This window comes from Winogradskyella endarachnes (assembly GCF_009741275.1).
GTDB classification, from domain to species: Bacteria; Bacteroidota; Bacteroidia; order Flavobacteriales; family Flavobacteriaceae; genus Winogradskyella; species Winogradskyella endarachnes.
In genome coordinates, this window is the sequence record NZ_WOWS01000005.1 from 230687 (window position 1) to 288357 (window position 57671).

Below are 57671 nucleotides of genomic sequence, written 5' to 3' on the forward strand. Positions count from 1 at the left end.
ATTACTTTTAAAAAAAAGGCTTAATTCATCAAAAAAGGCTTTTACATCCTTAAATACTTGGTGATGATTATTAGAAAATAAATCTACCATAATATCATTATGGTATTTAATTACATCGTGTAGAGCACTTTGTAATTCGTCTTTATTTTCAAAATAATTTTTAATTACGAGTTCCATACTATTGGTTGTTTTTCCCATTGCAGAAATCACAACTAATGTATTATCGTAGCCTGTAGTTTGTAATACTTTTGCTAAGTTTTTTACACCATCTGCATCTTTTACAGATGCACCTCCAAATTTATAAACTCTCATATGCACTTCTCAAAATAGCGGTAACCTTATTACTTAATATTATTTATATAGCTCGCTATTGCCTTTTCATTTAATTGAACTACGTTCCAATCTCTCATTACATTTGCGCCTTTGCTTTCATAAAAATCTATTGCCGGTTCGTTCCAGTCTAAAACTTCCCAACTCACTCGTTTAACACCTAAAGATTGAGCGTGCTTAACAACCGCATCTAAAAGTTGAGTTCCTAAACCTTTACCTCTACTAGCTTTGCTTACAATAAGGTCTTCTAAATGCAGTACCTGACCTTTCCATGTAGAGTATCTAGGATACACTAAAGCAATACCTTCTATTATGGCATCATTTTCTAAAACAAAACAGGTGAATTTTGGAATGGTACCAAAACCATCATTTTCTAAATCTTGGAGGGTTACTTCTACTGCATCTGGCTCTTTTTCAAAAGTTGCTAATTCTTGAATAAGTTCTAAAACTCTTGGCATATCTTGTTTAGTAGCTAATCTTGGTTGACTCATGAAATATATAAAAAGAAATACCAAAGATAATCTAAACTCTGACTACAAAACAACTAATTTCACGTACGAAAACGTTATAGTTTGTTAAAAAATACGATATTTGTACGCTACTAATCAATAATTTACTTGATGCCAAATAAAAAACAAACTTTAGGAGAATTTATAATAGAGAATCAATCATCGTTTAAATACACTTCTGGAGAATTATCTAGATTAATAAATTCTATTCGTTTAGCCGCCAAAGTTGTAAACCATGAGGTAAACAAAGCTGGCCTTGTAGATATCATTGGTGCTGCTGGTGACACTAATATACAAGGAGAAGATCAGCAAAAATTAGATGTATACGCTAATGATAAGTTTATACAAACCATGACCAAAAGAAATATTGTGTGTGGTATTGCTAGTGAAGAAGAAGATGATTTTATTACCATTAATAGTCAAGATGAAAATCATCAAAATAAATACGTGGTTTTAATTGATCCTTTAGATGGTTCTTCTAACATAGATGTTAACGTGTCTGTTGGTACCATTTTTTCTATTTATAGAAGAGTTACACCTGTAGGAACACCTGTAACCATGGAAGACTTTTTACAAAAAGGAAACCAACAAGTAGCTGCTGGCTATGTAGTTTATGGTACATCTACAATGCTAGTGTATACCACAGGAGATGGTGTAAATGGATTTACATTAAACCCAGCAATTGGATCATTCTATTTATCGCATCCAAATATGCAATTCCCAGAAGATGGTACCATCTATTCTGTAAATGAGGGTAATTATGTACATTTTCCATTAGGTATTAAAAAGTATATAAAATACTGCCAAGAAGAAAAAGACAATAGGCCATATACATCGCGTTATATAGGCTCTTTAGTTTCAGACTTTCATAGAAACATGATTAAAGGTGGTATATATATGTACCCAAAAAGCTACAAAGCGCCTAACGGAAAATTACGTTTATTGTATGAATGTAATCCAATGGCATTTTTAGCAGAACAAGCTAACGGAAAAGCGAGTGATGGTTACACACGTATTATGGATATAAAACCAACCGAATTGCACCAGAGAGTTCCTTTTATCTGTGGCAGCAAAAATATGGTAGAAAAGGCAGAGGAATTTATGAGAGATAATGTAGAGTAAATCTTTTGTGCATATTAAAACTAAAAAAGCAACCCAAATTGGGTTGCTTTTTTAGTTTTAATATGTATTTAGAATTATTGGTTCATGTTCTTAATACCATAGCTAAACTCTTCTAAAGTAGCCTCGTTTTTTACCAACTCTAATGCTTTATCTGCAATATATTTTACATTAACAGCATGAAACCCTAAGCCTACACAAAACTTATGTAATAAACTTTCTTGAGCCTCACCTTTTACACCATCTGCCCAAACCATTCTTGTTAAATCAAACAATCGTTCTAAACGGTTGTCATAAGATACAGGAGGATTAATTGGGTAAGAGTTATAATCTTTTAATATTTTTTCATAATCATTTTCCGTTACATTTAGATTTCTTGCTAATCGATCTAAAAATGTTTTTTCGGAATCTGTAATAATTCCATCACTCATGGCTACACGAACTATTGATGCAAAATGATCGGTATTGCGTTTTCTAAAGCCACTATCGTATAAATCTGAAATTGACATATTTTTATTGTTTTAAATACGCGCAAATATAATTCTAATAAAAGATTATTTCAATTAATAACCCTTCAAAAATTTTATATTTGTACTATCAAAATAAGAAACTTGAGTAAAGTGTCTATCGCCCAAACATTCGCACAGACTTTGCAATTGCAAAATCTGCAAACTGCTATTGCCTTAACTGAAGCCAATGGCAAAACAAAAACACATTTAAAAGGTCTTGTAGGTTCTTCATTATCAATTACAATAGCAGAAGCATTTAAAACCGCAGAGCACCCCTTTTTACTTATATTAGATGATAAAGAAGAAGCAGCTTTTTACCTTAATGATTTAGAACAACTCATTAATGATAAAGATGTTTTATTTTATCCTGGTAGTTATCGCAGACCATACCAAATAGAAGAAACCAACAATGCCAACGTGCTTTTAAGAGCAGAAGTGCTTAACCGTATCAATTCGCGTAAAAAACCATGCATTATTGTCACCTATCCTGATGCACTTTTTGAAAAAGTAGTGACAAAGAAGGAACTAGAAAAAAACACCTTGAAAATTACTGTTGGTAACGAGTTAAGCATAGATTTTGTAAACGAAGTTTTATTTGAATATAAATTTAAACGTGTAGATTTTGTCACTGAACCAGGAGATTTCTCGGTTAGAGGTGGAATTGTAGATGTGTTTTCTTTTTCGCATGATGAACCCTACCGAATTGAATTTTTTGGTGATGAAGTAGATAGTATAAGAACCTTTGATGTAGAAACACAACTATCTACAGAACGCATTAAAAAAGTAAGCATTATACCCAATGTAGCAAACAAACTTATTGCAGAACAACGTGAAAGTTTCTTAAAATACATTTCTAATAAAACGGTAATTTTTTCTAAAAATGCTTCGCTTATATTTTCTAGAATTGATGATTTTTATACCAAAGCCGAAGATGCTTTTAATAATTTAAGCAGTGATATAAAACACGCTTCACCTAAAGAATTATTCTGCAATTCAGACGTATTAAAACGTCAATTTTTAGACTATTCCTTGGTAGAATTTGGCTCAGAAGCCATGTTTGCCAAACAACTTATTGCCTTTTACACCAAACCTCAACCAGCATTTAATAAACAATTTAATTTATTAATTGAAGATTTAAATGAAAACCACGCTAACGGCATAACCAATTACATTGCCTGTGTTAGTGAGCAACAAGCCAAACGTTTTCATGATATTTTTGATGATGCTGAGCAAGAAGTACATTATAAAACCGTGGTACTTTCTTTATATCAAGGTTTCATAGATACAGAACATAAAATTGCGGTTTATACGGATCACCAAATATTTGATCGCTATCATAAATTTCACCTTAAAAATGGCTATGCCAAAAAACAAGCAATTACCTTAAAAGAGTTAACTAATCTAGAGATAGGTGATTATGTAACGCACATTGATCATGGTATTGGAAAATTTGGTGGACTACAAAAAATTAATGTCGAAGGTAAAAAGCAAGAGGCTATAAAACTAGTTTATGGTGAGCGCGATATTTTATACCTCAGCATTCACTCTTTACATAAAATCACCAAATTTAATGGCAAGGATGGCAAACCACCAACAGTTTATAAATTAGGTAGTAAAGCATGGAAGGTTTTAAAACAAAAAACAAAATCTCGTGTTAAAGAAATTGCCTTCAACCTTATAAAGCTCTATGCTAAACGAAAATTAAAAAAAGGATTTCAATACGCACCAGATAGCCACATGCAATTAGAGCTAGAAGCCTCTTTTATTTATGAAGACACACCAGACCAAACCTCCTCTACTGCAGATATAAAAGCAGATATGGAGAGTGAACGACCAATGGATCGTTTAGTTTGTGGTGATGTTGGTTTTGGTAAAACAGAAGTTGCCATAAGAGCAGCTTTTAAAGCAGTTGATAACGGTAAACAAGTTGCGGTGTTAGTACCAACAACAATTTTAGCATACCAACATGCACGTACTTTTAAAGAACGTTTAAAAGATTTTCCGGTAACCGTTGATTACATTAATCGTTTTAGAACAGCTAAAGAAAAGCGCGACACTTTAGAGGCTCTAGAAAAAGGAAGTGTAGACATTATAATTGGTACGCATCAACTCGCTAATAAAAATGTAAAATTTAAAGATTTAGGATTACTCATTGTAGATGAAGAGCAAAAGTTTGGAGTTGCTGTAAAAGAAAAACTTAAAACCATAAAAGAAAATGTAGACGTCTTAACTCTAACAGCTACACCTATACCAAGAACACTTCAGTTTAGTTTAATGGCGGCTAGAGATTTATCTGTGATTACTACACCACCTCCAAATCGTTATCCTATAGAAAGCCATGTTATTAGATTTGGTGAAGAAACCATTAGAGATGCCGTTAGTTATGAGATACAACGTGGCGGACAAGTGTTTTTTATTCATAATAGAATAGAAAACATTAAAGAAGTTGCTGGTATGCTTCAGCGTTTGGTACCAGATGCTAAAATTGGTATTGGCCATGGACAAATGGATGGCAAAAAGTTAGAAACTTTGATGCTGGCTTTTATGAATGGGGAATTCGATGTTTTAGTGAGTACAACCATTATTGAAAGTGGATTAGATGTACCAAACGCAAATACCATTTTTATTAATAACGCAAATAATTTTGGTCTAAGTGATCTACACCAAATGCGTGGTAGAGTTGGCCGTAGTAACAAAAAAGCATTCTGTTATTTTATTACTCCAGAATATTCTGCAATGACAACAGATGCTAGAAAACGTATTAGTGCATTAGAGCAATTTACAGAATTAGGAAGTGGTTTTAATATTGCCATGAAAGATTTAGAAATCCGTGGAGCAGGAGATTTGTTAGGTGGCGAACAAAGTGGTTTTATAAGTGATATTGGTTTTGATACCTATCAAAAAATATTAAACGAAGCTATTGAAGAGTTAAAGGAAACAGAATTTTCAGATTTATATGAAGATGATGGTAAACCTAAAACATACGTTAAAGATATTACTATTGATACTGATTTTGAATTGTTATTTCCAGACGATTATATCAACAACATTACAGAACGATTAAATCTATACACCAAACTAAACGAGATTAAAACTGAAGAAGAATTAGCAAAGTTTGAAACGGAAATTATTGACCGTTTTGGCGAATTACCGACTCAGGTTTCAGATTTATTAGATAGCGTAAGATTGAAATGGATAGCCACAAAAATGGGTATTGAAATACTAATAATGAAACAAAGTAAAATGATTGGCTATTTTGTGCAAGATCAACAAAGTGGATTTTACCAAAGTACAGCATTTACAAAGGTTTTACAATTTGTACAGCAAAATGTTGGTAAATGCAAAATGAAAGAAAAACAAACCAGAAAAGGTCTGCGCTTACTAATTACATTTGAGAATATTAAATCTACCAAACAAGCATTAGCTGCACTATCTGATATGCAATGAGCGAAAAAAACCATGTAAATAATTTATTACTTTTAATTATTGCAACTATTTGCTTAAGTACATCTGGTCCATTAGGTAGATTTATAGATATGCCTACTGTTGTTATTATTTGGTGGCGATCTATCTTAGCTATGATTTTTTTATTCACTTTTTGTGCTTTTAAAGGCATTAAACTAAAAATTAGCGCTAAAGACCGTATAACCTTTTTTATTGCAGCTATCTTAATGGGAGCACATTGGATAACCTATTTCTATGCCTTAAAGTTATCTAACGTTGCCATTGGAATGATTTCGTTATTTACCTTTCCTGTAATTATAGCTTTATTAGAGCCACTATTTTCCAAAACAAAGCTAGATCCAATACATATTGTTCTCGGTATAATTGTAATGGTTGGCATATATTTTCTTGCCCCAGAATTCAATTTAGAAAATGGCCATTTACAAGGCATTTTATTTGGTGTACTTTCTGCTGTTTGCTACGCTTTAAGAATATTAATATTAAAAGGACAAGTTGCCAATTATAACAGCACTATGTTAATGTTCTATCAAGTTGCTATTGTAGCTGTATTATTGGCTCCTGTTTTATTTATTATGGATACTTCTAATATTAAAACACAATATCCTTACGTTTTATTACTAGCATTAGTAACCACATCAATTGGCCATACACTATTTGTAAATAGTTTAAAATACTTTAAAGCAAGTACAGCGAGCATAATAGGAAGCACACAACCCGTTTTTGGAATTATAATTGCCTTCTTTTTCTTGAATGAAATACCAACAATACATACATTTGTTGGAGGCGCTTTAATATTAGCTACTGTAATTGTAGAAAGTATTAGATCTAAAACACAATAACTACTTTAAAATGGCTCAATTTTTGACACACCATTGTAAATAAATAGCATAAATAAAATGAAGAAAATTTTAATCATAGCATTAGTATTACCATTTATCTCACTGGCACAAACTATAAAAGGCACGTTTTCACCAGCAGAAGATTACACGTATGCTTTTTTATATAAGGCAACACCAGAAGGTGCTAATTACATTGATAGAGGAAAATTAGACAGCAATGGTCAGTTTGAAATAAAATTAAAAGACTCCTTAGAAGCTGGTATTTACAAAATAGTTTATGCAATTCCGCCAGAAGAAAATAATTTCGATTTTATCTATGATGGCAAAGAGTCTGTTAACTTCAATTTTAACCAAGATGAAGGTGTAGAATTTACAGAATCTGAAGAAAATAAACTTTGGATGTCTTACTTAAAAAGTATTGAAATGGTAAACCACACCATTAGTAATTATTACACTAAAAATAACGAAGATAAAAAAGGGTTTAGTGCCATTTTTAAAACATTAAAAGACACCCAATTAGCATACGAAGATTTAGCTAAAGATAAATTAGCGCTTAATTTTATAACAGCTAATCGTCCTTATATGCCTGCACAATATGAAAACATTTCCACCTATTCTAAAAACTTAAAAGAACACTATTTAAGTCAGGTAGATTTTAGCAATTACTTATTACAAAGCTCTACGTTTTTAACAGATCGGGTAACCTCTTATGTCTTTAACATGGTGCAAAACCCAACTAATGACACCTACAAATCTCATATTGACGATGTAGCAAAGGCAATTTCTAATGATGATTTAATTATTAAAACAAGTTTATTAGAAATGCTATGGCAACATTTTGTAAGCTCAGAAAACCATGAGGTTGCTAATTACATTACAGATAATTATTTATTAGAATTAGCTAAAGCAACCAACAATAAAGTATTAGAAGAAATGGTAACCTCTTTTAAAAATACATCTATAGGAGCTGTAGCGCCTAATTTTGAAATAACTTCTAATGGACAAAACACAAGCTTACACCAATTAAAAGGATCCGATTATTATTTACTTGTTTTTTGGAGTAGCGCTTGCGGACACTGTTTAGATGAGTTACCAAAAGTAAAAGACATGGTTGCTAACAAACCCAACTTAAAAGTTGTGGCTTTTGGTTTAGAAAAAGAAGATAATCATTGGGATAAAGAAATTAAAAACTATCCAAATTTTATACATCAAATTGGGTTAGGTAAATGGGAAAACCCAACAGTTATAACTTATGGAGTTTCTGCTACACCTATGTATTTTCTTTTAAGTGCGGATAAAATTATAATGGCTAAACCTTATGAGTTAAAAGACTTAGAAGTTATATTAAAGAACCTGTAAACCAACTAATTAAATTTAAAAGAAAACGCTCAGAAAAACAAATGTTTCTCTGAGCGTTCTGAAACTAAATAACCAACCAAAATTTAGTTTCATTTGTATCTTTAAGTTTTAAATACTTCTCGTATTTTCTCTAGTATTCTCTACTTTCTTTGTGTTTTGTTTACGCTTTTTAAGTTCATTTTCTTGTATAACTGATTTACCTTCTGTTGGCGCATCTCTGTAATATTGTATATAACCTCTTCCTGTAAACTCATATAAAGTGCCAGAATTTGGGTGAAACAATTCTATCTTGTTATCATTAATAACGCTCAGTTCAAAGAATTCATTGTCAAAGAAATCATAATCTAATGTTAATGTTTTTAGGTACATATTACCAGAAACATTACCTACGCCATAATCACCTATAAAATCCCAAAATATATTATCTGGATTATAAATATTTACATCTTGAGAGCTTCTAAATGTATCATCATTTCCACCAGATAAAAACTGTAGGTAATTCTCATTATCAAAATCATTTAATGCTCCATAATTACTTGTATATGTTTTTTCCCAAGCTTCGTATTCTTGCAAGAAATAATGAATATTATCGTAAAACACGTAATCATAATCAAAATTAGAACGCTGATATCCATGCAAAAAATAAGAGGTATCATTAAAAGGATTATATAATTCTAAGGTATTATTATCTAATTGATAAACATCAAAACTATCATAACCATCTATAATATGATTTACATCTAATATCATATCATAAGCATTATAAGTACCAATTTGAACTCCGTAACCATTACCTTGGCTACCAATAATACCAACTAAGTTATTATTAGCATACATAATGCCGTTATTAAATGATACCGTAAATGCTATTTGCAAAAAAGGTGTTTCTCCATAACCTTGAGTTTCATTAATATCTACATACCATAAATCATAAGAATTTAATAACTGATTTAATGAGATGTTTGGTTCATCATTATAATGTACTTCTTCTACATAACAAGATGTAAACAATGTGGCAACAAGAGCAAATCCTAATAGTAGTTTTAAAATTTTCATAATCTAACGGTTTTAAGGTTATATGACGTTTAGATTCAAAAGACGTGCCAAAATTCTATTAATATGGTATCCAAAATTAGTATCAATGCTTCCAATAAGAACGATTTTTAAAAAGAAAATGATTCATTTGTAATGTTCAATCCTTTTAAAACTCTATTATGAAAAACAAAATTACATTATTCTGCATCTCCTTATGCTTTACAGTTTTTTCAACAGCTCAAACACTCGAGTGGCATCAACACTTTGGAAACTATTCTGAAGATGTTATGTTAGCTGTTGATACAGATCATAACGATAATACGTATACAACTGGATATTTTGGAGAACTTACAGCTTTTGATAACATTACATTAACTGGCTTAGGTTTTTTTAATGGATTTGTTACAAAAACGGATAGTAATGGCAATGTTTTATGGGCAAAAACTTTATCACAGCCGAATGATGGTGATATTGATCCAAATCATTCCGTAATTCCAAAAAGTATTTCTGTAGATTTAAACGGCAATGTAATTGTCGTAGGTTATTTTGATGCCGGAGATTTTGATGCCAATCCTGGTGCAGGAGAATATATTCTAAGCTCTACGAATTATGAAATGTTCATTGTTAAATTAGATACTGATGGTAACTTTCTTTGGGCGACATCCTTTGGGGCAACAGATGACTCTTTTGAGAGTATATCTGATGTTGGTACAGACAGTAATGGTGATATTTACGTAACCGGATTTTATAATAGCACAATATCAATTGCACATCCAGCAGGAACTTCGTCTATAACAAGTAGTGGTTTCTCAGATATTTTTGTTTTTAAATATGCTTCTGACGGTTATTACCTATGGATGTATAGTGCAGGTGGTACAGACTTTGACTTAGGTATGAGCATCGATGTAACACCATCTGGTGATTCTTATATTACTGGACAATATAGAGAAACATCTACGTTTTATACACCTATGTTTGGCACAGAGTCTATTACACTTAGTACCACTCCAAATTATCGCGGTTTATTCGCTCTTAAGTTAGATACATGGGGTAATTATCAAAACGCCATAAAAGTTGGTGAAGCTCAATCTGAATGTATCGGAACTGCAATTGCTGTTGACAATAACAATAATGCGTATGTAACCGGTTATTATGGTGGTATTTTAATATCTAATGAAGGCACCTCAGACCAATTTTCTATTGATTCTGATAGCAATTATGAGGCTTTTGTAGCTAAAGTTGACTTTACTAATAGCAATACATCTTGGATTAATGAGATTGACGGAGGTCCTGATTCAATTTTTGGTTACGGTATAGATATAGATTCTAATAACACTATTTATGCTACTGGCTTCTTTAGTTCAACACTAACCGTAGGTAACTATACTCTAAATAAACAAACAACCCATGTTTTTGACAGTTATTTAGTAAAAATGAATAGTGCTGGAGAATTTTCAGGAGGCTATCAATTTGGCGCATTAAATGCTGTAGAGTCACAACCTGTAACGGTAGATTCTAATGATAATATAATTATTGCTGGCTCATTTAGAGAAACTGCAAACATAAGTCCTTTTGCTTCCGAGACTATACAAATAACCTCTTCTGGTTTTAGAGACAACTACCTCTTTAAAATTGCTAGCAACTCCCTATTAAATATTGCCGATAATAATTTTGACGAATCAATAAGAATATATCCAAACCCAGTAAAAGATATTCTTAACATCTCTAGCCAAGAGCCATTACAATCCGAAAACTATACGATTTTTGACATCAATGGCAAATCTATGTTGACTGGTATTGTAAATTTTAATAATCAAATTAATATCAGTCATTTAAACAGTGGATTTTATTTCTTAGTGTTAAACGGAAGTTCTGAAAGATTGAAAATATTAAAGAAATAATTAGGTAAATTAAGACATTCCTGCGTTAAATTTTTGGAATCAGTACATAACCTTTCTATATTCGGCATATGGATAGATGGGAAATGTTTATCGATTTCTTTTTAATCGCCGGAATGTCATTCTTAGCGTTCTTAATTCTTGTTCTTATAAAATCGAAGGTTCATTTTTCAAAAACTATTCTGAACATCTTTTTTATAAACGCTTTCTTTTTTTTACTCTATTATTATTCCTATTTGCATAAAATTAGAATTACAGGAGGTATCGCCATACTCTTTGGGCATGGTGTAGGCTATCTGCTTGGACCTTCTTTTCTATATCTCGTTAAATCTTTAGTGTTTTCTAAAGAAAAAATCTTACGACCCTATCTTAAGAGTCTCATTCCTTTTACTATTGTTTTTGTGTTATGTAATATACCTTTATGTATTGCAATGACTACAGATTATTTAGATAGTTATCATAAAGTCTACATAACTTTGGAGATTCCTTTCAACATTTTAGAAAACTTTTTTATTATTTATTACATTTTTAAAACCCTACAGTTTTTAAATCGTTTAAGGATTTCAATTCAAGAAAATTACGCCAATCTATCGTCACAAAATCTGCAATGGTACAAACATTTTATTATTGGATTTTTAATAATTGTTATTATAGATTCATTACTCAGCGTCTATGAGCTGTTTTTCACTGTAGATTTATGGAATATAGGTACGATTATCGCATTTATGCTATTCTTTCTTTATCTCTACTTAGGTTACAAAGGCCTTTATCAATCACAAATTCTCATACCAAGTTTTTTACTAGATCAATTAGATGAAACAAAATCAACACTCAACGAGTCTAATTTAGTAACAGATCAGAACACACAGAAAGAAAAAACAATCGTTAGGCAGCTCGACAGTTTAAAACCACAAGAAATTGAAAAACTAAAGCGAAAATTAGAATATTTGTTAAAAGAAGATAAAGTATATCTCAATGAAGATCTTAATCTCACTCAGCTTTCAGAATACATGAATATTTCTAACAAAAAGTTATCTGAACTCTTAAACCATTATTTAAATACCAGTTTTTACGATTTAATAAACGACTACCGAATAAACACCATAAAAGAACGTTTAGAAAACGGAGATGCCGAAAAATTTACAATTATATCTATAGCCTATGATGCTGGTTTTAAGTCTAAAGCAAGTTTTTATAGAATCTTTAAACAGAAAGAAGGTATTTCCCCATCGTGCTACAATAAAAAATTTCAGCAAGTATCTTAATTTCCTAAGGGTTTTGGTGTCAACACTTCGTTCTCTAAAAACTACATTTTGCTTTATTTTGATTATTTTTGATATTGAAAATTGATAAAATCACTATGAGTGACACTGTAAAATATGCTGTTTTTGGTGCTGGGAGTTGGGCAACTGCCATTGTAAAAATGCTTTGCGAAAATCAAAATGAGATTGGTTGGTATATGCGCAGCGTTTATGCTAAAGAGCATATCTTAAAAGAAAAACATAACCCAAGTTATTTAAGTTCTGTTGAGTTTCATACAGAGCAACTAAAACTTAGCAACGATATTAACGAAATCGCAGAATGGGCAGATGTACTTATTTTTGTGATTCCTTCTGCTTTTATCCATGGTGAATTAGAAAAACTTACGACAGATATTAGCCAAAAAACAATTGTATCTGCTGTAAAAGGTATTATGCCAGAAACAGGAAAATTAGTTGGTGAACATTTTCATGATGAATATAATATACCTTTTGAAAACATCGCTGTTATTGCAGGACCTTGCCATGCAGAAGAAGTTGCTTTAGAGCGTTTATCTTATTTAACTATTGCTTGTGATGATATTAAGAAAGCACAAGCTATTGCAGATAGTTTATCTAGTGATTACATTAAAACTAAAACTAGTGATGATGTAATTGGTATAGAATACGCTGTAATGTTAAAAAACATTTACGCTATTGCTGCCGGAATTGCACATGGTTTAGGTTATGGTGATAATTTTCAGAGTGTATTGATGAGTAATTCTATTCGAGAAATGAAACGCTTTATCAAAAAAATGCATAAGATGAAACGTAACATTAATAACTCCGCTTACTTAGGTGATTTATTAGTGACTGGTTATTCTATTTTTTCTCGAAACCGCATGTTCGGAAACATGATTGGTAAAGGCTACACTGTAAAATCTGCACAAATGGAAATGAATATGATTGCAGAAGGCTATTATGCTACCAAAAGTGCTCATTTATTAAACCGAAAGAATAAAAAGAAAACTCAATTACCAATTATAAACGCGGTTTATGATATTTTATATGAAAATAAAAACCCTAAAAAAGTCTTCGGAAAATTGATTGATAAACTTAATTAGGTGAACTAAATATTGTATTAATATGCTATCAATAATTACATTAATTCAATCTTTACTTTACCAAAATCCCACGTAATTGCATTAAAGGTAAAGTCTGTAAAGCCTTTTCATTAATTGTATTTTTTCTAAACAAATAACTTTTATCAAACATTTGATTGCCTTCAAAAAAAGTAATTTTAAACTCGTTGTTAAGTTCTAAAACCTTCTCCTGCAGGTATTCAATTTTAGCATAGCTTCTTGCTGGTAGTTTTGCAATAGTATGTCTCATTAAAGGTGTTAATTTCTTATCGTTGTAACCTCTAGAAACTATAAGAACGGTTTCTAAATCATTGTCGCTATTGTTAATGATATAAGCATTCCAATCTAATGTTTTGTATTCTATATGTTGCTCTTGCACTACGGCAACGTGTACATCTTTAACTTGAGGTATATTGATATCTTTTTTCATTACACGTATAAACCTTTCTAATAGTCAAACCTTAAAAAATCATATTTGGTTCTTTTTTAACAACTAAAGCTTAGCTATTAAAGTGCACTTTTAAACTGCTCTAAGAACCTAACATCGTTTTCACTTAATAATCTAATATCACTTATTTGATTAAGTAGCATTGCTATTCTATCGATTCCCATACCAAATGCAAAACCAGAGTATTCTTTAGAGTCGATACCACAGTTTTCTAGCACGTTTGGATCAACCATACCACAACCCATAATCTCTAACCAACCTGTTCCTTTAGTGATTTTATAATCGGTTTCGGTTTCCAATCCCCAATATACATCTACTTCTGCACTAGGTTCTGTAAACGGAAAGTAAGATGGGCGCAATCTAATCTTAGATTTACCAAACATCTCTGTTGTAAAATATTGAAGTGTTTGTTTTAAATCTGCAAAGCTTACATCTTTATCAATGTATAATCCTTCTACTTGGTGAAAGAAACAATGTGAACGTGCAGAAATAGCTTCATTACGATATACGCGACCAGGAGAAATTGTTCTAATTGGAGGTTTATTATTTTCCATGTAACGCACTTGTACAGAACTTGTATGAGTACGCAATAAAATATCTGGATCTGTTTGAATGAAGAAGGTATCTTGCATATCTCTTGCTGGATGATATTCTGGCAAGTTTAAGGCTGTAAAATTATGCCAATCGTCTTCAATTTCTGGTCCTTCACTTACGTTAAACCCAATACGAGAAAAGATATCTATAATTTCATTTTTTACAATAGAAATCGGGTGACGAGCACCAATGGCTATTGGTTCTCCTGGTCGAGATAAATCACCGTAAATTCCTTTTTCTTCTTCTTGACTCTCTAAAGCTTCTTTTAAAGCGTTAACTTTATCTTCAGCTGTTTTTTTAAGCTGGTTAATTGTTTGGCCAAACTCTTTCTTTTGGTCGTTTGCTACATTTTTAAACTCAGCAAAATAGTCTTTTAATAGTCCTTTAGACCCTAAATACTTAATTCTAAAAGCCTCAACCTCTTCTTTAGATTGTGCTGTAAAAGCTTCTGCTTCTGCTATGAGTTCTTTTATCTTATCTATCATGATTTCTATTCAAAAACGAGTGCAAATTTAGTTCTTTTTTACGAGTTATAGTAGTGGAGAGTATTAGAAACTAGTCTATATATTTAGTTTCTACAAAATAATTTACAATAGCTTCTTTCATTAACACACTTTGCTCACCTGCTTTAAGATGTGGTAATTGCGCTAACACTTTGTAATGTGGCCAACCGTCTTCATCTACAAAATCAAATTCATAAAACCCATAAGGTTCTAAAACTTTACAAATTGCAATATGCATTAAATCTAGTTTATGGTCTTTTTTGTATTCGCGATGTAACTGACCAAGTTCTTGTACACCTATTAAATAAATTATAGCATCTAAATCTAAAGTATCTCCATCTGCAAACTGATTAGAGAGTTTCTCTACTACTAATTTCCAACGTTCTTTTAATTGTTCATCTCTTGCCATAGTCACTGCCCTAATAAACGGAATATATTTACTATGTATTCCTAATTATAAAAATTCAAAGTTAATAAACTAATGCATCTCCAAGGTTATAATGTCTTAAAATTGATGCATTGATTAATATAAAATTTCAACTTAAAAAAATCATGTATTTTTGTCTTAAACACTTACACCATGAGTATTATTGATATTGTTTTGGCTGCCCTTTTATTATTTGGATTTATTAGAGGAATCTTTAAAGGGCTTTTTGTAGAAGTTGCATCTTTAGTTGCATTAGTTTTAGGTGTTTATGGTGCTATCCATTTCAGTGGTTTTGCTGCCGGATTTTTAGAACCAAAAGTAGATTGGAATGAAAAAACAATTAATATCGTTGCCTTTGCCATTACTTTTGTGGTGATTGTTTTAGCCATTGGCTTAGCAGGTAAAGCACTTACTAAACTCGCAGATTTTGCGGCGCTTGGCATTATTAATAAATTGGCTGGTGGTGTTTTTGGGGCTTTAAAAATAGGAATGATTTTAAGTGTGCTTCTCATTGTTTTTGATAAAATGAACAACACGTTACCTTTTATGGAGCAAGAAGATCTGGAAGAAAGTATGCTTTATAAGCCTGTAAAATCTTTGGCACCTATGATATTTCCTACTATTATTAAATCTGAAGAAGAACCAATTATAAGAGAACCTTCTGAGGTTTAATTTAAAATCACCATAGCATCAATATCCTCTACTTTTAAATAGGTTTCAAAAACACTATAACTGTTGCAAAACAAATATTTTAACTCACTTATCTCTTGTCTATTAAACATTAAAACCAAGTTAGATTGCAATGATGGTATTGGTATTTTACGCTTAAGATCAGCATCTGCATATCTGTCTTCCCAGTAATCAGGTTCAATATTTAATAGGTAATTTTTAAACTGCTCATACTGTTTTACAGTAAACTCAAAGTAAATATTGTTATATTCTAAATGATATACGTTACAGTTTTTACAGATGGATAATTCGCCATTACTCACTTTAGAAATTGTTTTTATTGAATTACACATAGTCTCTGTTTTTAGGTTAATAACAATCTGTTTTTATCTGACTGTTAAAATATTCTAATGGTTGTTTTAAATTTTCTGTAGTAATACTATCTAGTACAGACAGCACATCGTTTTGCATAGCTAAAGAACCGCAAATCATTACAACACCATTATTTTTTAGGGTTTCAGCAATAAATGAAGCATCGCGTTTTATTAAATCTTGAACATAGGTCTTAGGCATTTCTCTAGACAATGCAAGATTTAGTGTTTTTAGTTGATTTTTACTCTGGCTTTCTTTTAAAGCTGATTTGTAGATATCAAAAGATTCTTTTTGTCTTAATCCATAATACAAATGTGTTTCTAATTGCTTTATGTTTTGGTTTAACATACCTAAGAAAGGCGCAATACCAGTTCCATTAGCTATGAGGATGACTCGCGACGCCTTTTTAGGAAAATGAAAGGCTGAATTTGTAATGATACGTGCTTTAAAACTATCACCTTTACTAAAACTATTTAAAAAGCCTGAACCCAAACCATTCTCGTGTAGCTTAATACTTAATTGCATATAATTATCTACTTTTCCTATAGAATACAAGCGCTCTCTGTAATCGTTATTAGGATAAATAGCCAACAAATCTCCTGATGTAAATTTTCTAGTATTAGATTTTAACCTCATTAAAAACGTATCATCTGGATGATCTTCTACTTTTGTTTTATCTAAAACGGTAAGTCCAACATTTAATTTTGGTTTAACCGTTAATTTTTCTTTTGAAATTTTAATCGGAAGCTTCTTATTTTTATTCCAAAGGGTTAACCATTCTTCAAAAGATTCTACCGATTTATCATTAATGGTAAAAACAGGAAGCTCTTGTTGAAACTTAATAGACAATGCCTTATCTACATCAAAAGCAAATTTGCAAAATTCAGGATACGCTAACGAACCAAAACCTACAACGGAATAGCTGATATTTTGGGTTTGTTTTATAATGTTTAATCGCTCTAAAAACTTATTTGCATTAGCTGGTGCTTCACCTTCTCCATACGTTGCAGTTAATACAATAAAATGCTCAGCATTGCTAAACGTATCGTAATTATTAAGCTCTGTTATATAAACAGTTTCTCCTGCCTTTAACAACTGTTGTTGTAATTGATTAGCAAATGGCAAGGTACCTCCATTTTCAGAACCTACTAAAATCACATATTTACAAGCATCTTTTTTAAATTTATTTTTCAGTTTTGATTGTCTCCTCTTTAAGGTCATAGCAAAACCAGAATACATAAAGAATAAAATATTTACAGAGGCAACGGCTAAAATAATGGACCAAAAAATACTACCTTGACCTGTATGCAACAGTAAACTTAAGTCTGAAAATAGGGTAACTAACGGATAGTTAATTTCACTTAAAACTTCACCTGTAAATTGATTAACAATTAATTCTTTATCCTTTAACGAGAGTGTAAAATAGTCTTCCACATCATTAGAAAATGGGAATTCTATACGTTTTACCTCAGAAAGATAAATACTCTTAAAAACAGAAAAATTTTGAAAATCCTGTTTTGGAGATTCTGATAAAGTATCAAAATCTATGAGATGCTTAACAGAGCGTACAGGAAGTAAATTGAATTTTTCAGCAGATAAATAAATTCCTGTAAGCGTTATTATTATAATAGGAATTAAATTTAACCTTCCTAATACAACATGCCAATACTGATTGAAATTTTCATTAACAACTTTTGAAAAAAATTGCTTTAAACCACCTTGTCTTTTTAATATTAAAACCGTACCCGAAATCGCAATTAAGAACAAGAAAAAAGAACAGAGTCCAACAAAAAAGCGACCAATACTTTTTAAAAATAAGGATCTATGAAAATTAGTAACCCATTTAAAAAAATTAGACACTTCAATTCTATCACCAAGAAATTCAGCCGTTTTTGGATTAATGTACCCATTTAGGCTTTCACCATTCTCATTAATAACTGAAGCCAATACAAATTGATTAGCATCAACCTGTATCTCTAATACTTCAGGATATTTTTTATGTAATTGCGTTACTGTTTCTGCAACTTTTACGTCTTCAAAATCTGAAATTTTATACGGCTCTAATTGTTCTGAAATAGGTTGAAATGCTAAAACAACACCTGTTACTGAGGCTAATAATATAAAAACAGAAGACACTAAAGCCAACATAAGATGACTAAATCTCCAAATAGAAATGGTCATTTAATTGGATTTTATTGAGCCATTAAACGTATGTATCTAATAAAGCCTGTACCTTCTACTTTACTTTTTACGTTAGCTGAGGTTAACTCTAATTCTACATCACTTTCGTAATATTCTTGATCTTCTACAGCAGTTTCAAATCTTAATTTATAACCTTTATCCAATTTGTTGTCATCAATTTCTATAACGGTTATAGCACGTTCGCCACCACTAATGGTCGCTCCTGTAATAGCGTCTATATTTGGTCTGCGTTTTCCGTAAAATTGCCACCAAGATTCTACAGTGTTGTACCACTCATCATCATCGCCTTTAACATTTAAGGTTTCTACATATTCTCCTTCAGAATTTAATAACGAAATTACAATATATGCACCTTCACCAGTATAATTAGTCATTTGAATCATACATTTATATTTAGTTGATTCATTGAAAGTAGTAAAGGATACTAAGCCTAAAACAAGAATAGATAATAAGCTTATTAATTTTATGTTTTTCATCTTCAAACTTTTTTATTTTAAAAACTTAATAGAAATCTTTTTCTGTGAAAGCAATTCGTTTTCACTAGCTAAATCATAAGCGGATTCTTCAAAATCTGTTAGTAGCTTTTTATCCGCTCCATTTTCTAATAAAAACTTAAGAATTGTATCGTCTTTTGCTTTTAAAGCAGCTAAATGTAAAGCTGTATTTCCATCTACATTTTTGGCATTTATATCTAAATCAAACTCTGTTGCTAATTTTAATAGCTCTAAACTGTTTTTTTCAACTGCTAAATGATACCATGTATTTCCGTTTTTTTGTGAAGCGGTTAAATCTACGTTATTAGTCTGTAGTACATTTAGTTTGTTGTAAAATTCTTCTTGGTTTTTCTTAGAGTAAGAATCAATTAAATAATAAGCTAAATTATTACCGTCAGCATCTAATATTGCTGTTTTACTTCCTTTTTTAATAAGAAATTCTATAACGTCTTCTGAATTACCTTGTACAGCAAATGTTAACGCAGATTGTCCTTTTCTATTGGTTTCGTTAACAGATTTAGAATGCGCATACAACACTTTTATAACATTAAGGCTGTTTTTTGATGCCGCCAACATAAGCGCGTCATTTCCTTTACTATCCTTATCCCTTGCGTTTAGTTTATTTTCTAATAAGAAATAGAAAACGCCTAAATCTTTAGTTTTTGATGCCGCAATGTGCAGTGGTGAAACTTTAGCTTTATTAACAACGTTAGGGTTTAAACCAATTTCACTTAGATATTCATATACATCAATCCCATTAGTTTTACCTCTAGTACCATTTGCTACAAAAATGAATGCCTGATCAGTACCTGTTATATTATCCTTAACAAGTTTTTTCATTAAATCAATATTACCACCTCTCGCCACATAATTAAAAATACCATTGTCGTTATAGTCTTTACTAGAAATACCTAAACCTCTAGATTGAAAATATTTAACAAGCTTAAAATCCTTATCGCTTGGTGCTGCTAACAATAAAGCATTAGCACCATCTGGATTTGTTTTAGTAACTAGGGTTTTGTCTTTTTTAAAACACAACTCGTATACTTCTGTATTTTGTTGGCCAGCACCTGCAGCAAACGTAACTATAGTATTTCCTTTGTCGTCTGTAATATCTGTTTTAGCGCCATTTTCTAATAAATACTCTACTAACTTAGCATTTCCCTTGTAGGCAGCCCAAAAAACGTAGGTTCTACCATCGTGAGTTAGTTTATTAACATCATTCCCTTTTTGAGACATTAAATAAACAATAGACTCAAAAGGTGCATTTTGTAAAATGGCATATACAACACCATCAAAATTATAACTATTAGCTTCAGAGGCATTATTGCCCTCTTTAATTTTTAATTTAAGGGTTTCAACAGTAGGCTTTGTATCCCAAAATTCTCTGTCTAAAAACACATTACTTTGAGCAATTCCCTGAAGACTTATTGCCAATGCTAAAAACGCTAAATAAGATTTAATTTTTTTCATATTATTTTTTTACAAACGACTCTATAGTAGTTTCAATTTCTTTCTGTTCTACAACAGCATCATCAAACAAATGTTTATATAGTGGTTTATTATCTACTTTAGTTTCTAAATTTAAATCTTTATTTCTTCCATAAACCTCATCCCATTTACTTCTTACTAAAGCCCATTTTTCTTGATGCTCTTTCCACCATTCTTGTGCAGCTTGGCATTTACTATCATCAACTTTAACATAGGTGTTGTACCCTTTTTCTTTGGCCAAAACAACATCTTCTTTACCTTCTTCTCTAATAATTTTAGCGTTATCTTGATCGTGTAACCAACCATATTTAGTGATTTCATGACGGTTACCTCTCAAAGTTACATTATAATCGCTACGTTTAGTATATTCTCTTCTAGGTAAAGGTGCAGTAGTTTCGTTTTCCCAATAGCTTTTTCCATCAACATGCACCCAAGTTGAAGACCCTTCATAACGAGGACTATCATCTACTTGATATACTTTTTGTGTCCATTGTCCTTTTACATCGTCTTTAGACTTGTTTTCAAACACCCATTCGTTATCACCATTATACATATAAAAATCTTTATTCTCAAACAACCAATCTTGTCTCCAGTGTTTTATAATCATTGGTTGATCTGGTCTACCTACTTGCAATAAATGCTGAATAGAAATTTTATCATCCTCATCAGTTACTAATTGTGCCCATTCTAAACCTTTATCTACTTTAGTTTTAGATGGTCTGTATAGCGAATCTTCACTATAAGAAAACGTCTCTGCAAAATTAAAGGTTACTTCATAACAACCACACATTTTTTTTATAGCTTCTTGATCTTGTGTTTTCTTTTTTTGTGCATTAAGATTAAATGTCACAGCTAATACCAACGATAAAATTATTACTCTTTTCATTTTTAAAAAAAATTAATTGAATTTAAAAAAACCTATTCTTATTTGGAATGAATTAAAATAAGATTCTATATTTGCAGCAAATCTAAATAGAATGAGTCTAAATAAAAATAAAATTTCAATTTATTTTTTCCTTTTCTTCTTTTCGTTCGTTTTCGCTCAAGAAAGAGTGACTACTGTAGACAGTACTACAACAGAATCTTTAGACGAAGTTGTGGTAACAGGGCAAATAAACCCAACATCTATTAAAAAATCTGTTCATAACGTTATAGTTATCAATAGAAAACAAATTGAACAAGTTGCAGCTAACAATTTAGCCGATTTATTAAATTTTAATCTAAACCTTAATATAATTCCTAATGCCCAAACAGGACGTTCTACTATTTCTTTTTTTGGTCTAGACTCAGAGTATTTCAATATTCTTATTGATAATATACCAATGGTTAGCGATAATGGGTTTGGTAACAACATTGATTTGACTCAAATTAATCTCGATAATATAGAACGTATAGAGATTGTTGAAGGTGCCATGGGAGTTGAATATGGTGCTAACGCTGTTTCTGGTGTTATTAATATTATTACTAAAAAATCTATTGACAATGATTGGCGCATACAAGCCTATTTACAAGAAGAAACCGTTAGCGATGAATATGCTTGGTTTGATCAGGGCAGACATATCCAATCCTTAAGCGTAACACACAATATAAATGATAAGTGGATGGCAAAAATAGGAGCCAACCGAAATGATTTTGCTGGTTTTTTAAACAACAGAGAAGGGAAAAACTATTATGAAAATGACGGACTAAGAGGTTATGAATGGTTACCAAAAGAGCAACTAACCACTAATGCCTTAATTAATTATAAAGGAAATAATTTTAAACTTGTTTATAAGTTTGAATACTTTAACGAAATAATAAATTTTTACGATACGGCTGTTAGAGCAAATATTGATACGGAAAATCAAACAAGTAATCCTTCTGCTACTGATAAAATTTATACTACCAATAGATTTGTAAACAATATTAATGTAGATGGTAAATTTAAGTCTGGAGCTAATTACAACGCCTCATTATCTTATCAGCAACAAGAGCGCGATTTAAATGAATTTAACTATTACATTCTAAGTAGAGAACGCACTAACGAAACCGACGAAACCTATCAGTCTAGTAAAGTTCTATTCTCTAAAGGTACCGTTGGTAATTTAATAAAAAGTGATGCTTTTAACTTTCAGTTAGGTTATGAAGCACGATACATGGAAGGTTTTGATACGGAAGCTTCTGGAAGTATTACCCAACAGGCCAAAACCAACACGCAAACCAATTTAGCTTTATTTAGTACTGCAGAATATAACTTAACTCAAAAATTCTCTTTACGTCCTGGCGTAAGATATGAGTACAACACCCTTTTCGATTCTAAATTTTTAGGATCATTAAGCGCACGATATCTAATGAATAAAGGATTTGAATTAAGAGGAAATGTTGGTACATCTTATAGAGTTCCTAATTTTGAAGAACTCTATTATTATTTTGTAGACTCTAACCATGATGTACAAGGTAATGAAGACTTAAATCCAGAAAATGGCTATTCTGCTTTCTTAAACTTAAAGAAAAGAAGCTGGCTACATAACTTCTCAATGGTCAACAATTTAAAGATTAGCTACTTAGATGTATCTGATAAAATTGATTTAGCTATCGTTAATGATACGCCTTTACAATATCAATATATCAACATTGATAAGTATAAATTAGTTGGCTTCACGTTAGAAAACACGTTACAAAAGGAAAATTTTTCATTTAACTTGGGTGCAACACTTCAAGGTATTTCTAGAATAAATAATAGCGAAGCCAACAGTAATGATGATTTCTTATACAATCTTCAACTAAATACAAGTGCTTCGTACTATCTAGAACCATGGAAAACTGGCTTTACACTGCTTTTAAAGTACAATGGAGAACAAGAGCAATATTACGCCACTGGCACAGATACAGATGGAAACTCTACTTTTAGTTTATCTAAAACCGAGGCTTATAGTTGGGTAGACGCCTCTGTAAAAAAATCGTTTTTAGATCGTAAAATAGATGTAACAATTGGTGCACGTAACCTTTTTGATGTTACTAATGTAAATGTTAGTAATTCTGCAACAGGTGGCACGCACAGCACAACCAATAGCTCACTTTTGTTGGGTTATGGACGTTCATTTTATCTCAAGTTATTATATAATTTAAATTTTTAAACACTAACAATTATGAAACATAAATTTTTAAAACTAGCATTATGCTTTGGTATTATTGCATTTAACAGCTGTAGTAGCGATGATGATGCTTCCGGACCAATTTCTATTGTTATAGAAGGTGCAGAGGTTACACCAGATGTTGGAGGTTCTAATGAAGAAAACCAAGTATATATAGACTTAAGTACAAATACATCAACGGCTGTACAAAGAGATTCTTGGGATTTAGGATTTTACTCCGGATCAGACTTTAGAGTTGGAATTAACGGTTCTATTTATATGGCAACCGCAGAATTATCAACTACAGATATTGATGCCATTACTTCTTCTACAGCAGAAGTACAAGAGCTACAGCCACAAGTTGCTATTGGTACTTTTGATGCTGACAATATGGAATTTATTGATGCACCTTATGGCCAAATTACAGAAACTGCCATTGAAGCAATCTCATCAATAGACTCAGAAAACCCAGTTTACTTAGTGAATTTAGGTTATGAAGTAGGCACGGAAGAAGCAGCTACTGGTAGCGTTGCAGTTGCAGGAGATGCTAGAGGATGGAAAAAAATTAGAGTACTGTTAGATGGTAATGATTATGTGCTTCAATATGCAGACTTAGATGATACCACACACCAAGAAGTAACCATTTCTAAAAACAGTGCTTATAATTTTACCTTCTTCAGTTTTAATACTGAGTCTGAGGTAAGCGTTGAACCAGAAAAAACAGATTGGGATTTAAATTTTACTGTATTTACTAATGAAATTGAAGGTTATGGTTCTTATGGTTATTCCGATTTTGTAGTAACTAATACAAAAGGAGGTGCTGTTTCCTATAAAATTGATACAGAAACTGAAGCTTACACATACGAAGATTTTACACTAACGGATGCCTTATCAATTACTTTTGATAATGACCAACGTAATATAGGTAGCACATGGAGAGTTGGCGGTGGACCAAGTAGTTCGCCTGCATTAATAGATACTGTATTTTATATCGTTAATGATACAGCTGGCAACTATTACAAATTACAATTTATAGCTATGTATAGCGATGATGGAGAACGTGGTCATCCAAAATTTGTATATAGTCTACTACAATAATAACAACAACTAAAAAGAGTAGTTCGCTACTCTTTTTTTACAACACATTTCAAACTTTAGAACCATTTTAAATAACAAACCAATGAAAACAACTTTACAATTTTTAATACTAGTATTATTCTGCTCTTCTGCTTATGCGCAAGAAACCGTAGTTAACTTATCTATGCAACCAAGTTATGCCAACCAAGTTTATTATAAATTAAGTACACAAACAGCAACCTCTTTTACTGCTAATTCTTGGGACATTGCTTTCTTAAGAACAAGCTCTTATAACTTTGGGATGCGCGTTAATAGCGGTATTGGCATAGAGGTTTTTGAAGCGGCTAATACAGCTGCAGATTATAATACGGTTGATGTGGCTAATGAAGCCAATTGGACACCACTTTACAATAGTGAAACCACATGGAGTAACGGTGCTTTTGAACAAGGTTCTGCAACCTATGGATTTGGAGAGTATAACCCAGTTACACATGGTGTAGATGGTACCATTGTTTTTGTTTTAAAATATGCCGATGGTACCTACAGAAAATTTATTAACGAGACTTATGCTGCTGGTTATACGTTTAAATATGCAACTTGGGATGCTAGTACATCTACATGGAGTACTGATCAAACTGTAACAATACCAAACACAAATAACCCAAATAATAAATTTAACTACTATTCTTTACAAAATAACGCAGAAGTTGTTGCTGAACCTGCAATTTCAGACTGGGATTTTGTCTTTACCAAATATGCTGCTGATTATTATGGAGATGGTTCACTTTATTATCCGGTTACTGGTACGTTGCACAGCGATGAAGTTACTGTAGCACAAAACGACGAACCAACTGGTATGCCAAGTAACCCAACCTTATCATATTCTACAGACATTAATACTATTGGTTACGACTGGAAAACATTAAATGCTTCGTATACTTATGATATTAACTCTAACCAAGCTTATTATGTAAAATATTCAGATGATACGGTATATAGATTTTATTTCACAGCATTTGGAGGAAGTAGTAATGGAGATATAACTTTTAACTTTGAAAATGTAACAAATGCCTTAAGTATTGAAAATATTAACGATTCCGTTTCTTTTGGAATTTACCCAAACCCGTCAACAGATAAGAAAGTAAATTTAATCTATGACATTGATGCTTTATCTTCAAATAAAAATGAAGTGTCTATATTTTCTATAACAGGTAAAAAGGTATTTCAAACAAACCTTAATTCAAACTCTGGTTTTTACAATACAGCTTTAGATTTATCTTCATTAGTAGATGGTGTTTATGTTTTACAGTTTACATCAGGCAATCAAAGTGTTACGAAAAAATTAATACTTAATTAATATTAATATCACCAATGAAAAAAGCCACTACAGAAGTAGTGGCTTTTTGGTTATAATGAATAAAAACTTTAGGTCATATAATTGCTTAAGGTAATCATCATCTAATAAGTTTTAGACCACATCTTCAACATTATTTTTCACCCAATTTAAGCAGGTTTTAAAATCTTCGAAAACATGTTCATTTGGAATGAAATCTGGAATAATATCAATACGCTCCATCATATATCTTGGTTGCTCTAAAAGACCAACAAATAAGACTTCAACATCGTTTTTCTTTAATTCTTGAAGCATATCTTCCATAGCATATAAACCAGATTGATCCATATATTGCATGCGTCCTAAACGTAAAATAACAGTTTTAGCCGTTTTAGGTATTTGCTCTGATAATGCCTGAAAATCGCTTGTAGACCCAAAAAACAAGGGACCTTTTAAATGCTTAATAAAAACTTCTTCCTTTAATTGTTCTGGAAAATCAGATTCGTCGTCCCAAGCTTCTTCTTTTAATGATTTAACATCTGATCGCTCTGCTGTTAAATCGCCAATTTTTTTCATAAACATTAAAGAAGCAATTACAAGACCTATACCTACAGCATATATTAAATCCCAAAATGTAGATAGTAATAATACCACTAACATTATTAAAACTTCAGAGCTTAACTTTAGAGGTCCTAATTTAATATCTTTTGGTAAGCTAGGTATCGCTTTTAACCCTTTATAATCCATAACACCAATACCAACTGTAATTAAAATACCTGCTAAAACAGCGGCCGGAATTTTAGATGCTACAGGTGCTAATACTAGCATAATTAATAATAACATAATACCAGCAATCATTCCAGATAATCTGGTTTTTCCACCTGCATTAATATTTACAACAGTTCTTATGGTTGCACCTGCACCAGGAATTCCTCCAAAAACAGCACCAATACTATTTCCTATGCCCTGACCTATGAGTTCCTTATTAGGCTTATGCTTTGTTTTAGTCATATTATCTGCTACAACACTAGTTAGCAAAGAATCTATTGCGCCAAGTAAGGCTAAGGTAAGTGCAGTAAAAATATAAGGCGATATACTTGCTAAACTAAAGCTAGTAAACATTTCTAATCTTGGAATTGGAATACCGCCTGGAATTTCGGAGATAGGTCTATAACCTAACTTAAACCCATAAGCAATACCAGACATTACAACTAATGCAACCAGTGTGCTAGGTATTGCTGTTGTGATTCGTTTAAAACCGTAAATAATTAAAATAGTACCTAAAGCTAATAATAGCTCTAACCAATTAATATTTTTTAAAGCTCTTGGCAATACTTTTAAAGCACCAATTGTACCAGATGCTTCAGACGCAGCCAAAGTTTGAGATTCAATTAAAATTTGTTCTGGTGTTATTAATTTGGCCCTGTTTATGGTTTCTTTAAAATTTTCTAAAACTAAAATACCTTCGCCTGCTTCTTCTTTTAGTATATTTTCTAAAATTACTTCTTCAGCTTGTGGCTTAAATTTGGCCACAAAAGCTTCATCTTCTTTTGGATAATAGCCTATTGTAGGTAATATTTGCGTTAAAAGAATAATAACACCAATAGCGGTCATAAAACCTGAAACTACAGGATAAGGAATGTATCTTATATATTTACCGACTCCTAAAATCCCTAAACCAATCTGAATAAGACCAGCTAATAAAAAAACAGTTAAAATAGCTGGCAATGCTTTTTCTACACTGCCATCATTTGCAGCCACTATACCTGCAATTACCACCATACTTACCGCTGTCATTGGAGCAGTAGGGCCAGATATTTGAGTGGCTGTACCACCAAAAAGCGCTGCAAAAAAACTAATAAAAATAGCGCCATAAAGACCAGCTTCTGGTCCTAAACCAGAAGAAACACCAAATGCCAATGCTAATGGTAATGCAACAATTCCGGCTGTTATACCACCAAAGGCATCACCTTTAATGTTATAAAATAAGTTCTTCATTTTTACCTATTAGTTTTTTGCTTTAAAGTAACAAAATAGCTTAGAAGTTAACAAATGCAATTAAATTAATTTGATCTCTTCCAGAGTTTTCAAAAAATTGATTCATATAACCTAACTCAAACCTTAAAGCTTCAGAAAACTTATAACCTAAACCTCCAAAGACCCTATTTCTATCAAACACGGAAGATTTAGTATTTAAAAAAATCTCATTATAAAGTGATATATAAAGCGGATTATTACCTTCTTCTTTATATTGTAATGGAATTTTAAGTCCTAAAAAATAACGAAAACGCATTTTAAAATCACTTTCTACAAAACGTTGTTCAAAACGGTAACGATGACTTAAACTTAATTCACCTACCTTTTGCTTTGTTGTGAATTGTTGAAAAATACGATGTTCATTTACCGACACCTTATCATCTAACTGACCGATATAATTCTCTGATAATATATAACCATAACCAAGTAATAGATTGTTATTGTTTTCAGTTAAATTATAACCGATACCTGTTCTTAGAAGTAACTGCTCTAAATCTCCTATTGCATCATAATTTCTGTACTGAACTTCATTATGAATATTCCATTTAGAATTTAATTTTTTGTTTCCAATATATATTAGCCAGTTTCCTAAGTTGCTATCTTGTGCGAGCACAAAAAAAGGCAGCACTAACCCAATGGCTAATGCTGCAATTTTACTTTTCTTTTTCAAGTTGTTAAATATCATTAATTTTAATTAATAGAAATCTACTTTACCTGTGTTAATATCATACATAGCACCAACAATTTTTATTTCACCAGCCTTTTCCATTTCAGAAAGAATTGGACTTTCTGCATGAATTCTATCTATTGTTAATTCTACATTTTTCTTAGAAACCTCATTTACAAATTCTAAATTTTTAGAATTCCTAGAACCTTCATCCTCTGGTGTAGTAACCGCATTAACTGCAGGTGTAATTTTTTCTATTAATTTAGTTAAATTACCCATTTCTGCATGATCACACGCCCCTTTTATTGCACCACAACTTGTGTGCCCCAAAACTACAATTAATTTAGTACCTGCTAATTTACAAGCAAACTCCATACTTCCTAAAATGTCTTCGTTTACAAAGTTACCTGCTATTCTTACACTAAAAATATCACCTAAACCTTGATCAAATACTAATTCTGCAGATACTCTAGAGTCTATACAACTTAAAATTGTTGCAAAAGGAAATTGTCCATCACTCGTATCATTAACTTGTTCTAAAAGATTTCTATTTGCTTTTAGGTTGTTTTGAAATCTTTCATTCCCTTCTTTTAAAAATATTAACGACTTTTCTGGAGTCATTGTAGTTTGAGTTTCTTTTGTATGTGCTTTCATATGTTTTATTTTTTTATTTTAATATTACTCTTTTTAATTATGCTCCAGACACTAACAACGAAACATTTAGCTTACTCAACACTTCTTTTAATGATACTTGTTTAGTATTGCTTTTGTTTTTTGGTGTTCTATCTACACATAACAAATTCACATTATTCTTTAAAATAAAGGAAGAGAGTGTTGATAATGTATTAGATTTTTTTTCAAAAATGTACTCTATCTTGTCTTGTTTTTCTGTAACACTACTATTGGTGTCTTCATTTTGACTGTTTGTAATTTTAAAAACTTTTAATGGTGATTCTATTTGCGTTATAATATCTTTAGAAAATTCAGTTTCAAAAAATTTATTAGAATCATTAAAAACTCCTAAGCTTAATTTTTTATTAGGTTGTAATATGTTCTTATCTGAAGATATCATTATTGGCCCTTTAAATTGCTTTAAAATAAACTTAGTTAAGCTGTCTCCCATAAATTGAATGGGATTGGCTACTCTATGCCCTAAAACAATTACATCTGGCTGATAACGTTCTATTTGATTAAGAATCTCTTCTTTTATTTTTCCAAAGGCATAACTACCATTAATTTTTACATCGTAATCTTGTCTATAAGTATTTACAACTGTATCAATTGTTTTTTTAGTTCTATTATGCGCTTCATTTAAGGCTCTAATAGCAGATAATTGATTGTCTCCACCAACGATATCAATATGTTTTTTAACATGAAATAATGCCACTTCTGCATTAATCATTTTTGCCAAACTAACACTGTTATTTAGTAGCGTATTTGCCGTCTTTTTAAAATCTGAAAGCACTAATATTTTATATTTTGCTGCTTTCATATTCTTAACTTAAACTAATATTAGATTTTGGTCTCAGCTGAAAAAACTCAATAAAACTAGGAGGGTTTTCTACCACACCACGTTTGGAGATTAATTTAATATCTATATTTCGTTCCTTTGCTTTAAAAGCGAAATCATCTAAAATTTCTATGATATCATGATCTAGATATCTCGTTTTAGTAACATCGAATTCTAAATATGTATCTCTTGGTAAATTGTCTAATTCTTTTAAAATGGCACCTTTGTTAAAAAAAGTAACTTCTTCTGCAAGTTCCATTTTAATTCTGTGTTTTCCATTACTCTTATCTTGTATATGAAGAAAGTGAGAATTCTGGTAACTCTTTAATAATATAACAATAATGCCCACTAACAAGCCTAATCCTATACCAACTAAAAGGTCTGTAAAAACAATACCTATTACAGTTACTGTGAAAGGGATAAATTGTTTCCAACCTAAATTATACATCTTTTTAAATAAGGCTGGTTTCGCTAACTTATAACCAACTATAAATAAAATCGCTGCTAAAACAGATAAAGGAATTTTATTTAATAGTGTAGGAATTAAAATCACAGAAATTAATAATAAGAATCCATGAATAATTGCAGATAATTTAGATCTACCGCCAGACTGAATATTTGCAGAACTTCTTACAATTACTTGTGTAATAGGTAAACCACCTATAAGTCCAGAAATTATGTTACCTGTTCCTTGTGCAAATAATTCTTTGTTTGTTGGCGTCACATTTTTATGAGGATCTAACTTATCAGTTGCCTCAACACATAATAACGTTTCTAAACTTGCAACTAAAGCAATAGTGAACGCTGTAACCCAAATGGCTGGATTTGTAATTGCCGTAAAGTTTGGGAAATTAAACTGACTTAAAAAGCTATCAAAACCATCAGGTACTGGTACAGCTACTAAATGATCTACTGAAATATTTAAATTTGTACCTGCTGTTGAAACAAAAAAGATAATACCTACTGCAACCGCTACTAAAGGGCCTTGAACAATTTGAAATACTTTTCCTTTTTTAGAAAGAACATTTGACCATAACAGTAATATTAACATTGAGATTAATGCAATAACTGTTGCACCAATGCTTACATTACCACTAATTAGCGCATTTATAGCTTTTAATAATTCTGTAAATGTATTTTCTCCATCTATCTGTAAAAATGCAAAATCTCCTTGTGGATCTTTATCCATACCAAAAAAGTGAGGTATTTGCTTTAAAATAATGATAATACCAATACCTGTAAGCATTCCTTTAATTACAGAAGAAGGAAAATAATACCCAATAACACCTGCCTTTAAAAGACCAAAAATTAATTGAATAATACCACCTAAAACAACGGCAACTAAAAAGCTCTCATAACCTAAATCTTGTATTGCAGTAAATACAATAGCAGCCAAACCTGCTGCAGGTCCACTAACTCCTATTTTAGAACCACTTAATGATCCAACTACTATTCCTCCAATTATTCCGGCTATTAACCCAGAAAAAAGAGGTGCACCACTAGCTAAGGCAATACCTAAACATAAAGGTAATGCTACGAAAAATACAACGACACTTGCTGGTAAGTCGTTTTTTAATGTTTTAAACATTTGATAATATGATTTTATACTATTGACCTAAATTCAATAGTTGTTTTAATATTTATTTTTGGGGCAAATAATGCCTATACTAATAAAATATTAAATAAAATCTGGTGGCGGAAATATGAGGTTTAAATGTGGTTTTGAATAACTTTTACAAGTATAGCCAATAACTTCTGTATTTGATCGATCTTCAAAAACACTTGCAGTATCATGGTTAATATGCTCAAAAATTAATTTCTCTGCATGACTTTCTTCTTCCTCTGTAATACTATAAAAACATGTAACGTCAACAGAGTCGTCAATAGACCATATAATTGTAGGCGCAGATATTAATGCCATTAATACAATGGTAAAAAATACTGCCGCTCTATATTTATAGCTCTGAAACATAACACACAAATATAATATTAAGAATTTAACAATGCGTTAAATTATTTCAAAATAATCTTCAACAGTTTTATATCTTTTGAAGGAATCCAACCTGTAGAATTATCGGATAATTTAATTTTTTTCCAATCGTCGTAAGTTTCTACGACTTGTACCTTTGTACCTTCATGCAGTCTAAACACTTCTTCACTAGTAGCATTGGGGTCTGTTTTTACTCTACTTTCTTGAGCAAAAACAATTGCAGGATTATCTTTTTTATTTAAAGCATCTTTTTGAAATGCCATAACTAAAGAAACACCAGCTACAAATAAGCTAATTATACTAGTTACAAAGGCAATTCGTTTTTTATAAGATGAGTAAGAAAAGTGATACGCTAAAAATATGATTACAAATAAAAGCACACCACCTACAGCAATTTTAGCCCAAGTACCAGTTGTAAAAGTATTCACTAAATTATTTATTAGTCTAGAGAAACCAACCTTTGGTACAACATCAATAGCATCAATAGTCATGTTTTGTGCAAAAGCTAAATTGTTTTTAATATCCTTATCGTTTGGATCTAAAAGCAATGCTTTTTCATAGTAATAAATACTAGGTGCAATATTATTGAGTTTATAATTGGCATTTCCTAAATTATAATACAGCTCTGAAGAATGTTGTTTAGAGTCTAATATAGCTTCATATTTATCAATCGCTTCTGCATATTTTCCGTCATTATATAGCGCATTAGCTTCGTTAAAAGTTGTATCGTTTTGGGCAAAACCAAGTACGCTAAAACAACAAATAAGTAATAAGGTAATAACTCTCATATTATCTAAGTTGTTTATCTATTAATGAAATAGTTTTAGCTGCTTTATCAAAATCATTCTGCATGGTTACTTGAGTAATTGGAGTATAACGTGCCAATTCACAGTTTTCTAATATTGAAATAAAGTCTTCAATTACAGGCATCTCTACTTGACGCTCTGCTAATAAATTTTCGATTTTTTCTTTATTAAAATCACTAGTTTCAATATTTAATTTTGCTTTTAAGTAATTATGAAGCGCTTTTTCTAAAGCTAAATAGAACGACTCTTTTTGTCCCATTGCTTTTTTAGCCTCTCCTAAATATTTTTTTGCTAATCGGTCTGCCTTTCTAATACGGTTTCCGTCTACATCTGCATCTCTTTTGTCTTTTTGACGTCTAACAACAATTGCTAAAGGAATTGCTAAAAACGGTAATAATGTTAACGACCAAAACGCTGTGGATTTAAAAAACGGCTCGGTTTTTATATTAGTCCAATTAGATGTGGTTTTTATAAAAGCAAACGTATTAGTATTTGTACTTATATTTTGTTTAGTAGATGCTGTTACTTTTTCAGAATTGGAGTTTCCGGCAGTTGGACCTTCAATAACATCTATTATTATCTCATCTGAACTAATACGGTTATAAGTTTCTTTCTCTGGATCGAAATATGAAAATGAAATACTTGGTACTGGATATTTACCTCTATATTGTGGCACAATAGTATAAGTGTCTGCAATACTACCTTGCATTCCACTTGTATTTGTTCTTATGTTTTCTTTATGTTCTGGCTCGTATACTTCTAATGAGCTCGGTACCGTTAATTTTGGTAGTTCAAATAACTTTAAATTACCTTTACCTGTAACCTCGATTTTAGCTTGCAGAGACTCTGATGCAGTTAATTGTGTTTTTGAGGTGGTAACTTTAAAAGAAAAGTTCCCAACAGCACCTTTAAAATCTGAAGGCTTACCGTTTTCTGGTAATGGCTTTACATTAATCGTTCTACTACCCGCTGTAACCTCTTTTGGTACTTTAGTGACTAAACGTCTTCCAAAAATATCAAACTTATTTGAACGTACCTCTGCAGTAATATCCATTACTAAAGGTTCAATTTTTAATTGTCCTGTTTTTTGCGGATAGAGTACTGTTTTTCTTAAAATAACGTAACGGTAATTTTTACCTTTATACTCACCTTCTAAAATATTTAACCCTTTTATATCAATATTCTGACTCCAAAAGTCGTTGTATCTTGGAATTTCCTTTTCTCTCCAATTACTACTTACACCTATTTCTTCTGAAACATATAACTTATAAACTACTGTTATAGCTTCATTTAAATAAGGATTAGTATTTGATATCTCAGCAACTAAATGAATGTTTTCTTCAGCCATGTCTGAAGCTGCTGTATTACCATTGGGCTTTTTTACTGCTTTTGTAACTTCAATGGTAATGGGAAATGTTTTATAGGTTTCGCCATCTATCTCTATTGTCGCTTGCTTTATGGTAAATTTCCCTTTCTTTTTTGGTGCTAAAAAATAGGTATATGTTTTATTGTAAGAGCGATGACCGTTTCTAGAATAATTACTAACTGAAGTATTAGGACCACCAACCACATCAAAATCTGCAAAACTAGGTGGTTCAAAATTATCACCATCTTGATTCATCTCAAAGTCTATACGTAAGCGTTCATTAAGACCTAGTTTTTTCTTGCTCACCTTAGCCTCAAACTTAACCTGTGCAGATGTTATACTTGCAAAAAGTATAAAGCCTATTATTGATATGTTTTTTATTAATTTCATTGTTATAAATACCAACTAAACTACCAATCTTTTTCGGTTTTAACCTTAACTCCTTTTTGCTTTTCAGCATTCATTTTTTCTTGGACCTTCTGTTCTTGATTTTGCATAGCTTCTAGAATATTCTTCATTTGCTGTGGCGACATTTGTCCTGGTTTTGGTTTTTGTTTTTGGTTTTTATCTTTATCATTCTTATCTCCTTTACCATCATCTTTCTTATCATCTTTTGGCTTTCCTTCATCATCTTTATCCTTATCACCATCCTTTTTATCTTGATCGCCTTCGTCCTTTTTATCTTGATTGTCTTTGTTTTCGTCTTCCTTTTTTTCTTGATCTTCTTTATCTTGTTGATCCTCTTTATTATCGTCTTTTTTATCATCTTCGCCGCCACCATCTTTTTGTTGGTCTGCGCACTGTTTAGCTATGGCAAAATTGTAGCGTGTTTCTTCATCATTAGGATTACTTCTAAGTGCATTTTTGTAAGCTTCAACGGCTTCCTTACATTGCTTACTTTCCATTAATATATTACCTAAATTATGAAACGCTCTGTGTTTTTCAACTTTATTTGAGGCATTTTTTGCAGCTTCTTGTGTTCTAAATAAAGCTTCATTAAAACTTCCTTTTTTGTAATAAGAATGTGCTAAATTATAAGAACCAACGGCTTTACTTGGTGCTTTTGATATTGCTTTGCGGTACGCCATTTCAGCTTCAACATAATTATCTCCACTTACTAATTCATTGGCTTCATAAACAAAATTAGTAGCGTTTTTCTCGGCTTCTAATTGTGCTTTATTTTCATCTTGTGAAAAACCAAAACTACCAAAAGTTAATATTAAGAGTAATGTATATAGTTTCATGTTTATCTTATTATATAATGCAACTTCTAAATTACTAAAGCATTCAATGACTTAGCGTTAAAGAAATTCTAAAAATTTTCATTGAATAAGTTAAGTTTTTTCAACCATTCCGTTTTTCTTTCTAACAAGAAAATATCAATAAACAACAATAAAATTCCTAAACCAAGAAACCATTGAAATTGGTCTTTAAAATCTGCAATTTGCTTAGATTCAAATTCTTGTTTGTCCATTTTAGCGAGTTCATCTTTTATAGTATTAACCACTTCTGAAGTATTACTACCGTTGATATAAACACCATTAGCTTCTGCTGCAATTTCTTTTAATGTAGTTTCATCTAATCTGGTAATTACGGTTTCGCCATTATTATCTTTTTTATAATTTAAGATAACACCATTTCGTTTTATTGGAATTGGTCCTCCTTTTAAATCGCCTACACCTACTGTTAAAATTCTTATACCTTGCTCGGCAGCTTCTTCTGCGACATTTAAGGCTTCACCATCGTGATCTTCACCATCTGAAATGATTATTAATACACGATTAGCTTGGTCTTCATTATCAAAATATGTTTTTGAAAGTTGAATTGCTTCACTAATTGCTGTTCCTTGTGAAGACATCATATCTGTATTCATGTTCTGTAAAAACATCTTAGCAGAAGCATAATCTGTTGTTATTGGCAATTGCGGAAACGCTTTACCAGCATATGCAATTATACCTACACGATCACTTACTAAACTATTAACAATTTGGGTTACCAATTGCTTAGATTTATCTAATCTGTTTGGCGCAATGTCCTCGGCTAACATACTTTTAGAAACGTCTATCGCAAATACCACATCTACACCTTCGCTTCTTACAGTTTCTAGTTTTGTACCAATTTTAGGATTTACTAATGCTAAGGATAAACACGCAAATGCACCACAAAGCACTACCACTTTTAATATGCTTTTAAATAATGATTGATTGGGACTTAAGCGTTTTAACAATACAGAATCCGCAAATTTTTTCTGTGCAGAACGACGCCATAGCTGAAGAAAAACAAACAGCAAAATGATGACCGGAATTACCAGTAACGTCCAAAACCATATTTTTTCATCGAGTCTAAACAAAGCTTCTAAATATTGTATTTCTTAATAATAATTCTATCAACAACAATAAACCACCTAAAAGAATAAATGGTCTGTATTTTTCATCGTAGTTATAGTATTTCTTTTCTTCTATTTCTGTTTTTTCAAGCTTATTGATTTCATCATAAATCTGAGCTAATTTATCATTATTTGTTGCTCTAAAATACTTTCCGCCTGTTTCCTCTGCAATTTGCTTCAATAAAGTTTCGTCTATTTCTACTTGTGCTCTACCATATCTAAACGTACCATTGTTATTAAACCCAATTGGTGATAACGCCATTCCGTTTGTACCTAAGCCAATAGTGTAAACTTTAATACCATACTCTACAGCAAGCTCACTAGCAATTTTTGGATCTATGAACCCAGAATTATTAACACCATCCGTTAACAGTATAATCACTTTACTCTTAGCTCTACTATCTTTTAGGCGATTAACTGAGGTTGCTAACCCCATCCCAATTGCTGTACCTGTTTCAATTATAGTATTGTATTTTATATCTCTTAACGAGCGCTGTACAATAGATTTATCACTTGTAATAGGGGTTTTAGTATAGGCTTCTCCTGCATATTCTACCAAACCAATTCTATCACTTGGACGACCATCTATAAAATCTGCTGCCACTTCTTTTAAGGCATCTAATCGATTAGGACGTAAATCTTTTGCCAGCATACTTGCCGATACATCAATGGCCATTACAATGTCTATTCCGCTAGTAGTTTTTGTTCTTGTAGAAACATCTACCGTTCTTGGTCTTGCTAATGCTAAAATTAAAAGACCCAACGCTATTAAACGCAAAGCAAACAATACATGCTTAAACTTTGACCAAAAAGACGATGTACTTTTAAAGCCTTGTGTGGTAGACATCTTTAATTCTGCTGTTTGCTTATGGTGCTTAAACACATACCAAACTATAGCTAATGGCAAAACCAATAGCAACCAGAAAAATTCTTTATTTAAAAATTCTATATTTTCTAACATTAGTTATTCTCTTCTTCTACGTCGTCTGGTTTTAACTCTATGGAATCTGTAATACGTTCTACCATATCATCTGCATACGAATCGTTTTTAGGAAATGTTATTATTATTTGTTGTAATACATTTTCATTTGCAAAACATAACAATTCATATTTAGCATCTACGCCATATTCCGTATTTGGCATTTTAATACTTAACGTTCCAAATGTTTTTAAGCCTTCAGCTCCATTTGGTGTTGTAAATTTTTCGCGTTTAACTGAAATATTACTAGCGCCCTGAGCTTCAAAACCTTTTATACTTTCTTCAGAAACTTTTAATAAATCGAACATTGGTTCTTTTTCTTCACCATCTTGAGCTACTTGCTGCTGCTGCGGCACTTTGGCAGTTGTTGTGTTAATTACAACACTAAAGACGTCTAATAAAGTACCATAAGCAAAAGTGGTCATGGATAGTTTCTCTTTTAACTCATCTGGTAAATTAGCATCTACGCGTTTTAAGACTTTTGGTGTATCGATCCAAACAGGTGGAAATCCATAGGCACTCTCTACCCAATCACCTTCTAAAAGTTCTTTACTCTCATGGCCAATTATAGTATCTTTTACATAACCAAAACCATACTTTACACCAAAGCCAACAAATGTTGCTACAATAAGAAAGATAGAAATAGCGACTGTTATATATATTTTCTTTCGCTTCTTTTTACGTTCTTGCTCCTCTTTATATTTTTGGTCTAATAATTTTTCTTCTTCAGATGGTTCTGGCAAACTTATTCTTACATTATCAATAGCTTTGTCTATTGTAGTCTTATCCATTTTAGCTAACTCTACATCTGGCGCAGATTTGGCAAATTTCACTAAATCGGCACGTTGTAAAATTGATTCTATATGTAATATTGTTTCTTTAGATAATGGAATTTGGTTACCATCTTTCAATAAATTTAAACGTGCAATAAGTTCTGCAGTTGTACTTTCTAAAGCACGATCGTAAACTTTTTCGTCTAAGTATTTTCTAATTATAAAGGTTAATTCTGAGTAATATTCTTTAACTTCTGAACGCAACAAATACTCACTTATATCTAATTTCTCTAGTGCTAATTTTGCTCTGTCATATGGAGGTAAAAGCGCAATTTCTTCTTCTTCAGTTAGTGGTTTTTGCCTCCAAATAAACCAGTACAGTAAAAAGGCAACTATAGCAATTGCTAACAAGGTTATGAGAAGCCATTTCCACCAATCACTAAAAGCTTTTTCTACTTCTATTATTGGTTTAATATCATAGAGTTTTTGTTTGGTAGTATCAACTACAACCGTATTTACAGCAACTTTTAAAGAGTCTGTAAAAAAAGCTTTTTCGTCTATTATTATTTTTTGTCTTGGAATAGTATAAGCGCCAGAATCAAATTGCGTGAGTTTATAAATTCTAGATAATAAATACTTTGACTCTCTTTTAGTTGTATCTATTTCTAAAGCTTCTACAGCTTCTAAAGGTGCAAAGGTTTGCCCTTCTGGAAAAACAACTAAGGATAACGTATCTGCTTCAACCTTTATTTTGTAGTTTATTTGCTCGCCTATTCTAATTTTTGTGGTATCTATTTCTGAAGTAACTTGTGCAAAAGAGGAAAAAGAACCTAGAAAAAAGAAAATGAACGATAGACCTAAAATAGACAGCCATTTCTGGTAACCTTTTATTTCTATAATTCTAATAAATATGTTGTTTTGTCTGTTCATTTTTAATCGCTTCATCAATCGGTCTTCAAATATAATTTAGCGCTGTTTAAAATAGCCTAATAATTTTTTAACATAGCTTTCATCTACACGACAATCAATTGCACCTGCTCCAGATTTTGCAAAACTATCTTTAAAATAGTTTACTTTCTCATTGTAAAACTTACCGTATTCTAATCGCGTTTTTTTAGACCCTGTATTTACTAACATTAGCGCACCTGTTTCTACATCTTCCATTTGTACCATGCCTAGGTTAGGAATTTCGGCTTCATGTTTATCGTAAATTCTTATCCCTGTTATATCGTGTCTGCCAGCTGCTATTTTAAGATTATGCTTGTACTCATCTGCCACAAAATCTGAGAGAATAAATACAATTGCTTTTTTCTTCATTACATTAGACAAAAACTTTAAAGCTTCACTTACATTAGTTTGTTTACTTTTTGGCTGAAACTCTAATAGTTCTCTAATAATTCTAAGTACATGTGAACGTCCTTTTTTGGGCGGAATAAATAATTCTATTTCATCTGAAAATAAAATTAAACCTATCTTATCATTATTCTGAGTGGCAGAAAATGCCAAAGTTGCTGCAATTTCTGTTACAATTTCGTCTTTAAATTGATTTTTTGTTCCGAAGAGTTTACTGCCTGAGACATCTGCCATAAGCATCATGGTGAGTTCTCGTTCTTCTTCAAAAACTTTTATGTGTGGCAGATTTGTTCTTGCTGTAACATTCCAATCTATATTTCTTACATCATCACCAAACTGATATTGACGCACTTCAGAAAAAGTCATACCACGACCTTTGAAAGTAGAGTGATATTCGCCTCCAAATATATGATCAGACAAACGACGTGTCTTAATCTCTATTTTTCGTACTTTATTAAGTAGTTCCTTAGTGTCCATAAGCCCATCCTAAATCCTTCCTAACAGGAAGAACCTGATAATTTTTCAATTTTAGTTTTTGATGATTGATTAAAGTTTTCTCCTTTGGGGAATTAAAGGCGGCTTCGTTTCTAAGGCACCTCAATCTCGTTAACAATCTTATTAATAATGTCTTCTGAAGTTATATTTTCTGCTTCGGCTTCGTAGGTGATTCCTATTCTATGGCGCAATATATCATGTACAACAGCACGCACATCTTCTGGTATAACATAACCTCTTCTTTTTATAAAGGCATAACATTTTGCAGCTGTGGCTAAATTTATACTTCCACGAGGTGATGCACCAAAAGAAATAAGTGGTTTTAAATCTGCTAATCTATATTTTTCTGGATAACGCGTAGCAAAGATGATATCTAGAATGTATTTTTCAATTTTTTCATCCATATATACTTCTCTTACTGCTTTTTGCGCACTTATAATTTGTTCTATTGAAACTACAGCATTTACTTTTTCGTAAGTTCCTCTTAAGTTGGCTCTTACAATCATTTGCTCTTCTTCAATTTTTGGATAATCTATAACCGTTTTTAGCATAAAACGATCCACTTGTGCTTCTGGCAACGGATATGTTCCTTCTTGTTCAACAGGGTTCATAGTGGCCATTACAAGAAACGGCTTGTCTAATTTAAAGGTGTCATCTCCAATAGTTACTTGTTTTTCTTGCATGGCTTCTAACAAAGCAGACTGCACTTTTGCAGGTGCTCTATTAATCTCATCTGCTAATACAAAATTGGCAAAAATTGGTCCTTTTTTAATAGTGAAATCATTTTCTTTCATATTAAAAATCAACGTACCTACAACATCTGCTGGCAGTAAATCTGGTGTAAACTGAATTCTACTAAAACTAGCGTCTATTGCTTTAGATAAGGTGTTAATCGCTAAAGTTTTTGCTAAACCTGGCACACCTTCTAATAAAATATGACCTTGACCTAATAAACCGATAAGCAAACGCTCTACCATGTGTTTTTGACCTACAATTACCTTATTCATTTCTAAGGTTAGCAAGTCTACAAAAGCACTTTCTTTTTCTATCTTTTCATTAATTGACTTAATGTCAACTGTACTCGTTTCTTCCATTATATAAGGGTTTAAGAACAAATGTATTAATTACCATTTTAAAATCATATCTAAAAATGATTACTTAATATTTTAGAGGATGCAAAATGTTAAAATTTTTAATTAGATGCTGTTAACAATTGGTTAAAAAAAAAGAGTAGGATTGAAGTACTACTCTTTTTAAGAATTAATTATGGATTAAGGTCAATTAATATTAAAATTTTCTGATTTCTGTATAGAGTTTTGGATGTAAAACCATAATGTTTTCTTCTTCATTAAAACTTAAAGACTCATCTAAATCTACATGTATTTCTATCTGATAGTAATAACTGGCCTCAAAATCTCTTTTTATTAAATTAGATGGTGTATTGTTGCCATCACTCTCTATATCTAAATTTACCAAGGTGTTATTAATATTTATAAAATTATTATCACCTAAAACTAATCTTACCTCATAGATATAAGTTGGGCTTACTTCAAAATGGTCTACTAGAAGTAATTCAGAATCACTTCTTAACTCAGACACATTATGTGTTCCTGTATTAATAGTATTTAAACTTACCCATGCGTTAGCCAAACTAGAATCTTCTTTGACTCTCACTTGCACATCTTCAATATCAAAATAAACATTATTGTATGTACTTAAATCACTTTTAAGGTTTACCGAAATATCAGCTTTATTTCCGCTTCTACCCAAATCATCTTTAGAACAACTAGAAAAAGAGATTGAAAAAATAAGCACTATTATAACAATTTTAATGTGTAGTAAATGTTTCATGATTAGGGATGCTTTAATTATTATATTACAATAATATCTTATTATCAATGTTTTGAGTATTTTTACACATGAATTGCAAAAAAATACACCTAAACTGATAAATTAGTGACATATTCTCGATTAATTGCAGGAACCATGACTTGGGGGAGTTGGGGAAAACAACTCTCGAAAAAAGAAATGGCATCATTGATGAATTTCTGCGTCTCTCAAAACATTTCCACATTTGACCATGCCGACATCTATGGCGCCTATACAACTGAAGCCGAATTTGGTAAAGCTTTTACTGAATCTGGACTAAAACGTGATGACATTCAACTAATTACCAAGTGTGGCATTCAATACGAAAGCGACAATAGAACCAACAAAATAAAACATTACAATTACAGTAAGGATTATATAATATGGTCTGTAGAAGAATCGCTTAATAACTTAAATACTGACTATTTAGATTTACTTTTATTACACAGACCTAGCCCTTTAATGGTTGCGGAAGAAATTGCCGAAGCTATTACTGTCTTAAAAAAAGATGGAAAAATCAGAGACTTTGGTGTTTCTAATTTTACGCCATCTCAAATGGAGATGATTGGTTTACGAATGGATATTGACGTTAACCAAATAGAATTCTCACTTACCGAGCATACAGCAATGCATAACGGCACCTTAGATTACATGGTTACAAATGGAATAAAACCAATGGCCTGGTCGCCTTTAGGTTCTGTTTTTAAAGACGATACCGAACAAACTAGACGCATACACAAACAACTTGGTGCCTTAAAAGATAAATACAATGCCACAGAAGACCAATTGTTATTAGCTTGGTTAATGAAGCATCCTTCTAAAATTCATCCGGTTGTTGGCACAACTACAAAAGAACGATTAAAACAAGCCGTCGCTGCTTCTAAAATTAACTTAGAAACCGAAGATTGGTTTTTAATATTAGTAGCTGCACAAGGCCATAAAGTTCCTTAAACATTTACATCAACCCTTCTCATCAGAAGGGTTTTTTTATTTATTTTTAAAACACAATTTTTCTTATTCTTTTTTAAGATTATAACAAAATGAAAAAAACAGCATTAATAACAGGAGCTACTAGCGGCATTGGAAGAGCAACTGCACATGAATTTGCCAAACATGGTATTAATTTAATACTATGTGGTCGTAGACAAGAGCGCTTAGACAGTGTACAGAAAGCATTATCTAAACAAACTATTGTACATACTTTAAATTTTGATGTAAGAGATAGAGCCCAAACATTTGAAGCTATTGCATCTTTACCTAAAGAATTTCAGAAAATTGATATTCTTATTAATAATGCAGGAAATGCTCATGGCTTAGACCCAATACAAACAGGAAATTTAGATGATTGGGATGCCATGATGGATATTAATGTAAAAGGGCTATTGTACGTAAGCAAAGCCATTATTCCTGGTATGACAGAACGAAAATCTGGCCATATTATAAACATAGGTTCTTCTGCTGGTAAAGAAGTTTACCCAAACGGAAATGTATATTGTGGCAGTAAACATGCCGTTTTAGCTATCACCGAAGGTATGAGAATTGATTTAAATCCCTTTGGAATAAAAGTTGGCGCCATTAATCCTGGTTTGGTAGAAACCGAATTCTCAGAAGTTAGATTTAAAGGTGATGCTAAAGCAGCAAATGTATATAAAGGCTATAAAGCTTTACAACCAGAAGATGTTGCTGAGGTTATTTACTTTGCCATTTCTAGACCTGCACACGTAAATATTGCAGATGTACTAATGTTTTGTACAGCTCAGGCTAGCTCTACTATAGTGAAGAAAAAATTATGATAAATTGGCTAGAAGATAATTGGCGAGATTTAACAGAAAGTTATGCTCATAAAGCTTTAACAATTTCACTTTGGAAATCTATTAAAAGTCAATACACTTCTAAAAATAGACACTATCACAATCTCTCTCATGTATATAATATGTTTCTGCAATTAGAAACTGTTAAAGATGAAATTAAAGATTTAGATAGTCTAAAGTTTGCGATTTGGTTTCATGATATTATATATAAATCCACTAACAAAGACAACGAAGAACAAAGTGCTAATTTTGCTCAACAAACCTTAAAATCGATGAATTTTGATAATTTTAAAATAAAAAAAGTAACTAAGCTTATAATTTCTACAAAAAAGCACACATTACTGTTAAATGAAAATTATGATAATGCTTATCTTCTCGATTTAGATTTATCTATTTTAGGTAGTGATTGGAAAACCTACAGCAACTACGTTAATAACATTAGAAAAGAGTATATAATCTACCCAAATATTTTATATAAACCCGGAAGAAAAAAGGTGATTAAAAATTTTTTAGAACGAGAGTCTTTATATTTTACAAACGTATTTAAAACTAAATTTGAAGAACAAGCTAGACATAACTTAACTAAAGAAATTAAAATGCTTTAAATAATTAGATACCTACACCAAGAAAGTAAAAATGATTAACAAACGCCTACTCATAAAAAATTTACTTGCTCACAATGATGAGAATAGTTTTTATGACAAAAAGCTAAAAGTTAATATTGGCTATAAAGAAGGAAAAGCTAAATTTTTAAAACATGTCTGTGCACTTTCCAACAGTAATCCCAAAAACAATTCTTACATTGTAATAGGAGTAAAAGATGAAGACAATCAAATTATTGGAGTTGATTTTTTTGACGATAGTAAAATTCAAAACTTAATTAACGCTTACCTATCAAACCCTCCAATTGTTCAATACGAAAACATTCCTTTTCCCCATTTACCAGACGATAAAGTTGTTGGTTTAGTAACTATAAGACCAATTAACGGACTTACTTCACTTAAAAAAAACATCTGGAAATATTATGGAGGCTCTGTTTTTTTTAGAGACGGAAGCATGAGTATGCCTAAGGTTTTTGACATAGAAATTAAAGATGTAAACTCTAAAATAGTTGCAGGCATTGAAAACCATGCGAAAAACAATATAGAGCTAACCTTAGAAGGCGTCTTTGATTTTATGAACAAACGCCAAGACTACAATCCGCAGTACAAAGTTTTTAAAGAATACTTTGTGCTATGTTGGTCTGGAGCAAAAAAAGTAGTTAAAAACGAAATCTTCTATTCTAGAGTAGATATTGAGATGATAAATGAACAAGTACGCTTATTCTACTCAACCCTAGATGAAGTTTCTATTACATATACCGAAAACTCTTTTAAAATAATTGAATACGTAAGACTCGGTTTAAACAAATCTTTTAAATACTATAAACTCGAAGAAAAAACAATTCATTTTAACGATAATGCAAATTATTCAATTGAAGCGCAACTTATTTTTGAGCCACCTCAATTCAACAAAAAAGTACTACATCATATTTATAATGCTAACAATACTATCTTAGATAAGCTTGAAAAAAATTTAAAACTAACTCAAATTGAAACCGAAGATTTAAAAAATATAGCAGCTAGTTATCTTATCTGCTACCTCAATGGTTTTGAAGATGCTTTATTAAAACTTGAGATGACAAAACCGTATTTAAAAAATTTTAGTAAGGAACTTTACAACACCTACAAAGACACTATTAGAATATTAAGAAAAGTAAAATACAGTTAGTTCATCGGTATTATAGTAAATTATAACCTTATTTTTTGCGCCTTACCGATAACTATACAAAAACACTACTGATTATACATTTTTTTTAACCATTCATCAAAAAGTTTACCGCTAAATACTATTATTGCCCATATTTGTAACGCTATTAATCAATTAATTAACCTTGTTTCTATAGAGTTTAGTGCTCAAATTGAAACAAGGTTTTTTTATTTTCTTAAATAAAATTCAATCGTTTTTTGTGTGCTTGGTATAACACCTTCTATGGAAACATTCATCTAGTTAACTCTAATAGCAGCGTTAACAGTTAAAAATCTAAATTGTATTTTAAATTATCATATAATTCTAAGTTACTTAATCCGTTAGTTAAAGAATTAAACAAAAAAAGCCGTTTCTAATATGAAACGGCTTTTGAGGTTATTTATTTTTAATACAGTTATTTACCACCATCTAATTGATCTTGCCAATTTGATAGCTCTTCCCATTTGCCTTCGTAAGCAAGTTTAGCCTGTTTAGGCCAAGTACCTGGTTTGTGCATTTTAAAACGATCTCCTCCACTTGTTAATACACTTTGACATTTCTCAACACTACATTCAGATAATGCTTTCCATGTTTTAACATCATGATTATGAAATAATTCTTGAATTTTTGGACCAATACCTTCAACAACCGTTAAATCATCTTGTTTTATTTTTTTACCAAAAACGGCTTTAGCCGCATCGGCATCAAACGGAATTAAAGTAACAGCAGGTGCTGCAAATGATGCTGCTAAATTAGCATTTTCTGTTTTCGCTGAATTTAAATCAGCTTGTAAAAGGGAAGCCGCATTTTTAGAAGCACTTAAATCTGCCTCTAAAGTTGCTCTTGCTTTTTTGCAAGCCGCTAAATCTGCCTCTAGCTTAGCTACTCTTTCTTCACAATCATCATTATTACCTCCTCCTAGAAGTTTTCCTAGTAAATAGCCAAGTAATGCACAAATTGCACCTACAAGTAATGGGATTAATATACACCAATTCATAATTTATAATATTTTTTTAGTTAGTTAGTTTATTGTTATTACGGTACGTCTATTTTCAGCACGACCAGCTTCTGTGCTATTATCTGCAATTGGCTCGTTTGGTCCTTTTGAAGATGTTTCTATATTAGCTTCTAAAATGCCATTTCTTACTAAATAATCTTTAGCAAAATCTGCGCGTTCTTGTCCTAGTTGCATATTAGTGTTAGCATTACCTGTATTATCTGTATGCCCAACAACTTGTATTTTTACACCTAATTTATCTACACAACGAGAGATATTTGCAATTTTTTCGCGCTGTTCTTTTGTTAAATTTATATGCGCTTGCCCTGTTTTAAAGTATAACACAATTGGGTTCTTACGTATATCGTCACAAAGTGCCAATAATGTTTCATCTGTTGTGCCTTCTTCTGAAGTTAACAAACCAAACTCTAATGGGCCAAATAAAGTACCTGTTTCATCTGGATTAATATCATTGTTTAACTCTCCGTTAATATTAATTTGCTTTGCAGAAATCCCTTGAGAAATAAAATAGTTTTTTACGCTATTTGCTCTAGCTAATCCAAGATTTGGAAATGCAGAATCATTAGTTTCATCACTCTTATAATAACCAGTAATATCCACTGTTTTTAAAGGATTTTCAAGAAGATAGTGTTTCAATTTAGCAACACCATCTGTTACTTTTGGAGAGATTGAATCTAAAATTGAAAAATTTGAGGTTTTAAAATTAAAATTATCATTAATCTTAATACTAAAATCCCCGTTGGCATCATTAAGACTGAAACCATTTTTTGTTGTTGTAATTACTTCTGGTTCTGCAACAATGGTATTGGTTTCTTCTGTAGTTACTTCATCCTCTGGACAACAATAACAGTCGTCGCATAGATAGCAGTACAATAAAGTCCCAATAATAATCGTAAGCAAAATACCAAGAAGGTAAGCTGTTTTTTTACTCATTGGTTAGTGTTTTTAGTTAATTGACCGTCAAGATATTAAAAATTTTAACACTTTTAGGCATTTATACGAAACACAAACCTTAAATAAGTCACATTTTTATAATTGTTGAGTTTTAGAAACAAAGAATTCTTTAGGCGAGTACTTAAAAATAACTCTTAAATTCTGTAAATAAATCTTTTTTTCCGCCAAAAAACCTAATTCCAATACCTAAAGTATTGTAATTAATTGTATTAAAATCTCCTTGAATTTGAGAAGCTGTTTGTATTCTACTTTCATCACTTCTATAACTATAACTTACAAATACATCTAATGATTTAGAGAAACTATAACTAAAACCAGCACCAAACATTGTAATACTAGCTCTATCAATTTGCTTGGCATTATTAGAAAGTTCTAATATGTTTTTATACCTAGAATCTCCCCAAGGAACAAAATTTAAATCTAAACGAATTTTTTGACTAATTGGAAATTCGTAACCTAATTGTAAATAAGAATGTGTTACAGTGCTTCTTTCATAATTACCAACTAAAGCTTTATCCTTTACATCTAAATATAAAGTTCCGGTATACGCTCCTAAATAGAAATGTTTGTATAAAAATATTTGAGCACCAATGTTAAAACCTAATTTATCCTCACTTGCTGAGCCAATTGCACTACTATTTGTTATGCCAGGATGCAATAAATTAAAACTATACGTCATAGACCGTTGATTTGTATAACCAACTATTGTATCATTATCTGTAATTGATTCTGATAAATTAATATTTTGAGCCTGAATATTTACCGTTAAAAATAAAAAACAAAGAGAAATACGAAACATACTAATAGTTAAAATTAAATTGATAATTAGACACATCAACAATTAAAATTTCCGTTATCTCAGGTTCGTTATTTATGGAATAGGTAAAAGAAATCTCTGAACCTTGTGTAACATTTAAAGTATGTGCTGTATCTGGCAGATTATCATCTAATGTATTATTAATATAACTAGGATAATTACAAAACGTCTCCGCAGAGTTAAGGACACCTTCATCATACACCTCTATGCATGTTGGATAAAAATAATTAAGTGAGTATGAAATAGTATTTCCTTCACCACTAGTTCTAGAAATTGAAATAGTGGCTTGAGCCAAGTTATTTAATGTTACCTCTTGTAAATTTATAAGATAGTCATCTGGTGTATAGTCATAAGTACTTGTTCTATAAATATATTCTGAATAATCTTCATTCGCTTTAATCTCAATTGAAAAGTCAGAGCTATTATCATACAATGAAATAACCGAAAAATCACCATTAGCATCACTAACATTTTTACCTAACAAATATTCTGTGCTTCCTGTAGGTGCTGGATAAATAAAAAATCCTGTTCCGCGATAAGTATATGTACTTATTTCAGCATTTTCAACGGGATTACCATCAGAATCTACAACTTTACCTTTAACTAGCAATCTAGTATTACTTTCAAAAGAAGTATCACAACTTGTTAATATCATTATCATACTTAAAAAAATACTTCGTATAAAATTTAGTTTCATCTATAGGGTTTAAATTAAATATACACTCCTTAGATGGTGGAACCACTAGAGGGTTGCGTTAAATAATGCTAAAATTTAAAAAGCCGTTTCAAATGAAACGGCTTTTTTTATTATTTATAGTTTTGTTCAACCTATAAGTCAAACTTAATACCTTGTGCTAATGGTAACTCATCTGAATAGTTAATTGTATTGGTTTGTCTTCTCATGTATACCTTCCAAGCATCAGAGCCAGACTCGCGTCCTCCACCTGTTTCTTTTTCACCACCAAAAGCTCCACCTATTTCAGCGCCAGAGGTTCCGATATTCACATTTGCAATACCACAGTCTGAACCAGCATATGACAAGAATTTCTCTGCTTCTTTCATTTCGTTAGTCATAATTGCAGATGATAGACCTTGTGCAACTGCATTTTGTTTTTCAATAGCATTTTCAACATCACCAGAATATTTCATGAGATATAAAATAGGCGCAAAAGTTTCGTGTTGTACTATTTCAAAATCATTTTCTGCTTCAATAATTGCTGGTTTTACATAGCAACCAGATTCATAACCTTCGCCTTCTAACACTCCTCCTTCAACTAAAACATTTCCGCCTTCTGCTTTTGCTTTTTCTATAGCTGATAAATACGTATTCACCGCATCTTTGTCAATTAACGGACCTATATGATTTTTTTCATCTAATGGATTTCCAATAGTTAATTGACCGTAAGCCCCAACAATAGCATCTTTTACTGTTTCGTAAACAGACTCGTGAATGATTAATCGACGTGTAGATGTACAACGTTGTCCGCATGTTCCCACAGCCCCAAACACAGCGCCAGGGACTACAACTTTTAAGTCTGCAGAAGGTGTAATGATTATAGCATTGTTTCCTCCTAATTCTAATAATGATTTACCAAAACGCTCAGCAACCGTTTTTCCAACTATTCTACCCATACGTGTAGAACCTGTTGCAGACACTAAAGGAATTCTAGAGTCTGTTGTCATAAACTCACCTACTCTATAATCTCCATTAATGATACAAGAAATACCTTCTGGTAAGTTGTTCTCTTTTAGAATTTCTGCAATAATATTCTGGCAAGCAATAGAACACAAAGGCGCTTTTTCAGAGGCTTTCCACACACAAACATCGCCACAAATCCACGCTAAAGCGGTATTCCAAGCCCAAACTGCAACCGGAAAGTTAAAAGCCGAAATAATACCAACAACACCTATTGGATGCCATTGTTCTCTCATTACGTGACCTGGTCTTTCTGAAGGAATCGTTTGACCATTTAATTGACGTGACAACCCAACAGCAAAATCACAGATATCAATCATTTCTTGAACTTCTCCATAACCTTCTTGTAAAGATTTACCCATTTCATAAGACACTAATTTCCCTAAAGGTTCTTTTAAATCTCTTAACTTATTACCAAACTGACGTACAATTTCGCCACGTTGTGGTGCTGGTTTATCTCTCCAAGATAAAAAGGCGCTGGTTGCAGCATCCATTACCTTATCGTAATCAGCTCTAGTAGTAGACTTTACTTTACCAATTAGCTGACCATCTACAGGAGAATAACTTTCAATAATTTCTCCATTAGAAAAATTATTGGATCCTGTGGATGTGCCTTCATTTAGATTCTTAACACCTAACTGATTTAAAGCGTCCTGTATTCCGAAATCGGCAGCAATTGCTTCCATATATGATTGAATTTTGTGAATTATTAAATTTTGACACGAAGTTACTAATAAAAACTAAATTTTAACCGTAGCAACTGTTGCAAATAGCGTTAATTTATTTAAGGTTAACATTATGCTATTTTTTACACCCAAAATTGCAACCTAAAGTCTTTAAACTAATGGACACCTAATACTTTATCCCAATCACGTTAATCTATGAAAATTTGAAGTTTTCTAGTGACTTAAAACTGTTTTGATGATTTAAACTTACGTTGTTCTATTTCTTAAGCTTATGAATCCTTAGATGATATTAAAGTTTTTGAAGATTTAGATTTTGAAAAACGAATATCTTTTAAGTCTTAACAAAAAAGCCTATTAACGTTAAACTTAATCCTGTAATAAACTAAAGGCTGTTTTTGCAGAGCTTGAAAATCATAATTAGATAAAGAATTTAAATAATTGTCAATTGTAGTATTTAAGCAAAAGGTTATCAAGTTTACTATTCGGTTTTTATTTGTTAAATTAGATTCTTAAATACGCAAACACCTATAAACCATACCACTAAAATCAATCACCAACAAATGATAAAGTTTTTTAGAAAAATAAGATACAACCTTGTAGAAACAGGTAAAACAGGCAAATACCTTAAATATGCTGTTGGTGAGATTGTACTTGTGGTTATAGGTATTCTCATTGCACTTCAGATAAATAATTGGAACGAGAAAAGGAAGACTAATAATACTTTAGAAAATTATTACCATCAAATAATTACCGAATTGGCTAAGGACTATAATCGTATACACTATGATTTAAATAATTTAGAGGCAAATTACTTAGTCACTTATGACGAATTTGTAAAAAAACTACCAACCCAAAAAAATCCTAAAACAATAATAATAAGTTCTGAAGAACTTGAATATACTACTCCTGTTTACACTAACTTTAACACCAATACTATAGCAACCTTACAAGCCAAAGGTGACATAAAATTGATGCCTACAGACATTAGAAACAAACTTATTGAACTAAAAAATGATTAAGACAGGACTTTTAAAGCTAGTAAAGATAATTACGATTATTTTTTAAAAGAAATAGGTAGAGCTACAGCCTTAGGGTACAATCCTAATTTTATTTCATTAAATGGAACAAATACAGTTAATGAGCAACTTTATAAGGATTTAGAAATAGAAGATAACTATTCAGAAATTGCTCTAATTATAGTGTCATACTATTTTGCCAAAAATTTAGGAGAACTAGACACTTTTAGGAGTTTAAAATCCATACAAGAAGATGCTAATAGTCTTTTTCTATTAATCAATGAAGAGTTAGGGAACCCATACAAGGATATTGAAAGAGTTACTCAAAAATACAAAACTTTAGACAAACTCATAAACACAGGAAAAACATCTGATGAAATTATTGCAGTAATAAAAGCTCAAGATAGAAAAGATCCAGAATACAACATTTCAGAACGCTATATAAATTCGTTAGGTTATTATTATTTAAACACAAAGAAGCAACCAGAAGATGCTTTAAAAATCTTTAAACTCAATATAGAATTGTATCCAGAATCTTGGAACCCTTATGATAGTTATGGCGAGTGCCTTGTGCACATAGGAGATATAGAAAATGGTATTAAAAACTATAAGAAATCGCTAGAATTAAACCCAGAAAATGAGAATGCAATAAAAGAGGAAGCGCATTGAAAGGTTCGTTGTTTCATCTAATTACCTCCTTTATTCTGTAAATTTAACAACAAAATATTGTCTTCGAAGCTAAGGTTTTAATAACTTTAAGAACAATTTAACAAGAGTTAAAAATCTAAACCTATAAAAACCACAGTACTTATTTAACAAGAATGCACTTACCTTCTTTTTAAATCGTAATTTCACTCTAAATCTGTCAACGCCATGCATATCAAAAAACACATCCTCCTACTTCTTATTTCAATTTTTGCATTTTCTTGTAAAGACAAAACAGTAGAAACCGACAATATTTTTAAGTTTAGAGATTATATTAGTTACACTACCTCTGGGTTAGTTTCTGTTGCAGATCCCATAAAAATTAGCCTTGCAGATTCGGTTAGTGGCTGGGAAATTGACAAAGATTTACCAACAGACCTTATTAAAATTACACCGCATGTTCAAGGCCAATTAAAAGCCATGAATAATCACACACTACTTTTTACACCAGACGAAAATTTAGAATCTTCTACAGAATACACGGTAAATGTAAAACTTGGGGAAATTTATAAAAATATTGCTAAAGAGTTTGAAGACTATACCTTTCAATTTAAAACCATAACGCCAAGCTTTAATATTACTACTCAAAATTTACAATCTTACAATAAAGAGTGGCAATTTTTATTTGCCAATTTAAAATCTGCAGATGTTATTTCAATAGCCGAAGCAAAACAATTGGTATCAGCTTCGCAAAACTCAAAAGCTTTAAAATTGGTATGGAATGAGGAATTAGAATATTCCAAATACTTTGAGTTTAAAATTGATAGTATTAAACGTTTAGTTGAAGACAGTAAAATAGATATTTCTTGGGATGGTGCAACGATAAAGGCAGAAAATAAAGGCGAAAATTTTATAACTATTCCTGGTAAAAACAACTTTGTAATTGTTAATACAGATGTTATTCAAAGTCCAGAACAGTATCTATCACTCAACTTCTCAGACCCTTTAGTTAAGCAACAAAATTTCGCTGGTTTAGTATCGCTTCAAGGTGCTAAAAATCCTAAATTTATTGTAGATGGCAATGTACTAAAAGTTTATCCAGACACTAAGTTAGCTGGTAATATTCAAGTAGATGTATTCAAAGGCATTAAAAACACTGATGGTTTTAAACTTAAAAAACCATTTTCTGAAATTTTAACATTTGAAGAATTAAAACCAAGTGTAAGGTTAATAAATAATGGTAGTATTCTTCCAAATTCAAATAATTTAAAATTTAATTTTGAAGCCGTAAACCTAAGTAAGGTTGATGTAAGAATTATAAAAATATTTGAGGATAACGTTCTTCAATTTCTTCAAGATTACAATATTGATAGCCAAGATCAATATGCCATTAAAAAAGTAGGAAGGCGTATCGCAAAGGAAACAATAACATTAATACAAGATAAAAATCAAAATACTGGTAAATGGAAAGCCTATAGTATTGATTTATCTAAATATCTTACCGCAGATCCAGGCGCCATTTATCGTGTAGAGTTAAGCTACAAAAAAGCCTACTCTTTATACAACTGTACCTCTAACGCAGAAACTACCAACGTAGATGAAGATGATTATTACGAAGATTATTATGAAGAAGACTATTACACCTCAGAAAATTTAACAGAGGAAGAAGAAAACCTGCGCGAAGAACGTTATTGGGATAATTTAACCTACAGTTACAGAAACACAAATTACCGCTGGAGAGACAGAGACAATCCCTGTACAGATTCTTACTTTAATTACGGAAACCGTGTGGTGTCACAAAATTTAATTAGCTCAGATCTAGGCGTAATTGTAAAGCAAGGCAATGATAACAATTACTTATTTGCGGTAACAAATATATTAACTACCAATCCAGAAAGTGGTGCAAAAGTTACACTGTACAATTACCAACAACAAGCATTAGCAGATGGCACTACTAACCAAGAAGGTATTACCAAAATAGATGCTAAAAACAGAGCTGCTTTTGCTGTAGTATCTAAAGGCAATAATGTGAGTTATGTAAAGTTACACGATGGAATGTCCTTATCACTAAGTAAATTTGATGTGTCTGGTAACCGATTACAACGTGGACTTAAAGGTTATATTTATGGTGAGCGAGGCGTTTGGCGACCTGGTGATAGTTTGTTTTTAACGTTTATGCTTAATGATGTCGCAAATAAATTACCTAAACGTCATCCTGTTAAATTAGAAATTACAGATCCTGTTGGCAAGTTAGTATACAGAAAAGTTTCAATAGACAATCTTAATAATTTTTACGATTTTACAGTACCAACGTCGTCAGACTACAAAACCGGAAACTATAATGCTAAGGTTTCTGTTGGTGGTGCAACATTCTCTAAAAATTTAAAGATTGAAACAGTAAAACCAAATAGATTAAAAATTAAAATAGATTTTGAAAATGAAATCTTAACCAACAATAAACCATTACAAGGCGATTTAAACGTTACTTGGTTACATGGTGCACCCGCAAAAAATTTAAAAGCTGAAATAAAAGCAAAATTCACAACCTCTTATACAAGCTTCGATGGTTTTAAAAATTACGTTTTTAATGACCCTACAAGAACTTTTAATTCTGAAGAAACCAATGTTTTTGAAGGTAATTTAGACGAAAATGGAAACGCCATAATTAATACAAAATTAAATATTGGTAAAAACGCACCAGGTATGTTAAAAGCGCAATTCTTAGTGAGAGCTTTTGAAAATGGAGGTGATTTTTCACTAGATGCGTTCACCATGCCTTATGCACCTTATAAGAGTTTTGTAGGTCTACAATCACCAAAAGGCAACAACTACGGTTCTTTTTTTACCGACGAAAATCACACTTTTGATGTAGCAACAGTTACAGCAGATGGCAAACCTGTACAACGTAAAAACTTAGAAGTAAAAGTTTATAAAATAGAATGGCGTTGGTGGTGGAATTCCTCTTACGACAACTTATCTAGTTACGTTTCTAGTAATTACCACAGACCAGTACAGTCATTTTCTGTGAGTACAGATGCTAATGGTAAAGGAAGTTTTAAACTTAACATCCCTGAAGATGAACGAGGACGCTATTTAATTAGGGTTGTAGACCCTGTAAGTGGTCATGCCACAGGCAGAACAGCTTATTTCTATAAAAATTGGTGGTCTACAAATCCTTCTTCTAATAAAGAAGCTGCTAAAATGTTAGTATTTTCTACAGATAAAGAAAATTACAATGTTGGTGAAACTGCTAAGTTAACGTTCCCTTCTGGCTCAGAAGGCAGAGCTTTAGTGAGTATAGAAAACGGAACAGAAGTAATACAACACCAATGGGTAAAAACTACACCAGGAGAAACAACTGTTGATATCCCTGTAACACCAAATATGGCTCCAAATGTTTTTATTAACATCTCGTTATTACAACCTCATGCTATTACGTCTAACGACTTACCGATTCGTTTATATGGTGTTATACCTATGATGGTAGAAAACCCTGCCACAAAATTAGAGCCTGTTATTAATATGCCAGACGCTATACAACCAGAGCAATCTTATGAGATTAAAGTCTCCGAAAAAAATAACAAAGCAATGACTTATACCATTGCTGTTGTAGAGGAAGGCTTACTAGATTTAACACGTTTTAAAACACCAAATGCATGGAATAGTTTCTATGCACGTGAAGCTCTAGGTGTAAAAACTTGGGATATATTCGATGATGTCATTGGTGCATATTCTGGTAGTATAGATCAAGTATTTGCTATTGGTGGTGACGGAAATGCTGTTGGCGGAAAAAACAAAAAAGCCAACCGTTTTAAACCTGTAGTAACCTATTTAGGACCATTTCTTTTAGATGCCGGGAAATCTAAAACGCATCAACTAAAAATGCCAAATTATATTGGTGCTGTTAGAGCAATGGTTATTGCTGGTAATAACAAAACCGAAGCTTACGGTAATGCCGAGAAGTCGGTTCAGGTTAAAAAGCCGTTAATGGTTTTAGCTACTTTACCACGTAAATTGAGTCCTGGTGAAAAAGTTACACTTCCTGTTACCGTTTTTGCTATGGAAAAGAAAGTAAAAAATGTTAACTTATCTCTAAAGTTAAGCGACGGAATTACTGTAAAAGGCAATGCGTCTCAATCTATTCAATTTAGTAAACCAGATGAAAAAATGGTGTATTTTGAACTTGATGTCACTAAAGCAAAAGGTATTAATACGGTTGAAGTTATTGCAACAGGAAATGGTGAAAAATCCACATATAAAGTAGAGATTGATGTAGAAAACCCTAATCCATTTACTTCTAAAATTATTGACCATGAACTTGAAGCTAATGCAAAACAAACTATAGATATTTCAACCTTTGGCGTACCAGGTACAAATTCTGCAACCGTTGAATTTTCAACATTACCACCAATGGATTTTACAGGCAGATTACAATACCTAATACGTTATCCTCATGGATGTTTAGAGCAAACCACATCGAGTGTATTTCCGCAATTATTTTTAGCAGATATTTTCGATTTAACATCTAAAAAGAAAAAAGAAGTTCAAAACAATATAGAAAAAGGTATTAAACGTTTAGGCAATTTTCAGCAACCAAATGGTGGCATGAGTTATTGGATTGGAGAAAACACCGCTAATGATTGGGGAACAAGTTATGCAGGCCATTTTATGATTGAAGCTGAGAAAAAAGGGTTTGTTCTACCATTAACTTTTAAGAGTAACTGGCTAACCTACCAAAAACAAGCGGCAAGAAATTGGAGACCAAGTTATAAGGTGTACCATTCAGATTTAGCACAAGCATACCGTTTATATACTTTAGCTTTAGCTGGAAGTCCTGATTTAG

50 protein-coding genes (2 of these 50 running past the window's edge) are annotated in these 57671 nt (G+C 31.5%); 18 read left to right on the forward strand and 32 right to left on the reverse strand.

The window, feature by feature from the left end:
* Window positions 1-312 carry the beginning of an aspartate kinase gene (locus tag GN138_RS13170; RefSeq protein ID WP_157364470.1) on the reverse strand. 939 nt of this gene lie to the left of the window's left edge, so only the first 312 of its 1251 coding nucleotides appear in the window; its start codon is at window positions 310-312; its stop codon lies off the left edge, out of view.
* A gap of 29 nt (window positions 313-341) precedes the next feature.
* A complete protein-coding gene (locus GN138_RS13175) occupies window positions 342-821 on the reverse strand; it encodes a GNAT family N-acetyltransferase (protein ID WP_157364471.1) in 480 nt (159 codons plus the stop codon).
* A 129-nt stretch (window positions 822-950) separates the two neighbouring features.
* Here GN138_RS13175 and fbp point away from each other — a divergent pair, with 129 nt between their 5' ends.
* Window positions 951-1961 (forward strand): class 1 fructose-bisphosphatase, encoded by a 1011-nt coding sequence (gene fbp / locus GN138_RS13180; RefSeq protein ID WP_157364472.1) that lies wholly within the window; start codon window positions 951-953, stop codon window positions 1959-1961.
* 74 nt (window positions 1962-2035) lie between these two features.
* On the opposite strand, the gene GN138_RS13185 is transcribed toward fbp, so the two are convergent.
* Window positions 2036-2467: a TerB family tellurite resistance protein gene (locus tag GN138_RS13185; RefSeq protein WP_157364473.1), complete on the reverse strand. Its 432-nt coding sequence runs from the start codon at window positions 2465-2467 to the stop codon at window positions 2036-2038.
* A gap of 102 nt (window positions 2468-2569) precedes the next feature.
* On the opposite strand from GN138_RS13185, the gene mfd reads away from it, so the two are divergent.
* The 3 genes from mfd to GN138_RS13200 are packed head-to-tail and all read left to right on the forward strand — an operon-like array spanning window position 2570 to window position 8130.
* The gene (gene mfd / locus GN138_RS13190) at window positions 2570-5914 is read left to right on the forward strand and encodes a transcription-repair coupling factor (protein WP_157364474.1); all 3345 of its coding nucleotides are present in this window, start codon (window positions 2570-2572) and stop codon (window positions 5912-5914) included.
* Entirely contained in the window at window positions 5911-6771 is an 861-nt protein-coding gene (locus GN138_RS13195) for a DMT family transporter (protein WP_157364475.1), read from the forward strand. Before mfd ends, GN138_RS13195 begins: the two co-directional genes overlap by 4 nt.
* Before the next feature lie 57 nt (window positions 6772-6828).
* A complete protein-coding gene (locus GN138_RS13200; protein WP_157364476.1) occupies window positions 6829-8130 on the forward strand; it encodes a TlpA family protein disulfide reductase in 1302 nt (433 codons plus the stop codon).
* Window positions 8131-8238: 108 nt separating this feature from the next.
* Here GN138_RS13200 and GN138_RS13205 read toward each other — a convergent pair whose 3' ends face one another.
* Window positions 8239-9186 (reverse strand): nicotinic acid mononucleotide adenyltransferase, encoded by a 948-nt coding sequence (locus GN138_RS13205; RefSeq protein ID WP_157364477.1) that lies wholly within the window; start codon window positions 9184-9186, stop codon window positions 8239-8241.
* 158 nt (window positions 9187-9344) lie between these two features.
* Here GN138_RS13205 and GN138_RS13210 point away from each other — a divergent pair, with 158 nt between their 5' ends.
* The 3 genes from GN138_RS13210 to GN138_RS13220 all read left to right on the forward strand — a co-directional run bounded on the left by GN138_RS13210 (window position 9345) and on the right by GN138_RS13220 (window position 13425).
* Entirely contained in the window at window positions 9345-11066 is a 1722-nt protein-coding gene (locus GN138_RS13210) for a T9SS type A sorting domain-containing protein (protein ID WP_157364478.1), read from the forward strand.
* 233 nt (window positions 11067-11299) lie between these two features.
* Entirely contained in the window at window positions 11300-12328 is a 1029-nt protein-coding gene (locus GN138_RS13215; protein WP_197429351.1) for a helix-turn-helix domain-containing protein, read from the forward strand.
* A 95-nt stretch (window positions 12329-12423) separates the two neighbouring features.
* Complete coding sequence (locus tag GN138_RS13220; RefSeq protein ID WP_157364480.1) at window positions 12424-13425, forward strand: NAD(P)H-dependent glycerol-3-phosphate dehydrogenase; 1002 nt, start codon at window positions 12424-12426, stop codon at window positions 13423-13425.
* Window positions 13426-13477: 52 nt separating this feature from the next.
* Here GN138_RS13220 and GN138_RS13225 read toward each other — a convergent pair whose 3' ends face one another.
* The 3 genes from GN138_RS13225 to GN138_RS13235 all read right to left on the reverse strand — a co-directional run bounded on the left by GN138_RS13225 (window position 13478) and on the right by GN138_RS13235 (window position 15397).
* Window positions 13478-13873 (reverse strand): hypothetical protein, encoded by a 396-nt coding sequence (locus GN138_RS13225; RefSeq protein ID WP_157364481.1) that lies wholly within the window; start codon window positions 13871-13873, stop codon window positions 13478-13480.
* A gap of 77 nt (window positions 13874-13950) precedes the next feature.
* Entirely contained in the window at window positions 13951-14970 is a 1020-nt protein-coding gene (gene pheS, locus GN138_RS13230) for a phenylalanine--tRNA ligase subunit alpha (protein WP_157364482.1), read from the reverse strand.
* A gap of 70 nt (window positions 14971-15040) precedes the next feature.
* Window positions 15041-15397, reverse strand: coding sequence for a hypothetical protein (locus tag GN138_RS13235; RefSeq protein ID WP_157364483.1), 357 nt, complete (start codon window positions 15395-15397; stop codon window positions 15041-15043).
* 171 nt (window positions 15398-15568) lie between these two features.
* On the opposite strand from GN138_RS13235, the gene GN138_RS13240 reads away from it, so the two are divergent.
* Window positions 15569-16087 (forward strand): CvpA family protein, encoded by a 519-nt coding sequence (locus GN138_RS13240; protein WP_157364484.1) that lies wholly within the window; start codon window positions 15569-15571, stop codon window positions 16085-16087.
* Here the strand turns inward: GN138_RS13240 and GN138_RS13245 are convergent.
* The 5 genes from GN138_RS13245 to GN138_RS13265 are packed head-to-tail and all read right to left on the reverse strand — an operon-like array spanning window position 16084 to window position 21529.
* Window positions 16084-16437 (reverse strand): DUF6686 family protein, encoded by a 354-nt coding sequence (locus tag GN138_RS13245; RefSeq protein WP_157364485.1) that lies wholly within the window; start codon window positions 16435-16437, stop codon window positions 16084-16086. The genes GN138_RS13240 and GN138_RS13245 overlap by 4 nt on opposite strands.
* A gap of 16 nt (window positions 16438-16453) precedes the next feature.
* Complete coding sequence (locus GN138_RS13250; protein ID WP_157364486.1) at window positions 16454-18637, reverse strand: PepSY domain-containing protein; 2184 nt, start codon at window positions 18635-18637, stop codon at window positions 16454-16456.
* An 11-nt stretch (window positions 18638-18648) separates the two neighbouring features.
* The gene (locus GN138_RS13255) at window positions 18649-19134 is read right to left on the reverse strand and encodes a DUF2271 domain-containing protein (RefSeq protein WP_157364487.1); all 486 of its coding nucleotides are present in this window, start codon (window positions 19132-19134) and stop codon (window positions 18649-18651) included.
* A 12-nt stretch (window positions 19135-19146) separates the two neighbouring features.
* A complete protein-coding gene (locus GN138_RS13260) occupies window positions 19147-20625 on the reverse strand; it encodes an ankyrin repeat domain-containing protein (protein ID WP_157364488.1) in 1479 nt (492 codons plus the stop codon).
* 1 nt (window position 20626) lies between these two features.
* Window positions 20627-21529 (reverse strand): DUF6607 family protein, encoded by a 903-nt coding sequence (locus tag GN138_RS13265; RefSeq protein WP_157364489.1) that lies wholly within the window; start codon window positions 21527-21529, stop codon window positions 20627-20629.
* 91 nt (window positions 21530-21620) lie between these two features.
* On the opposite strand from GN138_RS13265, the gene GN138_RS13270 reads away from it, so the two are divergent.
* The 3 genes from GN138_RS13270 (at window position 21621) to GN138_RS13280 (ending at window position 26190) form a co-directional block, all read left to right on the forward strand.
* Entirely contained in the window at window positions 21621-23759 is a 2139-nt protein-coding gene (locus GN138_RS13270; RefSeq protein ID WP_157364490.1) for a TonB-dependent receptor plug domain-containing protein, read from the forward strand.
* A gap of 12 nt (window positions 23760-23771) precedes the next feature.
* Window positions 23772-24854, forward strand: coding sequence for an HmuY family protein (locus GN138_RS13275; protein WP_157364491.1), 1083 nt, complete (start codon window positions 23772-23774; stop codon window positions 24852-24854).
* A gap of 82 nt (window positions 24855-24936) precedes the next feature.
* Window positions 24937-26190, forward strand: coding sequence for a T9SS type A sorting domain-containing protein (locus tag GN138_RS13280; protein ID WP_157364492.1), 1254 nt, complete (start codon window positions 24937-24939; stop codon window positions 26188-26190).
* Window positions 26191-26301: 111 nt separating this feature from the next.
* Here the strand turns inward: GN138_RS13280 and GN138_RS13285 are convergent, their stop codons facing one another.
* The 15 genes from GN138_RS13285 to GN138_RS13355 all read right to left on the reverse strand — a co-directional run bounded on the left by GN138_RS13285 (window position 26302) and on the right by GN138_RS13355 (window position 42379).
* Complete coding sequence (locus GN138_RS13285; protein WP_157364493.1) at window positions 26302-28164, reverse strand: SulP family inorganic anion transporter; 1863 nt, start codon at window positions 28162-28164, stop codon at window positions 26302-26304.
* A gap of 40 nt (window positions 28165-28204) precedes the next feature.
* Entirely contained in the window at window positions 28205-28888 is a 684-nt protein-coding gene (locus GN138_RS13290; protein WP_157364494.1) for a DUF2490 domain-containing protein, read from the reverse strand.
* 9 nt (window positions 28889-28897) lie between these two features.
* Window positions 28898-29524, reverse strand: a complete 627-nt coding sequence (locus GN138_RS13295; protein WP_157364495.1) for a carbonic anhydrase family protein — start codon at window positions 29522-29524, stop codon at window positions 28898-28900.
* A 37-nt stretch (window positions 29525-29561) separates the two neighbouring features.
* On the reverse strand, window positions 29562-30362 hold the full coding sequence (locus tag GN138_RS13300; protein ID WP_157364496.1) for a universal stress protein: 801 nt from the start codon (window positions 30360-30362) through the stop codon (window positions 29562-29564).
* 4 nt (window positions 30363-30366) lie between these two features.
* Entirely contained in the window at window positions 30367-31968 is a 1602-nt protein-coding gene (locus tag GN138_RS13305) for a SulP family inorganic anion transporter (protein WP_157364497.1), read from the reverse strand.
* 90 nt (window positions 31969-32058) lie between these two features.
* Window positions 32059-32301, reverse strand: a complete 243-nt coding sequence (locus GN138_RS13310; RefSeq protein ID WP_231743081.1) for a hypothetical protein — start codon at window positions 32299-32301, stop codon at window positions 32059-32061.
* A 92-nt stretch (window positions 32302-32393) separates the two neighbouring features.
* A complete protein-coding gene (locus GN138_RS13315) occupies window positions 32394-33158 on the reverse strand; it encodes a tetratricopeptide repeat protein (protein ID WP_157364499.1) in 765 nt (254 codons plus the stop codon).
* Window position 33159: 1 nt separating this feature from the next.
* Window positions 33160-34932: a BatD family protein gene (locus GN138_RS13320; RefSeq protein WP_157364500.1), complete on the reverse strand. Its 1773-nt coding sequence runs from the start codon at window positions 34930-34932 to the stop codon at window positions 33160-33162.
* A gap of 20 nt (window positions 34933-34952) precedes the next feature.
* Window positions 34953-35786 carry a tetratricopeptide repeat protein gene (locus GN138_RS13325; RefSeq protein ID WP_157364501.1) on the reverse strand — a complete coding sequence of 278 codons (834 nt, stop codon included), beginning with the start codon at window positions 35784-35786 and terminating at the stop codon, window positions 34953-34955.
* Between the two features lie 68 nt (window positions 35787-35854).
* On the reverse strand, window positions 35855-36892 hold the full coding sequence (locus GN138_RS13330; protein ID WP_157364502.1) for a vWA domain-containing protein: 1038 nt from the start codon (window positions 36890-36892) through the stop codon (window positions 35855-35857).
* Entirely contained in the window at window positions 36885-37889 is a 1005-nt protein-coding gene (locus tag GN138_RS13335; protein WP_157364503.1) for a vWA domain-containing protein, read from the reverse strand. Before GN138_RS13335 ends, GN138_RS13330 begins: the two co-directional genes overlap by 8 nt.
* On the reverse strand, window positions 37889-39610 hold the full coding sequence (locus GN138_RS13340; protein WP_231743082.1) for a hypothetical protein: 1722 nt from the start codon (window positions 39608-39610) through the stop codon (window positions 37889-37891). Before GN138_RS13340 ends, GN138_RS13335 begins: the two co-directional genes overlap by 1 nt.
* Before the next feature lie 36 nt (window positions 39611-39646).
* On the reverse strand, window positions 39647-40510 hold the full coding sequence (locus GN138_RS13345) for a DUF58 domain-containing protein (protein ID WP_157364504.1): 864 nt from the start codon (window positions 40508-40510) through the stop codon (window positions 39647-39649).
* Between the two features lie 110 nt (window positions 40511-40620).
* Window positions 40621-41622, reverse strand: coding sequence for an AAA family ATPase (locus GN138_RS13350; RefSeq protein WP_157364505.1), 1002 nt, complete (start codon window positions 41620-41622; stop codon window positions 40621-40623).
* Between the two features lie 193 nt (window positions 41623-41815).
* The gene (locus tag GN138_RS13355; RefSeq protein WP_157364506.1) at window positions 41816-42379 is read right to left on the reverse strand and encodes a DUF4382 domain-containing protein; all 564 of its coding nucleotides are present in this window, start codon (window positions 42377-42379) and stop codon (window positions 41816-41818) included.
* A gap of 105 nt (window positions 42380-42484) precedes the next feature.
* On the opposite strand from GN138_RS13355, the gene GN138_RS13360 reads away from it, so the two are divergent.
* The 4 genes from GN138_RS13360 to GN138_RS13375 all read left to right on the forward strand — a co-directional run bounded on the left by GN138_RS13360 (window position 42485) and on the right by GN138_RS13375 (window position 45978).
* A complete protein-coding gene (locus GN138_RS13360; protein ID WP_317162757.1) occupies window positions 42485-43348 on the forward strand; it encodes an aldo/keto reductase in 864 nt (287 codons plus the stop codon).
* An 89-nt stretch (window positions 43349-43437) separates the two neighbouring features.
* Window positions 43438-44190 carry an SDR family NAD(P)-dependent oxidoreductase gene (locus tag GN138_RS13365; protein ID WP_157364507.1) on the forward strand — a complete coding sequence of 251 codons (753 nt, stop codon included), beginning with the start codon at window positions 43438-43440 and terminating at the stop codon, window positions 44188-44190.
* A complete protein-coding gene (locus GN138_RS13370) occupies window positions 44187-44813 on the forward strand; it encodes an HD domain-containing protein (protein WP_231743083.1) in 627 nt (208 codons plus the stop codon). The genes GN138_RS13365 and GN138_RS13370 overlap by 4 nt, the downstream gene beginning before the upstream one ends.
* 31 nt (window positions 44814-44844) lie before the next feature.
* Window positions 44845-45978 carry an ATP-binding protein gene (locus GN138_RS13375; protein ID WP_157364508.1) on the forward strand — a complete coding sequence of 378 codons (1134 nt, stop codon included), beginning with the start codon at window positions 44845-44847 and terminating at the stop codon, window positions 45976-45978.
* A gap of 433 nt (window positions 45979-46411) precedes the next feature.
* Here GN138_RS13375 and GN138_RS13380 read toward each other — a convergent pair whose 3' ends face one another.
* The 5 genes from GN138_RS13380 to amaB all read right to left on the reverse strand — a co-directional run bounded on the left by GN138_RS13380 (window position 46412) and on the right by amaB (window position 51167).
* The gene (locus tag GN138_RS13380; RefSeq protein ID WP_157364509.1) at window positions 46412-46993 is read right to left on the reverse strand and encodes a hypothetical protein; all 582 of its coding nucleotides are present in this window, start codon (window positions 46991-46993) and stop codon (window positions 46412-46414) included.
* Between the two features lie 24 nt (window positions 46994-47017).
* Complete coding sequence (locus GN138_RS13385; RefSeq protein WP_157364510.1) at window positions 47018-47947, reverse strand: OmpA family protein; 930 nt, start codon at window positions 47945-47947, stop codon at window positions 47018-47020.
* 142 nt (window positions 47948-48089) lie between these two features.
* Window positions 48090-48767, reverse strand: coding sequence for an outer membrane beta-barrel protein (locus GN138_RS13390; protein ID WP_197429352.1), 678 nt, complete (start codon window positions 48765-48767; stop codon window positions 48090-48092).
* Between the two features lies 1 nt (window position 48768).
* Window positions 48769-49446, reverse strand: a complete 678-nt coding sequence (locus tag GN138_RS13395; RefSeq protein WP_157364512.1) for a dioxygenase family protein — start codon at window positions 49444-49446, stop codon at window positions 48769-48771.
* A 167-nt stretch (window positions 49447-49613) separates the two neighbouring features.
* Window positions 49614-51167, reverse strand: coding sequence for an L-piperidine-6-carboxylate dehydrogenase (gene amaB / locus GN138_RS13400; protein WP_157364513.1), 1554 nt, complete (start codon window positions 51165-51167; stop codon window positions 49614-49616).
* A 560-nt stretch (window positions 51168-51727) separates the two neighbouring features.
* Between amaB and GN138_RS13405 the strand changes: the two genes are divergently transcribed.
* The 3 genes from GN138_RS13405 to GN138_RS13415 form a co-directional block, all read left to right on the forward strand.
* Window positions 51728-52186: a DUF6090 family protein gene (locus tag GN138_RS13405; protein WP_157364514.1), complete on the forward strand. Its 459-nt coding sequence runs from the start codon at window positions 51728-51730 to the stop codon at window positions 52184-52186.
* A 180-nt stretch (window positions 52187-52366) separates the two neighbouring features.
* Entirely contained in the window at window positions 52367-52852 is a 486-nt protein-coding gene (locus GN138_RS13410) for a hypothetical protein (protein WP_157364515.1), read from the forward strand.
* A gap of 204 nt (window positions 52853-53056) precedes the next feature.
* Window positions 53057-57671, forward strand: partial view of an alpha-2-macroglobulin family protein gene (locus GN138_RS13415; protein WP_157364516.1) — the 5' portion only. It continues 959 nt past the right edge of the window; 4615 of the gene's 5574 nt are visible here — the first part of the coding sequence; its start codon is at window positions 53057-53059; its stop codon lies off the right edge, out of view.

Coding starts and splice junctions, on each gene's coding strand:
- GN138_RS13270 (WP_157364490.1), top strand. CDS start 21,621: ATGAGTCTAAATAAAAATAAAATTTCAATTTATTTTTTCCTTTTCTTC.
- GN138_RS13305 (WP_157364497.1), bottom strand. CDS start 31,968: ATGTTTAAAACATTAAAAAACGACTTACCAGCAAGTGTCGTTGTATTT.
- GN138_RS13335 (WP_157364503.1), bottom strand. CDS start 37,889: ATGTTAGAAAATATAGAATTTTTAAATAAAGAATTTTTCTGGTTGCTA.
- GN138_RS13280 (WP_157364492.1), top strand. CDS start 24,937: ATGAAAACAACTTTACAATTTTTAATACTAGTATTATTCTGCTCTTCT.
- GN138_RS13385 (WP_157364510.1), bottom strand. CDS start 47,947: ATGAGTAAAAAAACAGCTTACCTTCTTGGTATTTTGCTTACGATTATT.
- GN138_RS13205 (WP_157364477.1), bottom strand. CDS start 9,186: ATGAAAATTTTAAAACTACTATTAGGATTTGCTCTTGTTGCCACATTG.
- GN138_RS13290 (WP_157364494.1), bottom strand. CDS start 28,888: ATGATATTTAACAACTTGAAAAAGAAAAGTAAAATTGCAGCATTAGCC.
- GN138_RS13235 (WP_157364483.1), bottom strand. CDS start 15,397: ATGGCAAGAGATGAACAATTAAAAGAACGTTGGAAATTAGTAGTAGAG.
- amaB (WP_157364513.1), bottom strand. CDS start 51,167: ATGGAAGCAATTGCTGCCGATTTCGGAATACAGGACGCTTTAAATCAG.
- GN138_RS13320 (WP_157364500.1), bottom strand. CDS start 34,932: ATGAAATTAATAAAAAACATATCAATAATAGGCTTTATACTTTTTGCA.
- GN138_RS13310 (WP_231743081.1), bottom strand. CDS start 32,301: ATGGCATTAATATCTGCGCCTACAATTATATGGTCTATTGACGACTCT.
- GN138_RS13345 (WP_157364504.1), bottom strand. CDS start 40,510: ATGGACACTAAGGAACTACTTAATAAAGTACGAAAAATAGAGATTAAG.
- GN138_RS13390 (WP_197429352.1), bottom strand. CDS start 48,767: ATGTTTCGTATTTCTCTTTGTTTTTTATTTTTAACGGTAAATATTCAG.
- pheS (WP_157364482.1), bottom strand. CDS start 14,970: ATGATAGATAAGATAAAAGAACTCATAGCAGAAGCAGAAGCTTTTACA.
- GN138_RS13275 (WP_157364491.1), top strand. CDS start 23,772: ATGAAACATAAATTTTTAAAACTAGCATTATGCTTTGGTATTATTGCA.
- GN138_RS13200 (WP_157364476.1), top strand. CDS start 6,829: ATGAAGAAAATTTTAATCATAGCATTAGTATTACCATTTATCTCACTG.
- GN138_RS13325 (WP_157364501.1), bottom strand. CDS start 35,786: ATGAAACTATATACATTACTCTTAATATTAACTTTTGGTAGTTTTGGT.
- GN138_RS13315 (WP_157364499.1), bottom strand. CDS start 33,158: ATGAGAGTTATTACCTTATTACTTATTTGTTGTTTTAGCGTACTTGGT.
- GN138_RS13285 (WP_157364493.1), bottom strand. CDS start 28,164: ATGAAGAACTTATTTTATAACATTAAAGGTGATGCCTTTGGTGGTATA.
- GN138_RS13340 (WP_231743082.1), bottom strand. CDS start 39,610: ATGAACAGACAAAACAACATATTTATTAGAATTATAGAAATAAAAGGT.
- GN138_RS13350 (WP_157364505.1), bottom strand. CDS start 41,622: ATGGAAGAAACGAGTACAGTTGACATTAAGTCAATTAATGAAAAGATA.
- GN138_RS13300 (WP_157364496.1), bottom strand. CDS start 30,362: ATGAAAGCAGCAAAATATAAAATATTAGTGCTTTCAGATTTTAAAAAG.
- GN138_RS13405 (WP_157364514.1), top strand. CDS start 51,728: ATGATAAAGTTTTTTAGAAAAATAAGATACAACCTTGTAGAAACAGGT.
- GN138_RS13265 (WP_157364489.1), bottom strand. CDS start 21,529: ATGAAAAGAGTAATAATTTTATCGTTGGTATTAGCTGTGACATTTAAT.
- GN138_RS13365 (WP_157364507.1), top strand. CDS start 43,438: ATGAAAAAAACAGCATTAATAACAGGAGCTACTAGCGGCATTGGAAGA.
- GN138_RS13210 (WP_157364478.1), top strand. CDS start 9,345: ATGAAAAACAAAATTACATTATTCTGCATCTCCTTATGCTTTACAGTT.
- GN138_RS13370 (WP_231743083.1), top strand. CDS start 44,187: ATGATAAATTGGCTAGAAGATAATTGGCGAGATTTAACAGAAAGTTAT.
- GN138_RS13240 (WP_157364484.1), top strand. CDS start 15,569: ATGAGTATTATTGATATTGTTTTGGCTGCCCTTTTATTATTTGGATTT.
- GN138_RS13375 (WP_157364508.1), top strand. CDS start 44,845: ATGATTAACAAACGCCTACTCATAAAAAATTTACTTGCTCACAATGAT.
- GN138_RS13220 (WP_157364480.1), top strand. CDS start 12,424: ATGAGTGACACTGTAAAATATGCTGTTTTTGGTGCTGGGAGTTGGGCA.
- GN138_RS13395 (WP_157364512.1), bottom strand. CDS start 49,446: ATGATAATGATATTAACAAGTTGTGATACTTCTTTTGAAAGTAATACT.
- GN138_RS13295 (WP_157364495.1), bottom strand. CDS start 29,524: ATGAAAGCACATACAAAAGAAACTCAAACTACAATGACTCCAGAAAAG.
- GN138_RS13355 (WP_157364506.1), bottom strand. CDS start 42,379: ATGAAACATTTACTACACATTAAAATTGTTATAATAGTGCTTATTTTT.
- GN138_RS13245 (WP_157364485.1), bottom strand. CDS start 16,437: ATGTGTAATTCAATAAAAACAATTTCTAAAGTGAGTAATGGCGAATTA.
- fbp (WP_157364472.1), top strand. CDS start 951: ATGCCAAATAAAAAACAAACTTTAGGAGAATTTATAATAGAGAATCAA.
- GN138_RS13185 (WP_157364473.1), bottom strand. CDS start 2,467: ATGTCAATTTCAGATTTATACGATAGTGGCTTTAGAAAACGCAATACC.
- GN138_RS13250 (WP_157364486.1), bottom strand. CDS start 18,637: ATGACCATTTCTATTTGGAGATTTAGTCATCTTATGTTGGCTTTAGTG.
- GN138_RS13380 (WP_157364509.1), bottom strand. CDS start 46,993: ATGAATTGGTGTATATTAATCCCATTACTTGTAGGTGCAATTTGTGCA.
- GN138_RS13260 (WP_157364488.1), bottom strand. CDS start 20,625: ATGAAAAAAATTAAATCTTATTTAGCGTTTTTAGCATTGGCAATAAGT.
- GN138_RS13225 (WP_157364481.1), bottom strand. CDS start 13,873: ATGAAAAAAGATATCAATATACCTCAAGTTAAAGATGTACACGTTGCC.
- GN138_RS13195 (WP_157364475.1), top strand. CDS start 5,911: ATGAGCGAAAAAAACCATGTAAATAATTTATTACTTTTAATTATTGCA.
- GN138_RS13255 (WP_157364487.1), bottom strand. CDS start 19,134: ATGAAAAACATAAAATTAATAAGCTTATTATCTATTCTTGTTTTAGGC.
- GN138_RS13175 (WP_157364471.1), bottom strand. CDS start 821: ATGAGTCAACCAAGATTAGCTACTAAACAAGATATGCCAAGAGTTTTA.